Consider the following 55,384-nt stretch of genomic DNA (forward strand, 5'->3'; position numbering starts at 1 on the left):
ACGAGGCCGCCGAGTACGCCGACTACCTGGTCGTGCCGAAGGTGGACGCCCTCCAGGCCGCCCACGAGGCCGTCTCCCCGGCCGCCGTGCTGGTGTCCTCCTCCGCCGAGGGCAAGGAGATCGCCGCCCGCCTGGCGCTGCGTCTCGGATCCGGCATCATCACCGACGCCGTCGACCTGGAGGCCGGCGACGAGGGCCCGGTGGCCACCCAGTCGGTGTTCGCCGCCTCGTACACCACCAAGTCCCGTGTCTCCAAGGGCACTCCGGTCATCACGGTCAAGCCGAACTCGGCCGCCGTGGAGGCCGCCCCGGCCGCCGGTGCGGTCGAGGCCCTGAGCGTGTCCTTCTCCGACGCCGCCACCGGCACCAAGGTCACCGGCCGCACGCCGCGCGAGTCGACCGGCCGCCCGGAGCTGACCGAGGCCGCGATCGTGGTCTCCGGCGGCCGCGGTGTCAACGGCGCCGAGAACTTCGCGATCATCGAGGCGCTCGCCGACTCGCTCGGCGCGGCCGTCGGTGCCTCGCGCGCCGCCGTCGACGCCGGCTGGTACCCGCACACCAACCAGGTCGGTCAGACCGGCAAGTCGGTCTCGCCGCAGCTGTACATCGCCTCCGGCATCTCCGGAGCGATCCAGCACCGGGCCGGCATGCAGACCTCGAAGACCATCGTGGCCATCAACAAGGACGCCGAGGCCCCGATCTTCGACCTGGTCGACTACGGCATCGTCGGCGACCTGTTCGACGTCGTCCCGCAGCTCACCGAAGAGGTCAAGACCCGCAAGGGTTGATCACCCGCGGCCCGTCCGAGGCCCCCGCGACCGCGCCGGTCGCGGGGGCCTCGGCGCGTCACAGGGTCAGGGCCGCCTGCACCGGCAGATGGTCGCTCGGGAACTGGCCGTCCCGCGCGAACGTGTTGACCCCGGACCGGTGCACCGAGACGCCGGGCGTGGCCAGGATCCAGTCGATGCGCGGACCACCCGGAACCAGCGGCTGGTACCCGTGGAACGTCCCGTACGCCTCCCCGGTCTCGGCCGCCGCGTCCCAGGTGTCCACGAGCCCGGCGCCCAGCATCGTGTCGTACACCGGGTTCGCGTGGGCCGCGACATTGAAGTCGCCCGTCACGACCACCGGCAGCGAGCGGGCCAGCAGGCCGACGCGTTCGGCGATGAGGGCGGCGGCCCGCTCCCGCGCGTACTGGCTCGCGTTGTCCAGATGGGTGTCCAGGACGCAGAACTCCCGCCCGCCGGCCCGCAGATCCCGGAAGCGGACCCACGTGACCATGCGGATGTGGGCGTTGCCCCAGGTGTTCGAGGCGATCACGTCCGGGGTGTCGGACAGCCAGAAGTGGTCGTACTCCACCGGGACGAGCCGCCGGGTGTCGTAGAAGACGGCCATGAACTCGTCCCGGCTCCCGCCCGCCCGTCCGGTGCCGATCCAGTCGTACGACGGCCCCAGATCGGCCTCGATGTCGCGCAGCTGCCCGTACAGGCCCTCCTGGGTGCCGAGGACGTGCGGGCGCTCCCGGCGCAGCAGCTGCCGCATCACGGGGCGGCGGACGGCCCAGCTGTTCGGTTCGGCCGTGCTCGCGAAGCGCAGGTTGAACGACATGACCTCCAGCGGTCGCCCCAGGCGTTCGTCCGCCGAGGCCGGCCCCGGGGACAGTGCTGTACTGGAGAGCGGGAGGACGACGGAGGCGGCGAGCGCGCCCTTCAGTCCCAGGCGGCGCGTGACACGGCTGTGGGTCGGCACGGGCAAACGGTGCCATACAGACGTGAACATGACGAGATGGCGGAGCGGACCGGGTCGCGAAGACGGTGTTGACCGGCCCGAAGGTCGCCGGATAACTTCGTTCTACGAATTGTTGATTCCGCATCACGGAACTTCGGGAGGCTGTGGAATGGGGCAGGGGCAGCAGGAGCGGGTGGCGACGAGTCTCGCGGACGCCGTCGGCGAGGAGATCGGTGCCTCCCTCGCGCCGGTCGACGCCGAACTGGAGCGCCGCTACCCGGGAGACCCCGGCACCCGTCAGCCCGTCCACACCGTCTACGTCCCCGGCGACGCCTTCGCCGCCGACACCCTCCGCACCTGGGGCGACCGGGCCCTCGCCGCGCTCGACGAACACGCCCCGGACGCCGCCTCCTTCGCCGCCGTCCTCGGACTGGACGACACGCTGGCCGAGGACGTGTACGGCCGCGTCCGCGCCAAGCTGGAGCGCGAACCGGTGGAGGACCTGCGCGTCGACTTCGAGGACGGCTACGGCAACCGCCCCGACGCCGAGGAGGACGAGGCGGCGGCCCGCGCGGCACGGCTGATCGCCGGGGCCTACGCCGACGGCACCGCGGCCCCGTACATGGGAATCCGGATGAAGTGCATGGAAGCCGCGGTGCGCGACCGCGGCATCCGCACCCTCGACATCTTCCTCACCGGCCTGACGGAGGCCGGCGGCCTGCCGGACGGACTGGTCCTGACCCTGCCCAAGGTCACCTATCCCGAGCAGGTCACCGCCATGGCCCGGCTCCTCGACGCCTTCGAGAAGGCGCGCGGGCTCGAACCCGGCCGGATCGGCTTCGAGATCCAGATCGAGACCAGCCAGTCCATCCTCGCCGCCGACGGCACCGCCGCCGTCGCCCGCATGATCCAGGCCGCCGAGGGCCGGGCCACCGGCCTGCACTACGGCACCTTCGACTACAGCGCCTGCCTCGGTGTCTCCGCCGCGCACCAGGCGAGCGACCACCCGGCCGCCGACCACGCCAAGGCCGTCATGCAGGTCGCCGCCGCGGGTACCGGCGTACGCGTCTCGGACGGCTCCACCAACGTGCTGCCCGTCGGTCCCACGGAGAAGGTCCACGACGCCTGGCGGCTGCACTACGGCCTCACCCGCCGGGCCCTCGCCCGCGCCTACTACCAGGGCTGGGACATGCACCCCGGCCACCTCCCCACCCGCTACGCGGCCGTCTTCGCCTTCTACCGCGAGGGCTTCGAGCAGGCCGCCGACCGCCTCGCCCGGTACGTGGGCCGGACCGGGGGCGACGTCATGGACGAGCCCGCCACCGCCAAGGCCCTCTCCGGATACCTGCTGCGCGGCCTGGACTGCGGTGCCCTGGACATCGCCGAGGTGGCCCGCCTGTCCGGTCTGTCCCGTGCCGACCTGGAGGGACTCGCGGCGCCCCGGCGCGGGGACCTCACGGCCTCCGCCTAGCGGGCGGCCGGGTAGCCGCTTGCCTCTCCTATCGAATATCGATAGATTCTCATCGTGGTTCGAGAGAAGGAGGGGCGATGGGGCGGCTGACCGTGCTCGCGCTGCGCGCCGTGATGGTGATGTTGCTGGCGGGATCCCTGGGTATACAGGCGGTGCTCGTGCCGCTCATGGCGAGCGACCTCGAAGGACTGGACGCGGACTACTCCTACCTGCGCGTCCCCTTGCTCCTCATCGTGGTCCTCGGAGTGCTGACGGCCCAGACGGTGCTGGTCTGCGTCTGGCGGCTGGTGACGATGGTGCGGCGCGGCACCGTCTTCTCGCACGCCGCCTTCCGCTACGTGCACATCGTCATCGGCGCGTTCGTCGCCGCCGCACTGCTGGTGTTCGCGCTCGGCGCCCTCCTCGCGCCCGGTGAGGCCGTGGCACCGGGCGTCGTGGCGCTGCTGGGCGGAGTCGGCCTGGCGGTCCTCGGGATCGCGCTCGTCGTCCTCGTCCTGCGGATGCTGCTGGCCCAGGCGGTCGCACGCGATGTCGAGGCGTCGCGGATGCAGGCCGAGCTGGCCGAGGTGATCTGATGCCGATCGCCGTCGACATCGACGTGATGCTGGCCAAACGGAAGATGTCCGTGGGTGAACTGGCCGAGCGCGTCGGGATCACGCCGGCCAATCTGGCGGTGCTCAAGAACGGCCGCGCCAAGGCGGTCCGCTTCACGACCCTCGCCGCGCTCTGCGAAGTACTCGAATGCCAGCCCGGTGACCTGCTGCGCTGGGAGTCCGGGGACTAGCGCCCGTCTCGGGCCCGGCCCGGACCCGTCAGCCGTGCCCCTTAGGCTGTACGCCACGCACGGTCGGTGGTGTCGAGGAACGGGGCAAGAGTGTCAACGGGGGAGTACGGACAGGCGGACGGAACCGGTCGGCTGCTGGCCGGCCGCTACCGGGTCACCGCGCAGCTGGGACGCGGCGGCATGGGCGTGGTCTGGAAGGCGGTGGACGAGGTCCTCGGCCGCGAGGTCGCGGTCAAGGAACTGCGCACCTACACCGACGCCGCCGGCTCCGAACTGGCCGACCTGGGCCTGCGGATGCAGCGCGAGGCCCGCGCGGCGGCCCGCGTCCGCCACCCCGGCGTCATCGCCGTGCACGACATCGCCGAGGTGGACGGCCGCCCGCTGATCGTCATGGAACTCATCGACGGGCCGTCCCTGGACGACGTGCTCCGCGAACGCGGCACCCTCGATCCGCGCGAGGCCGCCCGGATCGGTGCCGCGGTGACGGACGCGCTGGCCGCCGCGCACCGGGCCGGCGTGCTCCACCGCGACGTGAAGCCCGGCAACATCCTGCTCGACCGCTCCGGCCGGATCGTCCTCACCGACTTCGGCATCGCCACCATGGACGATCCGGGCGACGGCTCGGCCACCCACCTCACCCGGAGCGGCGAGATCGTCGGCTCCCTCGACTACCTGGCCCCCGAGCGGGCGCAGGGCGCCGTCCCGGGACCGGCCTCCGACGTCTGGGCCCTCGGCGCCACGCTCTACGCGGCCGTGGAAGGCGCCTCGCCCTTCCGCCGTACGTCGACGTTCTCCACCCTCACCGCGATCGTCACCGAGCCGCTCCCCGAGTCACTCCGGGCCGGCCCGCTCGGGCCCGTCCTCGGGCGACTGATGGACAAGCGGCCCGAGGCCCGCCCGGAGGCCGCCGAGGCGCGCGAACTCCTGGAGGCCGTCGCCGCCGGCGCGGACACCCCGACGACGGCGCTGCGCTGGCCGGGACCCGTGCCCGCACCCGGCCGAACCGAGACGGAGCGCAGTGTTCCGGCGGTGCCCCCGGGCTTCGGGCCGCCGGAGCGGCCCACCCGCCCGGAGCCGGGCGGGCCCGGACCCGGCGTCGTGGGTGCCGGGGCGCACGCGGTCCCGGCGACCGGCGCCATGAACTCCCCGGCGCGCCCCCGCCGCAAGGGACGCGCCCTGCTCGCCGCCGCGGCCGTCACCGTCGTCCTCGCCGCTGCCGGGACCACGGTCGCCCTGCTCGCCTCCCCGGACGACACCCGGACGGACGCGAGCGGCACCCGCACCGACGCCCCCGCCTCACCCACCACGTCCGGCGACACCGACGCCGGCCGCCCCCTGGGTCCCGGAGCGGAGGCGGAGAAGAGCACGGCACCGTCGAAGACGGCCGACGAGAAGGAGGAGGCCGAGGAGCCCCCCGTCGACCGCCCCGCCACGCCCACCCCCGAGAAGACCCCGGACGGCGGCACCTCCGCCGACGGCGGCGCGCCGGAAAGGGAGGACGGCGCGACCACTCAGGCCCCCGTCTGCCATCCCATCGGCGGGGGCAAGTACAACTGCCAGGTCTGGCGCACCGCCACGTCCTACACCGCCTCCGGCACCGAGGCCGGCATCCTCAACGCGGGCACCAACTACTTCTACTGCCAGCAGAACCTGGGCCGCCGCGAGACGAACGGCGAGTGGACCAACGTCTGGTGGGCCAGGACCGACGACGACAGCGGCAACACCGGCGTCTGGGTCAGCGACGTCTACATCAAGGGCGGCGCCAACGACGCGCCCGTGCCGGGACTGCCGTACTGCTGAGCCCCGACGTACCGCTCCAGGCCGCAGGCCGTGACCAGGTTCTCCGCCACGAACAGCCGGGTGCCCCGCGCGCACAGCGCGAGATCGGCGCGGGCCCGCGCGCAGAACTCCTCGGGGGAGCCCCCGAACAGCTCGCGCAGTCCCGGTACGTTCGCCAGCAGATCGGTGAGCAGCGCCCGCTGGCCGGGATGGGTGCGCGGGACGCCGGTGCCGTCGTGCAGCACCCCGTGCCGGTTCACGTACACGTAGGCGCCGGGGAGCGTGGAACCGTCGGCGAGTCCGATCCGCACGTCGGGCGCGGGCAGCCAGGCGCGGTGGAAGTTGCCGTCCGGCCGCGGTACGCCCTCGCTCGCGTCGATCACCCCGAGCTGCCGGGCGTCGAGCCAGATGACGAACAGCTCCCGTACCGTGCCGGGGGAGCGGACCGGTGAGTTGGACACATAGCCCATGCGGCTGACGTGCGCCGAGACGCCGATGTCGAGGCCCGTCACGCGCGTCCGCACCATCGGGACCGGTGTGATGATCCCGGACTCGGCCATCTTGTGCCGCAGCTGACCGGGAGAGGCGTTGGAACCGACCGCGAGCACCGGCACACGGTCCTCGAAGACCAGTTGGTCCAGGGGCAGCAGCCGGTCCCCGTTCAGCAGCCCCGACTCCCGCGGCCAGGCGCCCGGATACAGCAGCGGATGCTCGCGCGGCGCCTTCTCGAGCCCCAGCGCCCGCAGGGTGCGGTCCTCCTCCACCGGCACCGCCCGCTCAGTCCGCCGGGGGCAGCTCGCCGGAGCCGCGGGTGATCAGCCGGGTGGGGAGTTCGATGCGCTCCGGGGTGAGCAGGGTGCCGTCGAGCTGGCGGAACAGGCGCTCGGCGGCGGTCCGGCCGAGGGCCGCCGCGTCCTGGGCGACGACCGTGACGCCCGGCTGGAGCAGATCGGCGAGCTCGATGTCGTCGAAGCCGACGAGGGCGACCGGGCGGGTGTGCTCGGCCAGCACCCGGATCACGGTCACCGTCACCCGGTTGTTGCCCGTGAAGATCGCGGTGACCGGATCCGGGCCGGTGAGCATCTCCTCGGCGGCCCGGCGCACCCGCTCCGGGTCGGTGACGCCCAGCGACATCCAGGAGCCCTCGACCGTTATCCCCGCGTCCTCCATGGCGGTGCGGTAGCCGCGCAGCCGCTCGGCCGCGGTGTGGATGCGGGGCATGTCACCGATGAAGCCGATCCTGCGGTGGCCGTGCGCGATGAGGTGGCTCACGCCGTCGTGGGCACCGCCGTAGTTGTCCGACACGACGACGTCGGCGTCGATGTGCCCGGCCGGCCGGTCCACGAAGACGGTGGCGACACCCGCCTTGATCTCCGGTTCCAGATAGCGGTGGTCGTCACCGGCCGGGATCACCACCAGCCCGTCCACCCGGCGGGCGCACAGCGCCAGCACCAGCTCCTGCTCGCGGTCGGCGTCCTCCGCGCTGGAGCCGTTGATCAGCAGGGCGCCGTGCGCGCGGGCCACCTCCTCGACCGCCCGGCTCAGCGGTCCGTAGAACGGGTCCGCGAGGTCCTCCAGGACCAGGCCGATGCTGGCGGTGCGGCCCTTGCGCAGCACACGGGCGCTGTCGTTGCGGCGGAAGCCGAGCGCCTCGATCGCCTCCTGGACACGGCGCTCCGTCTCCGGCGTGACCCCCGGTTCGCCGTTGACCACCCGGGAGACCGTCTTGAGCCCGACCCCCGCGCGGGCGGCCACGTCCTTCATCGTCGGACGGTTGCCGTAACGGTTCCCTGGGATGCGATCGGTGCGGCGGGTCGTCTCCGGCACGGTGCGATGTCCTGTCCTGTCGGCCACGGGGATGCGTGGGTCCATGGGGTTGTATGAGGATGTGGCGTCGAGCATAGAGCCTGGACAACGTTGTCAGGCTCGGGGGACACTGTCCAACGCACACTCCGGCCCGCACGTCACCGCACGATGGGGCCGCCGTACGTGCTCCATGTGTTGCCTCTTGGTCGCGCATGGTCGTTCTCGGCGAAATTCCGATGCTTGACGGGGAGATCCGACACTGATGCACACCGACCTCGTGGCCGCGCTCGACATCGGCGGCACCAAGATCGCCGGCGCCCTGGTGGACCACCGGGGCCGGATCGTGGTCCGCGCCCAGCGGCCGACGCCCGCGCGGGAGGACGGCGAGACCGTGATGCGGGCGGTCGACGCGGTGCTCGGCGAGCTCACCGCGTCCCCGCTGTGGCAGCGCGCCGGCGCCGTGGGCATCGGCAGCGCCGGCCCCGTGGACGCCTCCGGCGGCACGGTGAGCCCGGTGAACGTGCCCGGCTGGCGCGACTACCCGCTCGTCGCCCGGGTCCGGGACGCGGCCGGCGGTCTGCCCGTGGAGCTGATCGGCGACGGCGTGGCCATCACGGCCGCCGAACACTGGCAGGGTGCCGCCCGCGGCCACGACAACGCGCTGTGCATGGTCGTCTCGACCGGGGTCGGCGGCGGACTGGTGCTCGGCGGCCGGCTGCACCCCGGGCCCACCGGGAACGCCGGCCACATCGGTCACATCAGCGTGGACCTCGATGGCGACCCGTGCCCGTGCGGTTCGCGCGGCTGTGTGGAGCGCGTCGCGAGCGGCCCCAACATCGCCCGCCGCGCCCTGGAGAACGGCTGGCTGCCCGGCCGGGACGGCGACACCTCCGCCGCCGCGGTGGCCGCCTCCGCCCGCGCGGGGGATCCGGTGGCGGTGGCCTCCTTCGAGCGGGCGGCCAGGGCGCTGGCCGCGGGGATCGCGGCGACCGCGACGCTGGTCGAGATCGACATCGCCGTGATCGGCGGCGGCGTCGGCAAGGCGGGCGATGTCCTTCTCACCCCCCTCCGCAAGGCCCTCACCGAGTACGCCACGCTGTCGTTCGTCCAGCGCCTCGCGGTGACCCCGGCCCGGATGGGCACGGACGCGGGCCTGGTGGGCGCGGCGGCGGCGGCACTGGCCGGCATGACGGACACGGCGGTCGCGGGCGTCTGAGGGCGGCCCGGGCGGGAGCGCGGCGGTGCTGTGAACCCGTGCGTGACCCCCGGGGCGGTTCCGGAGTTGAGGCGGGTATGAAGAAGCGCAGCATGCTGGCCATCGCCTCCCTCGCCACCGGCTTCGTCGTCGCGGCCGTCTCCCCGTCGCACGCCGTCGCCGACGGGGTCGCCCCGCTCGACGTGGACGACACGCTCAGCACCCTCGACCGGACCGTCGCCGAGAACAACACCCTGGACCTGGACGTCGACCGGCACGACCGGGACTGACGGTCCCCACGGCGGAACGCGCGGCGCCGGTGTCCCTCGAGGGCACCGGCGCCGCTGTCACGCGTTCTCAACTGGAGCTGGTTTCCGTGGCAGGGTGGAGCGGGCAAGCCACAGGGGGCCAACAGAAGAGGGGGAAACGTGATCGTCTGGGTCAACGGGGCGTTCGGTGCGGGAAAGACCACCACCGCGCGCGAACTGATCGAGCTGATCCCGAACAGCACGCTCTTCGACCCCGAGGTCATCGGCGGAGCACTGGAACATCTGCTTCCGCCCAAGCGCCTCGCCGAGGTCGGCGACTTCCAGGACCTCCCGATCTGGCGACGACTCGTGATCGACACGGCGGCAGCGATGCTCGCCGAGCTCGGCGGGACCCTCGTGGTCCCCATGACCCTGCTGCGGCAGGAGTACCGCGACGAGATCTTCGGTGGGCTCGCCGCCCGTCGAATACCGGTCAGGCATGTCCTGCTCGCCCCGGCGGAAACGATCCTGCGGGAACGCATAGCCGCACGGGAGGTGCCTGCGGGTCTTCCGGACGGCGAGATGCGCGTCCGGCAGTGGTCGTACGACCACATCGAGCCGTACAAGGCGGCCCTCGCCGCGTGGCTCACCGCCGACGCCTACCCGATCGACAGCGGCACCCTCTCCCCGTACGACACCGCCCTGCGGATCGCCGAGGCGGTCGGCAGCGGGGCCGTGCCGGCGTGCGACATCGTGCAGACGCCCGAGCCCACGGCCGAGACGGTCGCCGCGGGGGTCCTGCTCTTCGACGAGCAGGACCGGGTGCTGCTCGTCGACCCGACCTACAAGCCGGGCTGGGAGTTCCCCGGCGGGGTCGTGGAACGGGGCGAGGCGCCCGCGCGTGCGGGCATGCGCGAGGTCGCCGAGGAGACCGGGATCCGCCTCGACGACGTACCGGCGCTCCTCGTCGTCGACTGGGAGCCGCCCGCGCCTCCCGGGTTCGGCGGCCTGCGGCTGCTCTTCGACGGCGGGCGTCTCGGCTCCGACGAGGCGGGACGCCTGCTCCTGCCCGGCCCGGAACTGCGCGCCTGGCGCTTCGCCTCCGAGGCCGAGGCCGCCGATCTGCTCCCCCCGGTCCGCTACGAACGCCTGCGCCGGGCCCTGCGGGCGCGGGAACGGGGGAAGGCGATGTACCTGGAGGCCGGGGTGCCGGTGGGGTGAGCGCCGGGTGGGCGGGGCCCTGGTCCGGTGTGCCAGGGCCGGTGTGTGCCGGGCGGGTGAGCCCTGGTTCGGTGGGCGTTGGTCGGGTGTGTGCCGGTCCGCTGAGCCCGGCGCCAGTTGGCGCTGGTTGGGTGTGTGCCGGGCGGGCGGGTCCTGGTGCGGTGTGTGCCGGGCGGGTGGGCCTGGGGCCCGTGGGCGTTGGTCGGGCGTGTGTTGGTCCGCTGAGCTCGGGGCCGGTAGGCGCAGGTTGCGTGAGTGCCGGGCTGGCCCTGGTCCCTTGTGCCGGGGCCGGTGGGTGCAGTCGGGCGTGTGTGCCGGGCGGGCCGGTGTTTCGAGGGCGGTGCGGGCCGGGCCCGTGTGGGGGAGAGCCGGGGCGGGCGGGCGTCGGCTGGTTCTCGTCGTGCCCCTTTCGGGCGTTCCGCCGGGAGGGGCACGACCGACGACGCGTCCGTCAGGACCGGGACCGGCCGTGGTCCGTCGCTCCGCCACCGGCCGAGCGACGGACCACGCGCGTCAGCTCGCGTAGTTGCGCAGGAACAGCGCCTCCGCGACCGACAGCCGCTCCAGCTCCTCGGGGGACACGCTCTCGTTCACCGCGTGGATCTGGGCCTCCGGCTCGCTCAGGCCGATGAGCAGGATCTCCGCCTTCGGGTAGAGGGCGGCGAGGGTGTTGCACAGGGGGATCGAGCCGCCCTGACCCGCGTACTGCATCTCCTGGCCCGGGTACGCCACCGCCATCGCGTCCGCCATGGCCTGGTACGCCGGGCTGCCGGTGTCCGCGCGGAACGCCTGCCCCTGGCCGATCTGCTCGGTGGTCACCCACGCACCCCACGGCGTGTGCGCCTCCACGTGCGCCCGGAGCAGCCGGGTCGCCTCCACCGCGTCGACGCCCGGCGGCACCCGCAGGCTGATCAGCGCCCGGGCGCTCGCCTGGACGGACGGGGTGGCGCCGACCACCGGAGGGCAGTCGATGCCGAGCACGGTGACCGCCGGACGCGCCCAGATGCGGTCGGCGACCGTGCCGGAACCGATCAGCTCCACACCGTCGAGCACCTTGGCGTCCTTGCGGAACTGCTCGTCGTCGTACTGAAGTCCGTCCCACGCCCTGTCGCCGGTCAGCCCGTCGACGGTGGTGCTGCCGTCCTCGGCGCGCAGCGAGTCCAGTACGCGCACGAGCGCGGCCAGCGCGTCGGGCGCGGCACCGCCGAACTGACCGGAGTGCAGATTGCCCTCCAGGGTGTCGATCCGCACCCGGACGAGCGTCATGCCGCGCAGGGTGGAGGTCACCGTCGGCAGGCCGACGCGGAAGTTGCCCGCGTCGCCGATGACGACGGTGTCGGCCGTCAGCAGGTCGGGGTGGTTCTCGGCGTACCGCTCCAGGCCGCCGGTGCCCTGCTCCTCCGAGCCCTCGACGATCACCTTGACGTGCACGGGTACGCCGCCGTTCGCTTTCAGCGCGCGCAGCGCCAGCAGGTGCATGATCACGCCGCCCTTGCAGTCGGCGGCCCCGCGCCCGTACCAGCGGCCGTCGCGCTCCGTCAGCTCGAAGGGCGGGGTGGCCCAGCCCGCCTCGTCCAGCGGCGGCTGCACGTCGTAGTGCGCGTACAGCAGCACGGTCCGGGCGCCCTCCGGGCCCGGCAGGTAGCCGTACACCGACTGCGTGCCGTCCGGGGTGTCGAGCAGCGCCACATCCTGGAAGCCCTCGGCGGTGAGCGCGTCCGCGATCCAGCGGGCGGCGCCCTCGCTCTCCTCGCGCGGGAACTGGTCGAAGTCCGCCACCGACTTGAAGGCCACCAGCTCGGTGAGCTCCTCCTTCGCCCTGGGCATCAGCGAGGCGACGGTCACGGCGACCGGATTCGACGACATGGGCACGCTCCTTGTGGGTGCGACGTTGTACATCCGAGTACTTCTTTGTACGAGATGATCGTGCGGTGTGCGTGAGGACCCGTGTACAGGGCACTCACGCCGCCGATCCTCCCACAGCGGCCCGCGGGGACCGCCGCCGTAGGATGCGGGGGGACATCAGCGGCAGGCGGCTTGATCGGGAGCAGTAGACCATCGTGAGCAGCGAGAACTCTTCGGCGGACGACGTGCGGCAGGTGTGGGACGTCGTCGTGGTGGGCGCGGGACCCGCGGGGGCTTCGGCCGCCTACGCGGCGGCGGTCGCGGGACGGCGCGTGCTGTTGCTGGAGAAGGCGGAACTGCCGCGCTACAAAACCTGCGGCGGCGGCATCATCGGCCCCTCACGCGACGCGCTCCCGCCCGGCTTCGAACTTCCGTTCAAGGACCGGGTGCACGCGGTGACGTTCTCCAGCAACGGCCGCTTCAGCCGGACCCGCCGGTCCCGGCAGATGCTGTTCGGGCTGATCAACCGGCCCGAGTTCGACCAGCAACTCGTGGAGCACGCGCAGAAGGCGGGCGCCGAACTGCGCACCGGCGTCGCCGTGCAGCGGGTGGAGCAGCACGGCTCCGCCGTCCCGGACCGGCGCACGGTCGCCGTCGTCCTCCAGGGCGGCGAGACGGTGCTCGCGCGGGCCGTGGTCGGCGCGGACGGCAGCGCCGGCCGCATAGGAGCGCACGTCGGCGTCAAGGTGGACCAGGTCGACCTCGGCCTGGAGGCGGAGATCCCGGTGCCGGAGACCGTCGCCGAGGACTGGAAGGGGCGGGTGCTCATCGACTGGGGCCCCATGCCCGGCAGTTACGGCTGGGTGTTCCCGAAGGGCGACACGCTCACCGTCGGCGTGATCTCGCGACGCGGTGAAGGGGCCGCGACCAAGCGGTACTTGGAGGACTTCATCGGGCGGCTCGGCCTGGCCGGCTTCGAACCGTCCATCTCCTCGGGTCACTTGACCCGCTGCCGCGCCGACGACTCCCCGCTGTCGCGCGGCCGGGTGCTGGTGTGCGGCGACGCGGCCGGACTGCTGGAGCCGTGGACCCGCGAGGGCATCTCCTTCGCACTGCGCTCGGGCCGGCTGGCGGGGGAGTGGGCGGTGCGGATCGCCGAGGCCCACGACGCCGTGGACACCCGCCGCCAGGCGCTGAACTACGCCTTCGCCGTCAAGGCGGGCCTCGGTGTGGAGATGAGCGTCGGCAAGCGGATGCTGGCGGCGTTCGAACGCCGTCCGGGGGTGTTCCACGCGGTCCTCACGGGCTTCCGCCCGGCATGGAAGGCGTTCAAGGACATCACCCAGGGCTCGACGACGCTCGGCGAGCTGGTCCGCACCCACCCGTTGGCGCACCGCGCCCTGATGGCCCTGGACCGGCGGCCCGCCGGTGAAGAGACCGGCTCCTGACCGTGATCCGCCATCGGCGGCCCCGAGGGACCCCACGGGCATGCCGCTGACGCCGACCCCGCCCGGCGCCGGACGGCGGTACCCGGGGGCACGCCCGGCCCTCGCTGCCGCCCGACTCGCGGGCCGGGGCTGTGCGGAGGGCCGTTGGCGCTGGGCCCGCGCGGTGCCGGACGGTGGTGTGCCAGGGCGTGTGCGGCCCCTGCTGCCGTGCGACTTGTGGGTCGGGGCTGTGCGGTGGGCCGTTGGCGCTGGGCCCGCGCGGTGCCGGACGGCGGCGCCCGAGGCCGTGCCCGGCCCTTGATGCTGCGCGACTTGCGGGTCGGGGCCGTGTGGAGGGCCGGTGGCGCTGGGCCCGGGCGGTGCCGGACGGTGGTGTGTGAGGGGGTGCGTGGCTGGGTTCGGTCCCTGCTGCCGTGCGACTTGTGGGTCGGGGCCGTGTGGAGGGCCGGTGACGCTGGGTCCGCGTGGTGCCGGAGGGGGTGTGCCGAGGCCGTGCCCGGCCCTCGCTGCCGCGCGACCTGTGGGTCGGGGCCGTGTGGAGGGCCGGTGGCGTCGGCCCCGCGCGGTGCCGGACGGTGGTGTGTGAGGGGGTGCGTGGCTGGGTTCGGTCCCTGCTGCCGTGCGACCTGTGGGTCGGGGCCGTGCCGAGGGTCGCCGACTTTGTGCCCGGTCCGCCGCGCGAGGTGGCGGTGGTCCGGCGCGGCTCTTCGGGCTCGTCGGCTCGGAGGTTGTCCGGGCAGCTCGACGGAGGTCCTGGAGGATTGCGAGCCGCGGGGCGGTGTCCGGATCGTCAGGCCGCCGGGACCGGGGGCGAGGGCAGCAGTGCCGGGTCCTGACGAAGGACCCGGGCGTGCAACGAGCGCAGCCCGGGCCCCGGGTCCGCCCCCATCGCCTCGGCGAGCCGCCGCCGCGTCTCCTCGTACACGGCGAGCGCGTCCGCGGGGCGGCCGGTGCGGCACAGGGCCAGCATCAGCAGCTCCGCGAGACGTTCGCGCAGCGGGTGCGCCGCCACGAGCCGGACGAGTTCGTGCAGGTGCTCGAAGGACCGGCCGAGCGCGATCTCGCCCTCCAGCAGCCCTTCCAGGACCGTGAGCCGCTTCTCGGCCCACCGCAGCCGCTCGGCCTCGAGGTACGGCGCCCGCAGCCCCTCGACGAACTCACCCCGCCACAGCTCCTCGGCACGGCGGGCCAGTTCGACCGCACGCCGCACCTCACCGGCGCGGCGCGCGGCGAGCGCCTCGTCGACCAGCCGCCGGCGCTCGGCCAGATCGTCGGCGCGGACACCGGTCAGCCGGTACCCGGCGCCGGTCCATCGCAGCTCCGGCCCCTCCCCGAGCGCGCCGCGCAGCCCGGAGACGTACTTCTGCACCAGGTTGCGCACATGAACCGGCGGCGCCCCGCCCCAGACGCCCTCCACCAGACCGTCGTAGGAGATCGGTCGGCCCTCCTGGAGCAGCAGCACGGCCAGCACCACGCGCTGCTTCGGCGGCCCGAGCGGAATCTCCGTGCCGCCGCGCAACGCCCGCAGCGGGCCCAGCAGTTCCACACGTGGCCCGCGCGCCCCGCCGGTCGCCGCCGCCTCGTTCGCGCCCGCGTTCATCCCGTCGGCCCCCTCACCCATGCGTCGAGCGTATCCCGGTCCCCGCGTTCCAGCGGATCTTCCAGCGGGCCTTCCAGCGGCCGGGCCGACGGTGTCCCTCGTCCGTGAAGTCCTCGCTGAAAGGCCCTTCATGCTCACCCGGTCCGGCCGACTGGCCGTGCGGTACAGCCGTGCCGTGCTGGTCGGCTTCCTGTTGCTCTTCCTCGGTCTCGGCGCCTACGGCGCGGGCGCCCAGGACGATCTCGACCTCTCCCGCTGGAGTTCCCCCGGGACCGAGTCGGTGCGCGCGGCCGACGTGCTGCGCGAGGACTTCCGCACCGGCAACCCCAATCTCGCCCTGCTGGTCACGGCACGCGACGGCGACGTCGACAGTGCCCGCACCGAGCGGGCGGCCCGTGAACTCGTGGCCGAGATGGAGCGGTTGCCGCTCGTCACCGACGTCACCTCCTACTGGGACGCGGACAGCCCCGCCCTGCGCGCGGAGGACGGCCGGCGTGCCCTGGTCCTGGCCCGGCTGGAGGGCTCGGCCACCGACACCAGGAACGAACTCGCCACGCTGTCGCCCCGGTTGGCGCGCACCACCGCGACCCTCGACGTCCGCGTGGGCGGACAGGAGGAGATCTCCCGGCAGGTCGGCGAGGAGGCACGGGCCGACTTCCTGCGCGCGGAGGCGTTCGCTCTGCCCGCCGTGCTGCTCCTGCTGGTCCTCGTGTACCGGCGGACGGTCGCCGCCCTGCTCACCGTCGCCGTCGGACTGTTCTCCGTCGTCGGCACCCTCGCCGGACTGCGGGCGCTCGCGCAGTTCACGGAGGTGTCCACGTTCGCCGCGAACCTCGCGCTGGTGCTGGGGCTCGGACTGGGCGTCGACTACAGCCTCTTCGTGATCAGCCGCTACCGGGAGGAGCGCGCCGCCGGACGCCCCCAGCGGGACGCGGTCCTCGGCGCGACCACGGCCGCCGGGCGCACGGTGGTGTTCAGCGGGGTGACGGTCGCGGCGTCGCTGTGCGCGCTGCTGGTGTTCCCGTTCTTCTTCCTGAGCTCGTTCGCGTACGCGGGGGTGCTCGTCGTCCTCGCGGCGGTCGCCGGGGCGGTGCTGTTCCTGCCCGCCGCCCTCGCCCGCTGGGGCCACCGCGTGGAACGCCCCGCCGCGCCCGCCTCCGGGCTCTGGCACCGCACCGCGCTCGCCGCCATGCGCCGACCGCTCCCGGCCGGTGCCGCCGTGCTGGGCGTCCTGCTGCTGGCCGCCTCGCCCCTGCTGGGTCTGCGCTTCGGGCTTCCCGACGAACGCACCCTGCCCGAGGGCACGTCCTCGCGCACCACCTCGGAGATCGTACACCGGGAGTTCGCCGCCGAACCCACGGACACGGTCCAGGTCGTCCTCGACCGGCCGGCCGACACCCGCGCGTACGCGGCCGGACTCTCCCGCATCCCCGGCGTCTTCCAGGTCGACGCGCCCGACGGCACCTACCGGGAGGGCCGGCGCACCGCTCCGCCCGGCCAGGACCGGCTGACGGCACCGGACGGGCGGGCGCGGCTCGCCGTCGTACCGACCCAGGAGACCATGCGCGGCGACGTTCCCGCCTTCGTGGAGCGCGTCCGGGACACCCCGGCCCCGGCCGGTGCCCTGGTCGGCGGCTACCCCGGCGAGACGACCGACTTCCGCTCCACCCTCCTCGACCGCCTCCCCCTCGCCCTGGGCCTCGTGCTGGCGACGACCTACGTGATCCTCTTCCTGATGACGGGCAGCGTCCTGCTGCCGCTCAAGGCGACCGTGCTGAACCTGCTGAGCCTGTCGGTGATGTTCGGCTGCCTGGTGTGGGTCTTCCAGGACGGGAACCTGTCCGGGCTACTCGGCTTCACCCCGACCGGATCGATCGAGCCCAGCATCCCGGTGCTGATGTTCTGCGTGGCCTACGGACTGTCGATGGACTACGAGGTCTTCCTGCTGGCCCGCATCAAGGAGGAGCACGACCGCACCGGCGACACCGGGAAGGCCGTCGGTGAGGGCATCCGGCGCAGCGCCCCGCTGATCACCGCCGCGGCCGGCATCCTCGCCCTGTCCTTCCTGTCCTACGCCACCGGCGGCGTCGTCTTCCTCAAGGAGCTCGGGGTCGGCACCGCCCTGACGATCCTCGTGGACGCCACCCTCATCCGGGTCGTGCTGCTGCCGGTGGCGATGCGGCTCGCCGGGCGGGCGAACTGGTGGGCGCCGCGCCCCCTGCGCCGACTGCGGATCAGGGAGGCCGACGCACCGGCCGAGGTACTTCACAGGGAGTACGTGTGATCACCACGCCGGGGTGACGCCGCGCGGGGCACCCGCCGTCTAGCGTGGCGGCATGGACGGACAGCGTGGGCGCGGAGCGGGGCCGCCCGGGTGGTGGCGCCACGGGCGCCCTCCCCGGTGGTGGCGACACGGCCCGCCCGGATGGAGCCACCGGCCCGACGAGGGCGACGAGGCCACCGGGGGCGACGAGGACCGCCGCCCCCGGTGGCCCTGGCGCTCCACCGTGCTGCTCACCGCGTTCGTGCTGATTGGCTCCAACTTCGCCGACCACGCCCAGCAGGGCGAGCGGGTCGCCCTCGACCCCGTCGCACGGGTGCTGCTGTTCGTGGCCGGGGCGATGCTGCTGTGGCGGCGGCGTCACCCGGTGCCCGTGGTGTTCGGGTCGGTCGCCGCCGTCCTGCTCTACATCGGTGCCGGATATCCGTACGGGCCGGTGTTCCTCACCGTCGCCGTGGCCTGCTTCAGCGCCGTCGTCTCCGGACACCGGCATGCCTCCTGGGCGGCGATGGGGACGTTCTGGGCGGGGCACGCGCTGATCGCGCAGGTGCTGTACCGGTGGCTGCCGCCGTCCGGTGACGCGGCCGCCTCCTGGAACGAGGAGATCGTGATCGCCACCTGGGTGGTGGCGCTCGTGGCGGTGTCGGAGCTGGCCAGGACCCGGCGTGAGCAGTGGGCGCGGGAGCGCGCCGAGCGGGCCCAGGCGGCACGGCGGCGCGCGGACGAGGAGCGGCTGCGGATCGCCCGCGAGCTGCACGACGTGCTCGCGCACAGCATCTCCGTCATCAATGTGCAGGCGGGTGTGGGACTCGCCCTGCTCGACAGCGACCCCGAGCAGGCGCGCAGCGCGCTCACCACCATCAAGGAGAAGAGCAAGGAGGCGCTGGGGGAGGTGCGTCAGGTGCTCGACACGCTGCGCGCACCGGGCGCCGCGCCGCGCGCCCCGGCGCCCGGTCTGGACCGGCTGCCCGAGCTGGTGGAACAGGCCGCGAGCGCGGGCCTCACCGTGACGGTCGAGGGCGAACCGCCGCGCCTGCCGCCCGGCGCCGACCTGGCCGCGTTCCGCATCGTCCAGGAGGCCCTCACCAATGTCGTACGGCACTCGGGCTCGCGCGAGGCCCGTGTCCGCATCGAACGGCGCGAGGGGCGGCTGCGGCTGCGCGTCGACGACGACGGACCCGCCACCGGAGCCGACGCGGGGGGCAGCGGCAACGGGCTCGCCGGAATGCGGGAGCGGGCCGCCGCGCTGGATGGCACCATCGAGGCGGGCCCGCGCCCGGACGGAGGGTTCCGGGTGCTCGCCGTGCTGCCGATCGAGGCCAAGGAGGACCGGTGATCCGCGTACTGCTCGCCGACGACCAGTCACTGGTCCGGGCAGGATTCCGGGCGCTGCTGGACGCGCAGCCGGACATCGAGGTGGCGGGGGAGGCGTCCGACGGCGAGGAGGCCGTGCGGCTGATCCGCGAACTGCGGCCCGACGTCGTGCTGATGGACATCCGCATGCCGGCGCTCGACGGTCTCGCCGCGACCCGCCGGGTCACCGGAGACGCGGAACTGGGGGACGTCAAGGTGGTCATGCTCACCACCTTCGAGCTGGACGAGTACGTCTTCGAGGCGATCCGCTCGGGCGCCTCGGGCTTCCTGGTCAAGGACACGGAGCCGGAGGAACTGCTGCGCGCGGTGCGGGCGGTGGTCGACGGCGACGCGCTGCTCTCGCCCGGTGTGACCCGTCGGCTGATCGCGGAGTTCGCGGCCCGTTCCAAGGAACCTGCCGCCGCCGACGCCCTGACCGGGCTCACCGAGCGGGAACGGGAGGTGATGGCCCTGGTCGGCATCGGCCTGTCCAACGAGGAGATCGCCCGCCGGCTGGTGGTCAGCCCGCTCACCGCGAAGACCCATGTCAGCCGCACCATGGTGAAGCTGGGCGCCCGTGACCGGGCCCAACTGGTCGTCCTGGCCTATGAGTCGGGGTTGGTGCGGCCGGGCTGGCTGGGCTGATCCGCTCGCCGGAACCGGACCAGCACGGCGACCGTGCGGACGGCGAACAGGACGGCCGCGAGCACCACCGCGGTGCGGACCAGCACCGTCTCCAGGGTGCCAGGCCAGGCGAAGAGCAGCGCCGGTCCCGCGACGGCGCCGAGGACGACCGCCGCCGCGAAGGCCGCGCTGCACAGCGCGTACCCGATCTCCACGGTGATCGCGTCCCGCTCGGCCTGACTCCGTCGTCCTCCGTGACCCGTCATACTCGCCCCCATGTCCGGTCCCGCACGGAGTCAAGCAGCCGTGCGCCCGACGGGCAACCGGCCCGCCGGGCGCACAGTGGGAGACGGTCCCCCTAATCACGGGCGCCGACGCGCTCCGTCTCCGTCTCCCGGGGGGTGGACGTGGCCACGACCACGGACCGGCCGCCGGCGCGGCCGCCGCCGCGCAGTCCGGTGAGCGTGATGAGCAGACCGGTGAGGGCGATGACCGCCACCACGACCAGGCCCGGCCGGTAGCTGTCGAGGACCTCCTGCGGAGTGGCGTTCTCGGAGGAGTTCGCGGTCACCACGGCCGTCACCACCGCGAGGAAGATCGCCCCGCCCACCTGCACCGAGGTGTTGAGCAGCCCGGAGACCATGCCCTGCTCGTGTTCGTCGACACCGTTCGTGGCCTGGACGTTCAGCGAGGGGAAGGTCAGCGCGAAACCGGAGCCGACGAGCAGCATGGTCGGCAGGATGACGGCCGCGTAGACCGGGTCGAGGTCGATGCGCAGGAAGAGCACGTATCCGGCGACCATCAGCGCGAAGCCGACGACGATCAGCCGTGCGGTGCCGAAACGGTCGATCACGGCGCCGACCTTGGTGGCCGACAGCGCCACCAGCGCGCCCGCCGGCAGGAAGGCCAGCGCGGTGTGCAGCGCCGACCAGCCGAGCAGTTGCTGCATGTAGAGCGTGACCAGGAACTGGAAGCCGATGTAGCTGCCGACGAAGGTCAACGCGCCCAGCTGGGCCCGGACCTGGGGGCCGGAGCGCAGGACGCCCAGCCGGATCAGCGGGCTCGGGCTACGCCGCTCGACGGCCACGAAGACCGCGAGCAGGACGACGACGGCCGCGAAGGACAGGATCGTACGGGCCGAGGCCCAGCCCACCTCGGGCGCCTGCACCACGGTGAACACCAGCAGCAGCATCGAGGCCGTGCCGAGGACGGCGCCGGGGATGTCGTATCCGCCGCGGCCGCGTTCCCGCCGGGTGCGCGGCAGCAGCTTCAGGCCGGCCGCCAGCGCGAGCAGCGCGACGGGCGCGGGCAGCAGCATGGTGAGCCGCCAACTGGCCTCGGTGAGCAGCCCGGAGAAGACCAGGCCCATCGAGTAGCCGGCGGCGCCGCAGGTGGTGTAGATCGACAGGGCCCGGTTGCGCAGTGGACCCTCGGGGAACGTCGTGGTGATGATGGACAGGCCCGCGGGCGCGGTGAAGGCCGCGCTCAGGCCCTTCACGAACCGGCTGGCGATCAGCAGCGGCCCCGAGTCGACGACTCCGCCGAGCAGCGAGGCGACCGCGAAGACACCCAGGGCCACCAGGAAGACCTGGCGCCGGCCGAGCAGATCGGCTGCCCGGCCGCCGAGCAGCAACAGCCCTCCGTAGCCGAGGATGTAGCCGCTGACGATCCATTGCAGCGACGAGGTGGACAGGCCGAGATCGGCGCCGATCGACGGCAGGGCGACGCCGACCATGGACACGTCCAGCGCGTCCAGGAACATCGCGGCGCAGAGCACCAGCAGGGTGCCCCACAGCCGGGGGGTCCAGCGTCCGTCGGGGACGGTGGTGAGCGGAGAGGTCATGACCGAGAGACTTACATGCGCATGCATCGAATGCAAACGCATTTAATTCTGATGCAATGAACCGGCTCCTTTGCTACGGTGCGCCCATGGCGGCGAAGCAGGGTGAACAGGCGCTCGTGGAACGGTGGCGGGACGTGCTGGCGCTGCATGCCCGCACCCAGTGCGAGATCGACCGCGCCCTGCACGAACACGGCCTGTGCGCCAGCGACTTCGAGGTCCTCGACATCCTCGCGCAGGGCTCCGGGCCGGGCGGCTGCTCCTACCGCGTCCAGGAGATCTCCGAGCGCGTCCATCTGAGCCAGAGCGCGCTGTCCCGGCTGATCGCCCGGCTGGAGAGGGAGGGCCTGCTCGAGCGCGGGATGTGCCCGGAGGACCGGCGGGGCGTGCGGGTGTCGCTCACCGCGAAGGGCCGCGCGCTGCACGGCGCGGCCCTTCCCGTGCAGCGCGCGGCGCTGTCCCGGATGCTCGCGGACGACTGAGCGGCGGCACCCGTCCGGGCCCTCAGGTCACGGCGGACAGGTCCCGCCAGAGCGCGGCCAGTTCCGGATCGCCGGACACCGCCGGTACCGGCACCCGGTTCCACAGCGCGAGATACAACCGCTCGGCCGGTCCGGCCAGTTCGCACTCCGCGTCCCCCTCCGCGTCCCGTGCGGTCACCGGCGGTTCCTGGGACAGACGTACGGTCCACACCGCGTCCGCGTCGGTCACGCGCACCCGCAGGACCCGGGGCGTCCCGGTGCGGACCCGGCTCTTGGGCCGCGCGTGGAAGCCGCGCAGCAGCTCGTCCACCCCGTCCACCGCGAAGTCCGCGGCGATCGGCGACGGCGTACCGCCGCGCGCCGACTCCGCGTCGAACCGGTGGACGGCCGTCTCGTGCGCCTGCCGACGCGCCCAGAACGCGAGCGCGGAGGGCGGTCCGGGCAGGAACGTGAAGCACTCCACATCGGGAGCGGCCCCGGCCAGGGTGTCCACCAGGCGGCGGTGACTGTCGCGGTACCAGGCGACGAGACCGGCGCCGTCCAGCTCGGGGTGCTCGCCCATCGGGCGCGGCGCGGTGCGTCCCTCCGCGACGAAGGCCGCCGCCCATCGGTGCACCACGCCGGTGTGCCCGAGCAGGTCGCGTATCCGCCACCCCGGACAGGCCGGGACGGCGGCGTCCACGCCGGCCTCTTCGGCGGCGTCGGCCAGCAACTGGCCCTCTTTCTCCAGGATCCCCAGGAACCAAGCAGTGTCCATGCGCAGGAGTCTGCCGTACGGACGTCCGGCCGTGACCTAGGGAAGCGGCGTCCCGCCGGTCGCGTTGACGATCTCCGCGGTGATGTACGACGCCTCCTGGGAGGCGAGGAAGACGTACGCCGGGGCCATCTCGGCCGGCTGGGCCGGACGCCCGATGGGCGCCTGCTTGCCGAACTCCGCGGTGTCCGGCAGCGTCGCCGGGATCAGCGGCGTCCACACCGGGCCCGGCGCCACGGCGTTGACCCGGATGCCCCGGCCGATCAGCATCTGCGCCAGCCCCTGGGTGAACGTGACGATCGCGCCCTTCGTGGTCGCGTAGTCCAGCAGGTGCGGGCTCGGCTTGTACGCCTGCACGGAGGCCGAGTTGATGATGCTTCCGCCCTCCGGCAGGTGCGGCAGGGCCAGTTTGCACAGCCAGAACATGCCGTACAGGTTGGTGCGCAGGACGCGGTCGAACTGCTCGGTGGAGATCGCCTCGATGCCGTCGGGCTGCGACATCTGGTACGCCGCGTTGTTCACCAGGATGTCGATCCTGCCGAACTCCGACACCGCGCGGTCGATCAGCGCCCGGCAGTTCTCCTCGTCCCGGACGTCGCAGGCGACGGGCACGGCCCGCCGGCCGGCCTCCTCCACCAACCGGGCGGTCTCGGCGGCGTCGTCCTTCTCGCTGTCCAGGTGGGTGAAGACGACGTCGGCCCCCTCACGGGCGAACGCCAGCGCGACCGCCCGGCCGATCCCGGAGTCCCCGCCCGTGATCACGGCCTTCCGGTCCGTCAGCCGGCCGCTGCCCCGGTAGGTGTCCTCACCGTGGTCCGGCGGCGGATCCATGGGGCCGGTCCAGCCGGGATGCGGCTGGTCCTGGGACGGGAAGTCGGGGGTCGGATGACGCTCGACGGGATTCTGCTGCTCGGTCACGGTCTCTCCCGGTCGCGTGGTGGGGGGTTCGCGCCGCCCGCCGGCACGGGACCGGCGGACGCCGACGCCCGGGTACCCCGCCACCGCCCGCCCCACCCGGCCCGTCGCGACATCGGCCGGACGGACCGGGGACCGTACGGAATCAGCCCGCGTTCACATGGCGGGTCGTGAAGCCGATGACCGTCGCCACCGCGGCCAGCACCGCCACGCTGGTCAGGGCGGCCGGGAGACTGAACCAGTCCGCCATGAAGCCGATCGCGGGCGGGCCGAGGAGCATGCCGCCGTACCCGAGGGTGGAGGCGGTCGCCACCCCGCTGGGGCCCGCGAGGGCGCCCGCCCGTTCGATGGCCACGGGGAAGAGGTTCGCCAGACCGAGGCCGGTGACCGCGTAGCCGAGCAGGGCCGCCCACAGGGACGGGGCGAGCGCGCCGAGCAGCATTCCGGCCGCCGCGGTGGAGCCGCCCGCGAGGACGGTACGGGTCCGGCCCAGCCGCTCCAGGAGCGTCGTACCGGTGAGCCGCCCCACCGTCATGGCGAGCGCGAAGAGGGAGTACCCGACGGCCGCCGCGCCCGGCGAGGCGTCGAGGTCCTCCTCGAGATGGAGCGCCCCCCAGTCGGCCAGCGCCCCTTCGCCGTACGCGGTGCACAGCGCGATGAGCCCGAAGACGATCACCAGCGCGCGGGTACGGCGGTCCGGCTTCTGCGGGGCGCCCCGCTCGGTCCGTCCCGCGTCCGCCGGGGTCAGCGGTTCGCAGCGCATCAGTGCCCGGCCCGCCACGGCCGTCACGAGCAGTCCCACGACGGCGAGCCCCCACAGATGCCGGGTGGGCGAGAGCGAACCGGCGACGAGGGCGCCCAGCCCCGCGCCGACCATGCCGCCCAGGCTGAACGCGGCGTGGAAGCTGGGCATGATGGGCCGCCCCAGCGCGGTCACCAGGTCGACGGCGGCACTGTTGAAGGCGACGTTGATCCCGCCGTACGCCGCGCCGAACAGCAGGAGTACGAGGCCGAGCACCGGGGCGGAATGGGTCAGCGGGGGCAGGCCGACGCTCAGGCAGAGCAGGACGGCGCAGACGACGGTGACGAGATGGCTGCCGTACCGCCGGCACAGCCGGCCGGTGAGGGTCATGGTGATCACGGCCCCGGCGGAGACACCGAGCAGGGCGAGACCGAGGGCGCTCGCGGAGGCGCCGGTCTGTTCCTTGATGGCCGGGATGCGCACCACCCAGCCGGCGAAGACGAAGCCGTCGAGGGCGAAGAAGGCGGTGAGGGCGAGACGGAGGCGGACGAGGTCGGTACCCGGCACCACGCTGTGCGAACGGGTTTTGTTTATTAGCGGCACAAAGTCAGGCTAGGCGGCGACGCGGCCCGGGGCAAGGGAGGCCGGAAGACGGCGGGTGCGGCCGGTCTGCCGCCGGAGGGGTGGGGACGTTAACCCGAGTGATCGTCCCGGATGGTGGGCCGGGGCGGCATGAATCAGCGTGGATCACGCCGGAGACGGGACACCCGTGCTGACGCGGAGTCAGCTGCCCGGCCTCCTGTGGAAGGACTCTCAGATGCGCTCTGCCCGCATGGTGCTCGCCACCGCGACGGCCACGGCGGCCCTCGCCATCGCCGCGCCCGCAGCCTACGCCGACCACTCGGGCGAGGGGGAACACGACAAGTCTTCCTACAGCAAGGAGCACGACAAGTCTTCCTACAGCAAGGAGTACGACAAGGAGAGCAAGCACGAGAAGCCGCACGGCGGAGTACACACGGGCGGCGGGGCCCTGACCGCCGTGGGCGAGGAGGACTGGGGCACCGCCAAGGACCCCAAGTACGACCCCGAGACGTACAAGGAGAAGGACGACTCGCAGAGCGAGGACTCCTGGAGCGGCAAGCAGGGCAAGGAGGGGCACCACGAGAAGCCGCGTGGCGGGATGCACACCGGTGGCGGTGGGCTCGCCGAGCCCGGTGTCACCGCGGGCGGCCTGGCCGCACTGGCGGTCCTCGGCACCGGCGCCTACGCGCTGCGCCGCAAGAAGGTCTCCGGGGACATGGCCTGAGCCATGCCCGGCGCCATAGCGGCCGGGGCCGTCGTACGCGCCTCGCGCGTCATGACGGCCCCGCTCGCTCGTCCGCGTCCCGTGCCCGCTGCCGTGCCCGAGTGAGGTGGTTCCCCCGATGGCAGCCAGTCCCCCTTCCCCCCTCGAAACCGATCCGGCGTCGCCGATGAGGCGGAGAGTGCGCGCCGTCATGACGGCGGTCTTCTGGAGCGGGGCCGGCCTTCTGCTGGCCACGACCCTGATGGGCGGCGGGGAGGAGACCTCCGACGACGCCCACGGCCCGCACGCGCCCCCCGCGGTCTCCACCGCTCCGTCCGGGTCCGCCGCGCGCGAACCGTCCGCCGGTGAACCCGCCGCGCGCGAAGCGGCCGCCAAGGGTCTGCCGCGGTCGGAGCCCACCCGGCTGCTCATCCCCGCCATCGACGTCGACGCCCCCTTCATCGACCTCGCCATCGGCGAGAAGGGCCGGCTCGAGCCCCCGCCGCCCCAGAACACCAACCTGGTCGGCTGGTACGCCAAGGGCGTCTCCCCGGGCGAGCGCGGTACGGCCATCATCGCCGGGCACGTGGACACGACGACGTCCCCGGCCGTGTTCGCACGGCTCGGCGAACTCGAGAAGGGCGACCGCTTCCGGGTGCTGCGCGCCGACGGCAGCAAGGCGACGTTCGTGGTGGACGAGACGGAGTCCTTCGAGAAGGACGACTTCCCCGACGAGCGCGTGTACGCCGACACCCCCGACGCCCAGGTGCGGCTCATCACCTGCGCCGGGGACTACGACCGGGCCGCCCGGGACTACACCGAGAACCTGGTGGTCTTCGCCCACCTGGTCTGAACCGCCCGGGACGGCCGGCCGGCTGCCCGGAAGGGGGGAGGGCACCTTCCGGGCAGCGGCTCGTCAGGCCACGGAGCAGTCCGCGCCGTTGAGCCCGAACGCCGTCGGGCTGGGGTTGGCGCCGGTCCGGGTGGCCGTGAAGCCGAGGGTGACCGAGCCGGACGCGGGGATCGACGCGGTGTACGCGGCGGAGGCGACGCTGACCTCGGAACCGCTCTGCGTCGGCGTGCCGCCCCACATGTTGGTGATCCGCTGGCCGGCCGGGAAGGACCAGGTGAGCGTCCAGCCGTTGACGGCCGAGCCGCCGGTGTTGCGGACGGTTACCTCGCCCTGGAAGCCGCCGGGCCACTCGTTGGTCACCCGGTAGCCGATCTCGCACGCGCCCGTCGTTCCGCCGGAGGACGTGGTCACGGTCACCGTGGCGGAGCGCTGCGAGCGGTTGCCGGCGGCGTCCCGGGCGTAGACGGCGAAGGTGTACGACGTGGCCGGGGTGAGGCCGGTGAGGGTGGCGGACGGGCCGGCCGTCGTGGTGACGACGGTCTCCCCGCCGCCGGCGATCCGCACGACGTCGTAACCCGTCACACCGTTGGCGTCGGTGGCGGCGCCCCAGGTCAGGGTCGCGGTCGAGGCGGTCACCGCCGAGGCGCTCGGGGTGCCGGGAGCGGTCGGGGCCGTGGTGTCGTCGCCGGAGCCGGATCCGTAGACCGCGGCCTCCTCGGACGTGGCCGCGATGCCGTCGGCGCCGTTGAAGAGGCGCTCCCCCCAGCTGGTCAGCCGGTTCGGGTCGAAGTTCGTGACCATGTCCAGATACTCGACGCCGCCGCCGTTGCCGCTCCAGGACCAGCCGAGGTAGCCCAGACCGAGCTGCCGGGTGACGGCCAGGATGGTGTTCTCGTCGGGGTTGCCGTCGGAGTGGTCGTGGCCGAACTCGCCCACCACGATGGGAAGTTTCGCGGCGACGAAGCGGCCCAGGTAGTCACTGATCTCAGCGGCCGTGTCGAAGACGCCGTACATGTGGATGGAGAAGACCGTGTTGGCGTCGGGATCGGCGGCGAAGACCGAGGCGGCGTTGTCGCGCATCGTGAACGCCCAGTCCTGGCCCCAGTTGGGGGCGTCGACCATCAGCGTGTGGTCGAAGCCGGCGGCGCGCAGCTTCTGGATCGCCGCCTTGGTGTCGGCCGTCCAGGCGGTGTACCCGGTGTTGCCGTGCGGCTCGTTGCCGATGTTGACGATGACGTAGTCCTCCTGGCCGGCCAGGGCGCTCTGGACGCTGATCCAGTAGTCGGCGGCGCGGGAGAGGGTGACGGCTCCGCTCTGCTCGCCGTAGCCGGTGGTGTCGTGCACCTCCAGGACGCAGATCAGCCGGTTCTGCTTGCACTGCGCGACGACGTTCGCCACGTCGGCGGTGTCGTTGCGGGTCCAGCGGTCGCCGCTGGAGAGCACGACACGCACCGTGTTGGCGCCCTTGGCCTTGATGTGCGCCAGCGAGCTGATCCGGTCGGCGTACCAGGTGTGCGCGTGGTTGACCCCGCGCATCACGAAGTCGTTCCCGGACGCCTCGAGGAGCCGGCCGTTCTCGACACGGAAGCCGGTGGGCGCCGCGTGGGCCGGAGTGGTGAGGGCGAGGAGCGGGAGGAGGAGTCCCACGAGGGCGGCGACAAGGCCGGCGGCTCGTGGGGAGAGGGGGGTACGGGATCTCATGGCGGCTCCAGTGGGGGTGCGGTGGGCTGTCCTTTGCCGTGCTTGGTCCGTGCGGTGCGGTCGGTCCGTGCCGTGCGGCAGGGGTTGGTGGTGCGCTCGGTTCGTGTCGTGCGGCAGGGGTTGGCGGTGCGCTCGGTTCCTGTCGTGCGGCAGGGGTTGGCGGTGCGGTCGGTCCATGCCGTGCGGCAGGGGTTGGCGGTGCGGTCGGTCCATGCCGTGCGTTCAGGAGGTTGCCGTGCAGTCGACGGTCGCCGTCGGCGCGGAGGAGGTTGCCGGGGCGGTGGCGATGAAGCCGAAGGAGGTGCTCGCGCCGGGGGCGAGGGCGCCGTTCCAGCCCGCGTCGGTGACGGTGGCCGTGCCGTCGGCGGCCGTGCCGAGGGTGCCGTTCCAGACCTGGCCGATGCGGGCGCCGGCGGCGGGTACGACCGTCACCGTCCAGCCCGTGACGGGGGCGGTGGAGGTGTTGCGCACCGTCACCTCGCCCTGGTAGCCGCCCTGCCAGGCGGAGACGGCCCGGAAGGAGGCCGTGCAGGTGGCGTCGCCGGGCTCACCTGGACCGCCGGGGCCGCCGGGGACGCCCTCCTCCAGAAGCGCGTCCAGGGCCGGGAACCAGCGTGCGGCGATCTTCCGGTTGCCGGCGTCGTTCGGGTGCACGCCGTCGTAGGTGTCGGCGGCCGTGTCGAAACCCGTCCACTGGTCGACCACGGTCACCGGGGAGCGGGTGGTGTGCGTCGCCGCGGCCCACGCGGGGATCCGGGCGTTGAAGTCGACCACGCGCTGGGCGCAGGCGGCGCAGGTGGCGGGGTTCATGGGGATGATCCGGGCCACGAGCACCCGCATGTCCGGGTTGGACTCCCGCATCTGTCCCACGAGCTTCGTGTAGGCGGCGAGGATCCGGTCGGGAGCGACGGCGCTCCACACGTCGTTCGTGCCGAAGTGCATGACAACGATGTCCGGCCGCGTCGCCGCCAGCCGCGCGGGAAGCAGGTCCCGGTCCGCCACGTTGGTGACCAGCTCGCCGCCGTGGCCTTCGTTGTCCCCGTCGTGCGCCACTCCGCAGCCCTGCGCGGGCAGGGTGCCGACGAAGTCGATGTCGGTGTGGCCGGCGTCCAGCAGCTGGTTCCACAGCAGGGCTCGCCAGCAACCCGGTGACCCGGTGATGGAGTCGCCCAGCGGCATGATCCGCACCGGATCGGCGGCCGCCGGGGCGGCCGTCGCGGGCGGCGCGACGGTGGCGCCGAGGGCGAGGAGCAGGGCGGCCAGCAGGCCGAGGAGCGGAAGTGTGCGTAACCGCAGAAGGCGGGTGTCGCGCATGGTGTCCCCTTCCCTGGGATGTGGGAGCGCTCCCACGACGCACATCAAGCCATCGTTGTCATTCACGCGTCAAGGGCTTGGACGGGATTGCGCTCCCGTCGCCGCGGCGTCCGCACACCGTCGGGGCGCGGCCCGGAGTGCCGCACCCCGACAGGCGAATCCGCGTTCGATCAGGTCCGGGCGCCCTTGCGGGGCAGCGCCCTGCGCACCAGCGGCCAGGCGAGCAGCAGCACGACGACCGCGTAAACAATCACCGAGAACGGTGTGTCGACCAGACCGGTGACGCTGCCGTCGCTGATCTGAAGGGCACGGCGCAGCTGCTGTTCGGCGGCCGGGCCGAGGATGACGCCGATGACGGCGGGCAGCACCGGCAGTCCGTACCGCCGCATGCCGAACCCGATCAGACCGATGATCAGCAGGAGCACCAGGTCGATCACCTCACCGCCGACCGCGTACGCGCCCACCGCCGCGAAGAACATGATCCCGGCGTACAGATACGGCCGCGGAACGCGCAGCAGCTTCGCCCACACCGGGGCCAGCGGCAGGTTGAGGGCGAGCAGCAGCACCATGCCGACGAACAGCGAGGCGATCAGGCCCCACACCAGGTCGGGTTCGCGTTCGAAGAGCAGCGGGCCGGGCTGGATGCCGTACTGCTGGAACGCGGCCAGCATCACCGCCGCGACGGCCGTGGTCGGCAGGCCCAGGGTCAACATGGACACCAGCGTGCCCGCCGCCGAGGCCGACGCCGCCGACTCCGGACCCGCGACGCCCTCGATGGCGCCCTTGCCCCACTCGTCCTTGTGTTTCGACAGCCGCTTCTCCGTGACGTACGACAGGAACGTCGGGATCTCCGCGCCGCCCGCCGGGATCGCGCCGAACGGGAAGCCGATGAACGGGCCGCGCGCCCAGGACTTCCAGGTTCGCCTCACATCGGCGCGGCCCAGCCACGGACGGCCCACCGGGATGGGATCCGGCGGCCGGCGCCGCAGATGGGCGGCGACCCACAGCGCCTCACCGATCGCGAACAGGCCCACCGCGACGATCACCACGTCGATGCCGTCCGCGAGTTGCAGCGAGCCGAACGTCAGCCGCTGCTGGCCGGTCATCCGGTCCAGGCCCACCAGACCGATCGTCAGGCCGATCAGCAGCGAGGCCATGCCCCGGATCCGGGACGAACCGAGCACCGACGTCACCGCGATGAACGCCAGCACCATGATGGCGAAGTAGTCCGGCGCGCCGATGTCCACCGCCAGGTCCGCGACCGTCGGAGCCAGCGCCACCAGCAGGATCGTGCCGACCATGCCGCCCGCGAAGTGCCCGATGGCGGCGGCCGCGAGGGCCTGTGCGCCGCGCCCCGACTTGGCCATGGGATTGCCCTCCATGGCCGCCACCACCGCCGCGCTCTCACCGGGCGTGTTCAGCAGGATGGAGGTGGTCGAGCCGCCGAACATCGCGCCGTAGTAGATCCCGGCGAACATGATGAACGCGCCGACCGGATCGAGCCCGTACGTCACCGGCAGCAGCAGCGCCACCGCCATCGCCGGGCCGATGCCGGGCAGCACGCCGATCGCCGTGCCGAGCAGCACGCCCACGGCGGCCCAGAGCAGGTTGAGCGGGGTGAGGGCGGTACCGAAGCCGTCCATGAGGGAGTTGAGGGCGTTCATGTCACAGCACTCCCATCAGCGGACCGCCGGGCAGCGGCACTCCGAGCAGGTGGTTGAACACGGCGTAGGTGACGAAGGAGACCACCGCCGCGATCAGCGGATCGCGGTCGAGTCTGCGGCTGCCGAGCGCGAAGGCCGCGCCCCAGAAGAGCAGCGCGCCCGCGACGGGGAAGCCGAGCGGCTCGATGAGGACGGCGGCGCCGAGAAACACCCCGGTGAGCAGCAGGACCGTGCGCCAGTCGGCCGGCTCGGACAGGTCGACGTCCTCGCCGGTCTCCGCCTGCCCCCGGCCGCCGCGCAGCACGTCGGCCGCGAGCAGGGCGGCCACGACGAGCAGTCCGATGCCGACGACGACGGGCACCGTCTTCGGGCCGACGGGCCCGCGCTGGGCGATGTCGACCTCCATGGTGAGGGCGTCGGTCAGGACCAGCACGCCGAGGGCCAGCAGCAGTGCGCAGACGCCGAGTTCGGAGTGGTCGCGGAGCCAGGAACGCCGTCCGGGGGCGGTGGCGGTGGCGGTGGCGGGGTCGGGGGAGGGGCCGGTGGTCGATGTCGTCACAGTCCCAGCTCCTTCAGCACCGAGGTCACGCGCTCGTCCTCGGAATCCAGGAACGCGCCGAACTTCTCGCCGGTCAGGAAGGCGTCGTCCCAGCCGTTCCGTTTCATGGACTCCTGCCATTCCTCCGAGTCGTGCAACTTCCGCACCAGGCGTACGAGCTTGTCGCGCTCGGCGTCGGTGAGGCCGGGCGGGGCGACGATGCCGCGCCAGTTGGTGAAACTCACGTCGTAGCCCGCCTCCTGGAGGGTCGGCGCGTCGAGGCCGGCGACCCGCTCGGGGCCGGTGACCGCGAGCAGGCGCAGCTCACCGGACCTGATCTGGTCGAGGTACTCGCCGACGCCGGACACGCCGAACGCGACCTTGTTGCCGAGGATCGAGGCGAGCAGTTCGCCGCCGCCGTCGAACGGGATGTAGTTGACCTGCTTCGGCGGGATCCCGGCCGCCCGCGCCATCAGCATCGGCGCGAGATGGTCCGGCCCGCCGGGGGAGGACCCGCCGCCCACCGGGAGCTTGCCCGGGTTCTCCTTCCAGGCGCCGATCAGGTCGTCGATCGTCTTGTACGGGGAGTCCTTCGCCACCACGACGACGTCCTGCTCCTCGGTGAGCCGGGCGATCGGGGTGGTGTCGGCGAGGGTCTTCGGCGCGTCGTTGGAGCGGACGGCGCCCACCACGCCCAGGCCCATCGACATGGCGAGCTTGCCGTTGCCGTGCTCGCTCACCAGCCGGCTCAGGCCGACGGTGCCGCCGGCGCCGGGCAGGTTGAACACCTCGATGGTGTGGGTGAGTCCGGCGTCCTCGGCGTTCTTCGCGGCCGTACGGGCCGTGATGTCGTAGCCGCCGCCGGGCGTGTTGGGAACCATGAAGCGCAGACCCGGGATCTGCGTGCCGGTGTCGGTGCCGCTGCCGGTCGTGAGCAGCGGCGGGCCCACGAGTACGAGCACGGCGGCCCCGAGCAGGGCGAGGGGTGTGCGCAGGCGCACGAGTGCCACCACCTGTCGGTCGGTCGTCTGGGAACGCGCCGGGCCCTGTGGGGGAGGGTGACGCGGGCCACATGGTGCCCGCGCGCCGCCGGGCTGTCGCGCTTGCGGAACCAATGGAGGTTGTGGTCATTGCGTCAGCGGTGGGGTGCCCGTGGCGCACATCTCTTTCCCCGGCCGCAGGTGGGGGCCATGATGGCGGCTCCGGCGCCGCGCCTTGTCGTGTCCGCCGGAGGCGACGGCCGCCGACCCGGGCGGTCCGGGTCACCTCACCGATGCGGGAGCGGAAGGAGCAAGCCGATGAACAGCGGTCGGGGCGAGCGCACTGCGCCCGCGACAGCCGACGCGATCGATGTGCTCGTGGTCGACGACGACTTCCGGGTGGCCCGGGTGCATCGCGCCTATGTGGAGCGCCTCGACGTGTTCCGGGTCGTCGGGGTCGCCGGGACCGGGGAGCAGGCCGTCGCCGCCGTGGACGAACTCCGTCCCGATCTGGTGCTGCTGGATCTGTATCTGCCCGATGTGTTCGGTCTCGACGTCATCCCCCGGCTGCGCACCGCCGGGCACGACTGCGACGTCATGGTCATCAGCGCCGCCCGCGAGGCGGACGCGGTGCGTGGCGCGGTGCGGCACGGTGTCGTCGACTACCTGCTCAAGCCGTTCGACTTCGAGGATCTGCGGGGCCGACTGGAGCGCTACGCCGTGCAGCGCGGCCGGCTGCTCGACACGGTGGTCCGCGGTCAGGCCGACGTCGACCGGGTGTTGGCCGGTGCGGCGGGGCCGGTGTCCCCGGCGCTGCCCAAAGGTATGAGTGCGGAAACCGCCGGACTGATCGAACGCACCCTGCGCGAGGCGGACGGCACCCTGTCGGCCACGGAGTGCGCCGGTCTGACCGGGGTTTCGCGGGTCAGTGCCCGCCGGTATCTGGAGCACTTCCACACCGTGGGCACCGTCGAGGTGTCGCTGCGGTACGGGGCGACGGGGCGGCCCGAGCGGCGGTACCGGTTCCTGGGGCTGGGCGGGGGGTTGCGGTCGGAGCGGTCGGAGCGGTCCGGCGGCGGGGCGCGGGCGTAGGGGTTTCGGTTCGTCCGGGGCGATGCGAAATCGGGGGTGGGGTTGTGCCTGCCTCTGAGCGAGCCTAGGGTCGACGTGGGAGAAAGCGCTTTCTGGCGCTTTGGCTTCCACCCGCCTGCGTCGTAGTGCCGAGGAGCGCCGCATGTCCTTGTCCCCCGTCCGCCGCCGAGTCGCCGTCGTCGGAACCGGTGCCATCGTGAGCGGGGGCCATCTGCCCGCGCTCCGCGCCCACGCCGACCGCGCAGAACTGGTCGCCGCCGTCGACGTGGACCAGGGCCGGCTCGACGACTTCCGCGCGTTGGCCGGGGAACACGTCGCCGGGTTCACCTCGATGAGCGGGATGCTCGACGCCGTACGGCCGGATCTGGTGCTGATCGGGACCCCGCCGTCGCTCCACCGGGAGCAGACGGTGGCCGCGCTCAAGGCGGGTGCCTGGGTGCAGTGCGAGAAGCCGCTGTGCCTGTCGCTCGCCGAGTACGACGACATCGCGGCCGCGGAGGAGGCGTCGGGGGCGTACGCGTCCGTCGTCTTCCAGCACCGCTACGGCTCCGGCGCCGTCCACGCCCGTGAGCTGATCCGGAGCGGTGAGCTGGGCGCGCCGCTCGTCGCGCACTGCCAGACCACCTGGCACCGGGACGCCGCGTACTACTCCGTGCCCTGGCGGGGACGCTGGGCCACCGAGGGCGGCGGGCCGACGATGGGCCACGGCATCCACCAGTTCGACCTGCTGCTGCATCTGCTGGGGGAGTGGGAGGAGATACGGGCCATGGCGGCGCGCCTCGTCCACGACACGGAGGGGGAGGACGTGTCCACCGCGCTGGTCCGCTTCCGCGACGGCGCGCTCGCCACCGTCGTCAACAGCGTGCTGTCCCCCGACGAGGTGAGCCGGATCCGGATCGACTGCGCCGATGCGACGGTCGAACTCACCCATCTGTACGGGCATGTCAACGACGACTGGAGATACACCCCGGCACGGCATGTCCCCGCCGAGCGTGCGGTGGTGTGGAGTACTCCCGCGCGGAACGTGCCCAGTTCGCACACGGCGCAGCTGGGCACCCTCCTCGACGCGTACGACGCCGGTGCGCGGCCGCCGGGGAGCGGGGCGGAGGCACGGAGCACCCTCGAGTTCGCCGCCGCCCTGTACAAGGCCGCGTTCACCGGGCTGCCGGTGCGGGCCGGGGAGATCGGCCCCGGTGACCCGTTCTACGCGGCCATGCACGGTGGTCACTCCGACTGGGCACCCGAGGAGCACTGATGGGCATCCGCGTCACTCACGAGGTCGGCGACGCCGTGGTGGTGACGGCCGCGGGGGGTACGGAGATCCTGCGGTACGTCTACCGGCCCGACCCCGAGGCGTTCGAGTCCCGGAAGCCGTACGCCCATCCGGTGCGGACGCTGGGCGGGCGGACGGTCACCGGGTACCGGCCGAACGACCATCGCTGGCACAAGGGACTTCAGATGACGGCCAGTCATCTGTCCGGGCAGAACTTCTGGGGCGGCAACTCGTATGTGCACGGGCGGGGTTATCTGCCTCTGCCCGAGCGTGTCGGGTCGATGCGGCACGACGGGTTCTCCGGGTTCGCCGTGGGGGAGGAGCGGCTCGATCTTGTCGAGGAGCTCACCTGGGTGGAGCACGGTGGGGGTGAGTGGGCGCGGGAGGAGCGTGGGCTGAGCGTTCACTCGGTCGATTCGTCGGTCGGGGCGTGGGTGCTCGACTGGTCGATACGGTTGAGGAATGTGCGGGGGGCCGATCTGGTGTTCGGGTCTCCTACCACTGCGGGGCGGGAGATGGCCGGTTACACCGGGTTGCAGTGGCGGGGGGCGCGGGACTTCACCGGGGGTGCGGTCTTCGGGGCCGAGGGCGGAGCTGGGGGGCTCATGGGTACGGAAGGGCCGTGGCTTGCCTTCACCGCCGAGCATGATGACGTGGACGCCCACTCGACCCTGGTCTTCGCGCATGCGCCCGAGAATCTCGACGCCGCTGTTCATCCGTCGCACTGGTTCGTCCGTGCGGAGCCGATTCCTACGGTGGCCTTCTCCTGGGCGTTCTTCGAGGAGTTCGTGCTGCCGCCGGGGGAGTCGTTCTCGTACCGCTATCGGATCGTGGTCGCGGACGGTGCGTGGGATCGGGAGCGGGTGGGATCGTATCTGGACGGGCTGGCGTGGTGAGCGGCGCGCCGCTGCCGCTGCCGCTGCCGTTGCCGGGTGCCGTGGGGCTGTCGCACCTGAGTGCGTACGAGTGGGAGGCCGCGGACGGTGTGTGCGGGGGGAGCCCGCATCTGCACACGGTGTGCACGGAGGCGTACGTCGTCACCGGGGGCCGGGGGGCCGTGCAGACACTGAGCTCCGACGGGTATCGGGACATCGCGCTGGAGGCGGGGACGGTCGCGTGGTTCACACCGGGGACCGTGCACCGGATGGTGCAGGGCGGGGGGCTGCGGGTCACGGTGCTGATGCAGAACAGCGGGCTGCCCGAGGCCGGGGACGCGGTGTTCACGTTTCCGCCGGAGGTGCTGGCCGATCCTTCGCGGTACGCCGCGGCGGCGGTGCTTCCGCCCGGGGTGGGGCCGGAGGTGGAGGCGGCGGCGCGGCGGCGGAGGGATCTCGCGGTCGAGGGCTATCTCGTGCTGCGGGATTCGCTTGTGGGCGGTGACGCCGGGCCGTACCGGGAGTTCCTGCGTGCGGCGGCCCGGCTGGTGCGGGACCGGGTACCGGTGTGGCAGGAGCTGTGGAGGTCCGGCGCGTTGGCCGCCGCCGAGCGTACGGGTGCTCAGTTGTCCGCGCTGGCCGAGGGTGACTGCGCGCACCTCGAAGAGGCGGCGGTGCACGAGGCTGCCCCCAGCCGGCGGGGTGGCTTCGGGATGTGCGGCCGCCGGGACGAGTACCTGCTGCCGTGACCACTCCTGCGGCTTCGGTGGGGGTGCGGGTGGGATGCCTGCGGCGCCTGTGCGGCTTCGGTGGGGGCTTGGGTAGCGCCGGCGGTTGGTGGGTGGGTCGGGGCCGCGTCGGGGGTGTCCGTCCTCGGACTGGCGCGAATCACGTTTCTTGGGGGGTGCGGGGTGCGGACGCGCCAGCCACTGCGGGCGGCCACCCCCGCCCCGTCCCCTCACCGCCGTCGGCGGCCATCCGTCTCCGCCGGTTGCGGACAGCCGCATGCCCCGCGATCCGCGGGCAGCCGCCTGCCGCCTGCCGCCTGCCGCCTGCCGCCTGCCGCCTTCCGCGGGCAGTCGTGCCGCTGGGGCGATGGGGGTACCTCCCGCTCGAGCGAAGCCGAGAGTGGGGGAGGGTGGGCGCGACGGCACCCCGCAAGCGCCGGGCTGCGCAGACACCCCCCGGCCCACACCGACGCGCGGTACCCCTCAAAGCGCAGGGCAACCAGGCGCAGGCGACTCCGCGAGGCCGCACCCCCCGATCCGGAGGATCACACCACCCCGCGTCGCAGAGCCGACCGCACCCCACCCCGCCCATACGACGCCGGCAACCACGCCGTAGCCACGGCCAAAGCAGTCGCCGCACTGGCGATGCCCAGAATCGCCCCCGCAGCCACATCCCCGGGATAGTGGACACCCGTATGGACCCGGGAGTACCCGACCGCGCACGCCAGTGCCCCCAGCGGCACCGACGCCGGCGGCAACACCGTGCCCACCGCCGTGGCGAACGCGACCGCCGACGCCGTGTGCCCCGAAGGGAACGACGCCGACGTCGGCATCGGCACATGCCGGTCCACGGTCACCCGCGCCGCCTCCCGGTCCGGCCGCGCCCTGCGGACCAGCCGCTTCCCCAGCAGATTGGCCGACGCCGACGCCACCGCCACGGCCCCCACCCCCGCGAGCGCCGCCCGCCGGGGCCGGGACCCGCACAGGGCGAGCGCACCGGCGATGGCGAACGAGATCTTGGAGTGGTCCGCCGTGTGGGAGAGCCGCCGCAGCGCCCGGTCGAGGGTCGGTGTCGGCGTGGCCGCGACCGCCGCGTACAGGGCGCCGTCGACGGCCCTGAGGTCGCCGAGGACCGCGGAGGCGACCCTGCGCAGTCCGTCGGCGGGCGGTACGGGCCTGGTGAGCGGACGGGTGACGTCCTGGTCGGTGGTGGGGGGCTCGCTCATCTTCTCTCCCGCGGTGGCATCGTGGAGTGGCGTACCCGCCCGTCGGGCGGGTATCACCAGGTGCCCACGGTACTCATGATCCGTACGGGAGCGATCAGGCGGCCCGGAAGGTGCGCAGGCGCAGGGAGTTGCCGACGACGAAGACCGAGGAGAAGGCCATGGCCGCTCCGGCGATCATCGGGTTCAGCAGTCCGGCCGCGGCGAGCGGCAGGGCGGCGACGTTGTAGGCGAAGGCCCAGAAGAGGTTGGACCGGATGGTGCCGAGGGTGCGGCGGGCGAGCCGGATGGCGTCCGCCGCGGCCCGCAGGTCGCCGCGGACCAGGGTGAGGTCGCCGGCCTCGATCGCCGCGTCCGTGCCGGTGCCCATGGCCAGGCCCAGGTCGGCCTGGGCGAGCGCGGCGGCGTCGTTGACACCGTCGCCGACCATAGCCACCGAACGGCCCTCTTCCTGAAGGCGCTTGACGACGTCCACCTTGTCCTGCGGCAGCACCTCGGCGATGACCTCCTCGATGCCGACCTCGCGGGCGACGGAGCGGGCCACCGCCTCGTTGTCCCCGGTCAGCAGGACCGGCCGCAGACCGAGCGCCCGCAGCCGGCGGATCGCCTCGGGGCTGGTCTCCTTCACCGCGTCGGCGATCTCCAGGACCGCGCGCGCCTCACCGTCCCAGGCGGCCAGCACGGCGGTGTGTCCGGCCGTCTCGGCCCGCTCCCGGGCCCGCTTCAGGTCCTCGGGCAGCTCCAGGGCCCACTCCCGGAGCAGGCCCTCCCGGCCGACGAGGACCGCGTGCCCCTCGACGACGCCCTGCACGCCGAGTCCGGGTACGTTCGCGAAGTCCTCCGGCGTGGGAAGCGTGCCCACCTTCTCCCGTGCGCCGTCGGCGACGGCCCGCGCGATCGGGTGCTCGGAGGCGTGTTCCAGGGCGCCCGCCAGCCGCAGCACGTCGGCCTCGTCGGTGCCCTCGGCGGTGTGGACGGCCAGCAGGGTCATCCGGCCCGTGGTCACCGTGCCGGTCTTGTCGAGGACCACCGTGTCGACGCGGCGCGTGGACTCCAGGACCTCAGGGCCCTTGATGAGGATGCCGAGCTGGGCGCCGCGGCCGGTGCCCACCATCAGAGCGGTGGGCGTCGCCAGGCCGAGGGCGCACGGGCAGGCGATGATCAGGACCGCCACCGCGGCGGTGAACGCGGCCGTGAGACCGGCGCCGTTGCCGAGCCAGAAGCCGAGGGTGCCCAGGGCGAGGGCGATCACGACGGGGACGAAGACCGCGGAGATCCTGTCGGCGAGCCGCTGGGCGGCGGCCTTGCCGTTCTGCGCGTCCTCGACCAGCCGGGCCATACGGGCGAGCTGGGTGTCGGCACCCACCCTCGTGGCCTCCACGACGAGCCGGCCGCCGACATTGATCGTGGCCCCGGTGACCGGGTCGCCGGCGGCCACCTCCACCGGCACCGACTCGCCCGTGAGCATCGAGGCGTCCACCGCGGAGGACCCCTCCACCACGGTTCCGTCGGTCGCGATCTTCTCGCCGGGGCGTACCAGGAAGCGGTCGCCGGTCCGCAGCTCGGCCACCGGGATCGTCCTCTCCCCGTTCTCGGGGGTCAGCACGGTGACGTCCTTCGCGCCCAGTTCGAGCAGGGCGCGCAGGGCCGCACCGGCCTTGCGCTTGGCGCGGGCCTCGAAATAGCGGCCGGCCAGGATGAAGGCGGTCACCCCGGCGGCGGCCTCCAGGTAGATGTTCCCGGCGCCGTCGCTGCGGGCGATGGTCAGCTCGAACGGGTGCGTCATGCCCGGGGTGCCCGCGGTGCCGAAGAACAGCGCCCACAGGGACCACAGGAAGGCGGCCGAGGTGCCGACCGAGATGAGGGTGTCCATGGTGGCCGCGCCGTGCCGGGCGTTGGTGAACGCCGCCTTGTGGAACGGCCATGCCGCGTACGTGACGACCGGGGCCGCCAGGGTGAGGGAGAGCCACTGCCAGTACTCGAACTGGAGGGCGGGGATCATGGCCATCGCTATGACGGGGACGGCCAGTGCCACGGCTGTGACCAGCCGCTGCCTGAGCGGCCGGAGTTCGTCGGGTGCTTCGTCCTCCCCGGGCGGCTCGTCGGGCGGTGCGGGCTGCTGGGCCGTGTATCCGGTGGCCTCGACCGTGGCGATCAGGTCGCCGACGGTGACCTCACCGCCGTAGCTCACCTTTGCCTTCTCCGTCGCGTAGTTGACGGTGGCGGTGACCCCCTCCATCCGGTTGAGCTTCTTCTCGATCCGCGCGGCGCACGAGGCGCAGGTCATTCCGCCGATGGCGAGCTCCACCTCGGCATCGGCGTCGATACCGGTACCGGCTGTAGGGACGGTCATGATCGCTCCTGGGTGCATACGGGGCGGGGGTACCCGCCGGGCGATCTCCATGTATACCCCCCATGGGTATTGGGTGCAAGTGTCCATGCGGCTTGACTTGGTACCCCCTAGGGGTATTGTGAGCTGCATGGAGCGGCTCGGTGTGAGTCGCGGATCACCACTTCGAGGAGCTACGGCCATGAACACCGGACTGAAGATCACCGCGTTCGCCGCCGCCCTGGCCGCCACCTTCGGCACCGCCTACGGCGTCGGCGAGGGACTCGACCCGGTCGTCGCGGACCGGCCGCCGGCGCACGACGAGCGGCACACCCCCTCCTCACCGGGAGCGGAGGAGAGCGAAGGCCACACGGGACACGAGGCGCCCTCGGCCGGCGGGCTCCAGATCTCCGAGAGCGGCTACACCCTCGATCTGAAGACCCCGCGCGTCACCGCCGGGCAACGCGCCGAGCTGCGCTTCGCCGTCCGGGACGACGACGGCCGCCCGGTCACCGACTACCGCCGCGAGCACGACAAGGAACTCCATCTCATCGTGGCCTCCCGCGATCTGCTCACCTACCGGCATCTGCACCCCACCCGCGCCGCCGACGGCACCTGGACCACCCCCGTCGATCTGCCCCGGGCCGGCGGCTACCGGGTCTTCGCCGACTTCACCCCGGCGCGGAAGGGCGCGGAGAACCTCACCCTCGGGGCCGACCTCGCCGCCTCCGGCCCCTACCGCCCCCAGGAGCTGCCGCCGGCCGCCGCCACGGCCCGCGTCGACGGCTACGAGGTCGAGCTGACCGGGGCCCTGACTCCCGGGCGGGCGAGCGAACTGCGTCTGTCCGTCTCCCGTGACGGCGAGCCGGTGACCGATCTCCAGCCCTACCTCGGCGCCTACGGCCACCTGGTCGCCCTGCGGGACGGGGACCTGGCCTACCTGCACGTCCACCCCAACGGCGAACCGGGCGACGGCAGGACCGAGTCCGGGCCGGCGGTCTCCTTCACGGCCACGGCGCCCAGCGGCGGCAGCTACCGGCTGTTCCTGGACTTCAAGCACGACGGGGTCGTTCGCACAGCCGCGTTCACCGTCCAAGCCGGGGAGCAGGCACCGGCCGACGGCACGCCGGAACACTCCGACGGGCACGGTCACTGAGCCTCAGCCCAGGGCGCGGTCCAGGTTGAACGCGGCGCTGATCAGGGCGAGGTGGGTGAACGCCTGCGGGAAGTTGCCCTGTTGCTCCCCGGTGTGGCTGATCTCCTCGGCGTACAGGCCGAGATGGTTGCCGTACGTCAGCATCTTCTCGAAGGCGAGGGCCGCCTCGTCGAGCCGCCCGGCCCGCGTCAGTGCCTCGACGTACCAGAACGAGCAGATGGAGAAGGTGCCTTCGTCGCCGTGCAGTCCGTCGGGGCTCACCAGCGGGTCGTAGCGGTAGACCAGCGAGTCGGACACCAGGTCCTCGGTGAGGGAGTCGAGCGTCGACAGCCACTTCGGGTCGGTCGGCGCGATGAACTTCGCCATCGGCATCATCAGCACCGACGCGTCCAGCATGTCCCCGTCCTCGTGCTGCACGAAGGCCCTCCGCGTCTCGGACCAGCCCCGGCTCATGATGCGCCGGTAGATGGTGTCGCGGATCGACTGCCAGCGGGGGAGATCGGCGGGCAGACCGCGCCGGTTGGCCATCCGGATGGCCCGCTCGATCGCCACCCAGCACATCAGGCGCGAGTACAGGAAGTTCTTCCGTCCGCCGCGCGTCTCCCAGATGCCCTCGTCGGGCTGGTCCCAGTGCGCGCAGACCCAGTCAACCAGCGCCGTCACATGGTCCCACTGCCCGCTGGAGATCGGCTCGGCCCACTTGTCGTAGAGATAGATGGAGTCGATCAGCGCCCCGTACACGTCGAGTTGCAGCTGGTCGGCCGCCGCGTTGCCGACACGGACCGGCGCCGAGCCCTGATGGCCCTCCAGATGGACGAGTTGGCGCTCGGGCAGGTCGGTGCGGCCGTCGATGCCGTACATGATCTGGAGAGGGCCGGACGGGTTGCCGTCGCCGGGGCTGATGTGCCGGGAGACGAACGCCATGAACGCCTCGGCCTCCTCCGTGAAGCCCAGCCGCAGCAGCGCGTACACGCAGAACGCCGCGTCGCGCACCCACACGTACCGGTAGTCCCAGTTGCGCTCCCCGCCGAACTCCTCGGGCAGGCTGGTCGTCGGCGCCGCCACGATCGCCCCGGTCGGCGCGTAGGTGAGCAGTTTCAGGGTGAGGGCGCTGCGATGCACCATCTCCCGCCAGCGGCCCCGGTACCGTGAGGACGACAGCCATCGCCTCCAGTACGCCACCGTCGCGGCGAACTGCCGCTCCGCCTCCCCGCACTCGCAGCGGCTCGGAGCCACCTCCGGGCCCAGCCGGTCGAGCGCGAACACCGCCGTCTCGCCCTCGGTCAGCTTGAACTCGGCCCGCACATCCGCCCCGTCGACGTCCACGGGGACCGTTGCGGTGAGCGCCAGGGACAGTGCCTCGGACTCGAAGACCGCGACACCGCCGGTCAGCCGCACGGTGTGGGACCGGGAACCGTATGCGAACGCCGGCGCCACCCGCGTCCGGAACGGCACGGAGCCGCGTACGCACAGCACCCGCCGGATCAGCCGGTGCCGGGCCTCGTCGACCGCCGTGCCGCCGACCGGCATGAAGTCCTGGACCTCGCCGACCCCGTCCTCGGTGAAGAACCGGGTGATCAGGACATTGGTGTCGGGGAAGTAGAACTGCTTGGTGCGGGCCGGCACGGCCGCCGCCAGCTCGAAGCAGCCGCCCCGCTCGGCGTCCAGGATCGCGCCGAACACGCTCGGCGCGTCGAAGGACGGGCAGCAGTACCAGTCGATGGTGCCGTCGGTGCCCACCAGCGCCACACTGCGCAGATCGCCGATCAGCCCGTGGTCGGCGATCGGCACGTACCCGCGCCTCCCGGACGCGTTCCGCTCCTCGGCCGTCCCGTCCATCGCAGCCTCCCTGGCCCGGCACGCCTCGCCTCATCTGCCAGCTTAGGCAGCATCGGCGGCTCCGGCTCCGGAGAGGGGTGAGGGGCTCAGGTCACGACGACCCGCAGACCCGCCTCCTCGAACCGGCGGACCGCTTCCGGGTCCGCGCCCGAGTCCGTGACCAGGGTGTCCACCGACTCCGCCGCGCAGATCCGGGCGAACGCCCGCCGGCCCAGCTTGCTGGAGTCGGCGGCCACGATCACCCGCTCGGCCCGCTCGCAGAGCAGCCGGTTGATCGCGGCCTCCGCCTCGTCGTGGGCCGCCGCCCCGTGCACGGCGTCGAAGCCGACGACACCGAGCACCGCCACATCGAGGGTGATCTGGCCCAGCACCCCGTCGGCGAGCGGCCCGACCAGTTCGTACGACTGGGCCCGCGCCACCCCGCCGGTCAGCACGATCTTGAACTGCGGGCGTACGGCCAGCTCGTTCGCGATGTTGAGCGCGTTCGTCACCACCGTCAGCGCGGGCGACCCGGAGGAGAGGTCACCGCGTACCGCCAGGGCCCGCGCCACCTCCGTGGTGGTCGTGCCGCCGGTCAGTCCCACCGCCTCGCCCGGCGCGACGAGATCCGCCACCGCCTTCGCGACCCGCTGCTTCTCCGAGGCGTGCCGGGCCGTCTTGTAGCGCAGCGGCAGCTCGTACGACACCCCGTGCACCACCGCGCCGCCCCGGGTGCGCACCAGCATCTGCTGCTCGGCCAGCTGGTCGAAGTCGCGCCGGATCGTCGCAGCCGACACCGCCAGCTCGGTCGCCGCCTCCTCGACGTCCAGCCGGCCGCGCTCCACGAGCAGCTCCAGCAGCGCCTTCCAGCGGGCGTCCCGCGACATCCGCCCTCCCGTTCCCTCGCTCTCCGGTGACCCTAACGCACCCCTCGTCCGGCTGCATGCTTGAAATTGCTCGAAACATCGCTCAATCTTGCAAGAACAAGCATCGAGGCTTTGGGGGTGTGGGCATGACCCATGTCGAGGACGAACTGAACAGCCAGCCCGAGTGCTGGAGCCGCGCCGCCGCGCAGGCCCCCGCGCACATCCGGGCCCTGCCGGCACCGGGGGAGCGGGTCGCGGTGGTCGGCTGCGGCACCTCGTACTTCATGGCGCAGGCCGTCGCGGCCCTGCGCGAGGGCGCGGGCGGGGGCGAGACCGACGCCTTCGCCGCCTCGGAGTTCCCGCACCACCGCGCCTACGACCGGGTGGTCGCCCTCACCCGCTCGGGCACCACGACCGAGGTGCTCGACCTGCTGGGTCGGCTGAAGGGCGGCACCCGGACCACCGCGGTCACCGCCGACCCGGCCACCCCCGTGATGTCGATCGCCGACGAGACGGTCGTCCTCGACTACGCGGACGAACGCTCCGTCGTCCAGACCCGGTTCGCCACCACGGCCCTCACCCTGCTCCGCGCCCACCTGGGCCTGCACGGAGACGCCGTCGTCGCGGACGGGCGCACGGCCCTCGGCACACCGCTGCCCGAAGGGCTCGTCGACTGCCGCCAGTTCACCTTCCTCGGCCGGGGCTGGACCGTCGGCCTGGCCAACGAGGCCGGTCTGAAGATGCGCGAGGCCGCCCTCGCCTGGACCGAGGCCTACCCGGCGATGGAGTACCGGCACGGCCCCATCAGCATCACCACCACCGGCACCGCGACCTGGATGTTCGGTGGCGCCCCGGAGGGACTGGCCCAGCAGGTCCGCGACACCGGCGGACTGTGGATCGAGGGCACCCTCGACCCGCTCGCCGAACTCGTCCGCGCCCAACGGCTCGCGGTCGCCGTCGCCGCCTCCCGGGGACTGGACCCCGACCGGCCCCGCCACCTCACCCGCTCGGTCGTCCTCACGCCCTGACCCGCCCGGAAAGGACGGACCGTGCCCCTCACCACCACCGGCGAGCTCGTCGACCGCGCCGCCGCGAACCGCTCAGCGGTCGCCTCGTTCAACATCATCACGCTCGAACACATCGAGGCCGTCATCGCCGGCGCCGAGTCGACGAACGCCCCCGTCGTCCTCCAGGTCAGCGAGAACGCCGTCAGATTCCGCCACGGACGCCTGCTGCCGCTCGCCCGCGCCGCCGTCGCAGCCGCCGAGCGCGCCGACGTCCCCGTCGCCCTCCACCTCGACCACGTCCAGAGCGACGACCTGCTGCGCCAGGCTCCGGACGCCGGCTTCGGCTCCGTCATGTACGACGCGGCCCGGCTGCCCTACGCCGACAACCTCGCCGCGACCCGGGCCGCCGTCGACTGGGCCCACGCCCACGGGCTCTGGATCGAGGCCGAGCTGGGCGAGATCGGCGGCAAGCCCGGCCGGCCCGCGCCGGACCCCCACGCCCCAGGCGCCCGAACCGACCCCGACCGGGCACGCGCCTTCGTCACCGACTCCGGCGTGGACGCGCTGGCCGTCGCCATCGGCACCACCCACGCCATGACCACCCGCACCGCCACGATCGACCACACCCTCCTCAAACGGCTGGCCGCCACCGTCGACGTCCCCCTCGTCCTGCACGGTTCCTCCGGCCTGCCCGACGACGAACTCACCGCGGCGGTCACCGGCGGTATCGCCAAGGTCAACGTCGGAACGGCCCTGAACATCGCCATGACCGGCGCGATCAGGCAGTACCTCACCGACCGTCCGGAGGCCGTCGACTCCCGCGGCTACCTCACCGTGGGCCGCGCGGCGATGACACGGGCGGTGGCGGGCGTCATCGCGGCCCTGGGCCCGGCGCCGTCCTGACCTACCGCTTCACGGCCCTCAGCACGACGAACTTCGGGTCCGACGCCACCACTTCGCTGTTGCCGAACAGCCGGCGCAGCTTCACGTGGTACCCCAGGTGACGGTTGCCGACCACCCACAGTTCGCCGCCCCGGCGCAGGGTGCGCCGGGCGCCGGTGAACATGCGCCAGGCCGTGGCGTCGGTGGTCGCCTGGTGGGAGTGGAAGGGCGGGTTGTTGAGCACCAGGTCGACGCTGCCGGCCGGTATGCCCGACAGTCCGTCGCCCACCCGGAACTCGGCGTGCCCCGGGACGTCGTTCTCCCGGTAGGTGGCTTCGGCGGACGCGACCGCCTGGAAGGACTCGTCCACGAACAGCACCTCGGCCCGCGGATCGGCCAGCGCCACCGCCGTACCGACGACGCCGTTGCCGCAGCCCAGGTCCACCACCCGGCCGCCGCCCCCGCCGGCGGGCAGATGCCCCAGGAAGAAGCGGGTGCCGATGTCCAGGCGGTCGGCGCAGAAGACGCCCGCGTGGTTGACGACGGTCCGGCCGGAGACCGGGCCGATGCCGTCGGGAAGCGTGTAGCGGTACGGCCAGGGGTTCGCGGGGCGCGCGAGCGCGGGATCCGGCGTGCACAGGATCAGCCGTGCCTTCCGCTCGGCGAGCGAGGTCCTGGTCGGGCCGAGGATCCGCTCGAAGAGGTCCAGCGTCGAGGTGTGGATCTCCTTCACCATGCCGGTGCCGACGACGACCGTGCCCTCGTGCACCGCCGGCGCCAGCCGCAGCAGCTGGTCCTCCAGCAGCGCCAGGCTCTTCGGGACACGGACCAGCAGCACGTCGATCCGGCCCGGCGGGGGATCCTGCGTGGTGAGCAGCCGGACCGTGCCCGGCTCGACGCCGTTGCGGGCGAGGTTCGCGCGGGTCGCCTCCTGTCCGAGCCAGGAGTCGGTGATCTGCGTCGGACGGTGCGCGGCGAGCGCCGTGACCAGCGCGCCCCAGCGGTCGCCGACGACCACCACGGTGCCGGACAGCGGGACCTGCCGGTCGGCGAGATGCCGGAGGAGATACGCGTCGGACGCGTCCCAGGCACGCAGCCCGTCCCGCGGATCCTCGGGAAACCGGGCCAGCACCGGCTCGCCCCACGGAGTCGTCATACGGTCGTTCATCGTCCGACCAGGCTAGCGGAGCCGCAGATCAGGGCGCGTCCGGCAGGATGGGGACATGGACGCCGAACTGTTCCCCCGGACACGCGGCGAGATCGCGCCGGGCGCGGTGCACGTGCCGGACTGGCTGGACGCGCGTGAGCAGCGCGAGCTGCTGGAAGCCTGCCGGGAGTGGAGCAGACCGCCCGCCGGACTGCGTACCGTCCGCACCCCCGGCGGCGGCACCATGACCGCCCGGCAGGTCTGTCTCGGATGGCACTGGTACCCGTACGGCTACGCCCGCACGGTCGTCGACGGTGACGGCGCCCCGGTGAAGCCGTTCCCCGGACGGCTCGGCGAGCTCGGCCGTCGGGCGGTCACCGACGCGCTCGGTACGCACGCCGCACGGGGAGCCGCCTACGACATCGCGCTCGTCAACTTCTACGACGCGGACGCCCGCATGGGCATGCACCGGGACAGCGACGAGAAGTCGGACGCACCGGTGGTGTCGCTGAGCCTCGGCGACACCTGTGTCTTCCGCTTCGGCACCACGGAATCCCGCTCCCGCCCCTGGACGGACCTGGAGCTGCGCAGCGGCGACCTGTTCGTGTTCGGCGGGCCGTCCCGGCTCGCCTACCACGGGGTGCCCCGGGTGCACGCGGGCACCGGGCCGCCGGAGTTGGGGCTCATCGGACGGCTGAACATCACCTTGCGGGTGAGCGGCCTGTAGTCGGTCCGCGCCGGCTTGCGGATCATGGGAGACTCGCCTTCATGAGCGGGAAGGCGGACCCCCGGCCGGCGGGGGAAGGGACCACCTCGAGGACGCGGCTGGACCGGGGGCGCGGCGCGCTCGGACCCGCACTGGAGCTCGTGCACACCGGACGCGCGCCGACCCGGGCGGTGCTCACCGCCGAACTCGGCGTGACCCGCGCGACGGCCGGTGCGGTCGCGGCGGAGCTGGAGGCGCTCGGGCTGATCCGGGTGGACGCCCGGCCCGGTGCGGCGGCCGGTTCGCAGGGGCGCCCCTCGCACCGCCTCTCGGTCGCCGAGGACGGCCCCGTGGCGCTCGCCGCGCAGGTGCACGCCGACGGGTTCCGGGCGGCCCTGGTCGGGCTGGGCGGCCGTATCGTCGCCACGGCGCCCGGCTGCGAGGTGGTCGACGCGGACCCGGCGAAGGTGCTCGGCTCCGTCGTCGCGGCCGGTGCCGACCTGCTGCGGGAGACCGGGCGGCGGTGCGTCGGCGCCGGTCTCGCGGTGCCCTCGGCGGTGGCCGAACCGGAGGGGCTGGCCCTCAACCCCCTGCACCTGGCCTGGCCCGCGGGCGCCCCGGTGCGGGAGATCTTCGCCGAGCAGGTGCGCGCGGCCGGCCTCGACGGGCCCGCCTTCGCGGCCAACGACGTCAACCTCGCCGCCCTCGCCGAACACCGGCACGGCGCCGGGCGCGGCGCCCGCGACCTGCTGTGCGTGGCCACCGGCCACCGCGGTGTCGGCGGCGCGCTGGTGCTCGACGGCCGCCTGCACTCGGGAAGTTCGGGTCTCGCGCTGGAGGTCGGCCATCTCACCGTCAACCCCGAGGGCCGCCCCTGCCACTGCGGCAGCCGGGGCTGTCTCGACGTCGAGGCGGACCCGCTGGCCCTCCTCACCGCGGCGGGACGCGCGCCGGGCCCCGAGATGTCCCTGCTGAAGCAGGCCGACGACCTGATCCGCGGCCAGTACGACGACCCCGGGGTGCGTACCGCGACCGAGTCCCTCATCGACCGCCTCGGCCTCGGCCTGGCCGGACTGGTGAACATCCTCAACCCCGACCGGATCATCCTCGGCGGCCTGCACCGCACCCTGCTGGAGGCCGACCCCGAGCGGCTCCGCGCCGTCGTCGCCGACCGCAGCCTGTGGGGCCGCAGCGGAAGCGTCCCCATCCTCCCCTGCACCCTGGACCACAACAGCCTGGTCGGCGCGGCGGAACTGGCCTGGCAGCCGGTCCTGGACGATCCTCTTGGTGCACTGGTGTAACCGCGAGCACAGGGCAGCCGGCCCGACGGACCAACAGAAAGCCGATTTCATGACCCACCAGCTCACCGTCAGCGTCCTGGGCACCGGCATCATGGGCGCCGCGATGGCCCGCAACCTCCTCCGCGCCGGGCACACCGTGCGCGCCTGGAACCGCACCCGCGCCAAGTCCGAGCCCCTCGCCGCCGACGGCGCGCACATCGCCGGCACCCCCGCCGAGGCGGTCGAGTCCGCCGACGTCGTCCTCACCATGCTGTACGACGGCCCGGCCACCCTGGAGACGATGCGTCAGGCCGCGCCCGCCCTGCGCCGCGGAACCGTCTGGGCGCAGTCCACCACCGCGGGCATCGAGGGCGTCGCCGAACTGGCCGGCCTCGCCCGGGAGCACGGTCTGCTCTTCTACGACGCCCCGGTCCTGGGCACCCGCCAGCCCGCCGAGGCCGGTCAGTTGACCGTGCTCGCAGCCGGCCCCGCCGAGGGCCGGGACACGGTGGCACCGGTGTTCGACGCGGTGGGCGCCCGCACCGTATGGGCCGGCGAGGACGGCGCGACGGCCGCCGCGACCCGGCTGAAGCTGGTCGCCAACAGCTGGGTGCTCGCCGCGACCACCGCGGCCGGTGAGGCACTCGCCCTGGCCAAGGCGCTCGACGTCGCACCGGAAGGATTCTTCGACCTCATCGCCGGTGGCCCGCTCGACATGGGGTACCTGCACGCCAAGGCCGGGATGATCCTGGACGGGCGGCTGTCCCCGGCCCAGTTCGCCGTGACCACCGCCGCCAAGGACGCCCGGCTGATCGTGCGGGCCGGGGAACAGCACGGGGTCCGCCTGGACGTCGCCGCCGCGAGCGCCGAGCGGTTCGAGCGGGCCGACGCCCAGGGCCACGGCGACGAGGACATGGCCGCCGCCTACTACGCCAGTTTCGACGACGGGCCCGCCGTCTGAGCACCGAGGAGTGCCTTGTGTCCAAGCCCCCGCTTCCTCCCGAGGCCGACGAACTGCTGCGCAGGCCCAATCCCAGCGTCATGGCCACGCTGCGCTCCGACGGCGCGCCCGTCTCCACGCCCACCTGGTATCTGTGGGAGGACGGCCGCGCCCTGATGAACTTCGACGAGGGCCGGGTCCGTCTCCAGCACGTCCGCCGCGACCCGCGCGTCACCCTCACCGTGCTGGCCGGGGACGACTGGTACACCCACGTCACCCTCATCGGCCGCGTTGCCGACCTGTACGACGACGAGGGCCTGGCCGACATCGACCGGCTCTCCCGGCACTACACGGGCAACCCGTACCCGGACCGCGAGCGGCCCCGGGTCAGCGCCTGGCTCGAGGTCGAGCGCTGGCACGGCTGGGGCGCGATGAAGGACAGCGGCCAGGCGTCCACCTGACCGCGCGTTCACCACTGGCGCCCGCGGGGCAACAGGTCCCGTTCCGGCGCCGACAGGTGCAGCACCTGGAAGACCTCGCCTTCCGCGTCGGGCGCGTCATGGCTCCAGAGCGAGAAGCTCACCAGCTCCCAGCGCGCGGTGTCCACGCCGGCCGCCGCGAGCAGTGAGCCCTCCCGGCCGGCCAGCCGCGCGCACTCCCCGGCCGCCTCCTCGGCCACCTCGCCCACCCGCACCCCGTCCGGAACGGGACGCCGGTGCCGTACGGCGACGGCCGCCGGAGCGGTCGGGGCCTCCCCCTCCTCGTGGGCCAGTCCCGTCCACTGCCGCACGGGGGGACGTCCGAAGTCGTCGGCGATGCCCTGGAAGCCGCCGCCCCAGAGGAAGGCGTTCATGCCCTCGACGGTGTTCCACAGGTAGAACGGCGCGTACTGGTTGACGGGGGATCCGTGCACCCCGCGCTCGCGCACCAGATACGCCTTGACGCCGAGGCCCGGCCACGCGTCGAGCAGATGCCCGCGCCGGGCCACGCGGTCCCTGATGATCCGCATGTCGTAGTCGGCGGGCAGGGTGAGTTCGTACTGAAGGGCGTGCAACGGAGTTCTCCTCAAGGGAAGTCGACGGACCGGCGCTCCCGCGGCGCGAGCAGGGCGAGCAGTCCGCGCACCCCCGCGTCGAACGCGGCGGGGGAGCCGGAGGCGCGGGCCAGTACGTAGCCCCCCTGGACGGTCGCGACGACGGCCGCCGCGATCTCCCCGCCGTCCAGTCCCGGCGCGAACTCGCCCCGCTCCTTGCCCTCTTCGACGATTCCGGCGAGCCGGGTGCGCAGCCAGTCCAGGGTTTCGTCCACCGGTGCGCGCAGCGACTCGTCGGCGACGACGTCCGGGTCCATGGTGAGCCGTCCGACCGGACAGCCGCGCAGCACATCGCGCTCGCGCAGCAGATACGCCGCGATCCGCTCGTACGGTGTGCCGGGACCGTCGAGCACACCCGCGGCGCCGGCCCGCATCTCCTCCGCGGTCCGGCGGATCGCGGCCAGCGCGAGATCGGGCTTGCCCTTGAAGTGGTGGTACATGCTGCCCTGGCCCGCGCCCGACCGCTCCTGGATCGCCTTCGGGCTGGTGCCCACGTAGCCCCGCTCCCACAGCAGCTCGCGGGTGGACTCGATCAGTCGCTCGGACGTGCTCATGGAAGACACTGTACATACCAGTAGGTACAGAAGGCGAGGGTTCCCCGGTCGCCGAGGGAGCAGGCGTTCCGCCGCCCCGTACTCCCCGGGAGGTACGCGCGGTGCCGCTGGCCGTACGACGACGGGAACCCCCTCGCGGGACGACTCTCGGAGGTGTCGCGCAAGGAGCGACGAGACGACCCGTCCGAGGAGTTGAACGATCATGCAGACCCTGGCGCACTTCGGCGACGGCGGCCCCGGCCCGTGGATCCTGCTCGTCCCCCTGATCTGGGCCCTGGTCATCGGCGGCGGGATCGCCCTCCTGCGCCGCACTGTGTGGCGCGGACGCCGCGGACCCGGACGGCCCACGGCGGAGGACGACTCGCCCATCACGGTGCTCGGCCACCGCTTCGCCTCAGGCGAGATCGACGAGGACGAGTACTGGCGCCGGCTGTCCGTCCTGGACGAGCAGTTCGGCCGGCACGGCAAGGGCGGTGCCCGATGACCGCCACGACCACCGGCACCCGGACCGCCGCCCGGGTCGTCGACGCCGTCAAGGTGTACGGCGCCGGCGACACCGCCGTACGGGCCCTGGACGGGGTGAACCTGACCTTCCCGGCCGGCCGCTTCACCGCGATCATGGGGCCCTCGGGCTCCGGCAAGTCGACCCTGATGCACTGCGCGGCCGGACTGGACACCCTCACCTCCGGAGCCGCCTGGATCGGCGACACGGAACTGGGCGGCCTCGACGACCGCCGCCTCACCCTGCTGCGCCGCGACCGCGTGGGCTTCGTGTTCCAGGCGTACAACCTGGTGCCGACGCTCACCGTCGCGGAGAACATCACCCTGCCGCTCGATCTCGCGGGCGGCGGGGGAGACCCCGAGTGGATCGACGCCCTGATCGACGTCGTGGGCCTGCGCGACCGGCTGCGGCACCGGCCGAGCGAACTCTCCGGCGGGCAGCAGCAACGCGTCGCGGTGGCCCGGGCGTTCGCCGGCCGGCCGGACGTCGTCTTCGCCGACGAGCCGACCGGCAACCTCGACTCCCGCTCCGGCGAGGAGGTGCTCGGGCTGCTCGGGCGCACCGTACGGCAGACCGGCCGCACCGTCGTCATGGTCACCCACGACCCGGTGGCCGCCGCCCACGCCGACGAGGTGGTCTTCCTCGCCGACGGACGGCTGGTCGACCGGATGGAGTCCCCGGCCGCCGACGCGGTCCTGGACCGGATGAAAGCCTTCGAGGTGCCCTCATGAACACCTCCCTGCGTCTGAGCGTGTCCTCCCTGCGCGCCCACAGGCGGCGCTTCGCCGGGACGTTCCTCGCCGTGTTCCTCGGCGTCGCCTTCCTGGCCGGGACGCTCGTCATGGGCGACACACTGCGCGCCAGCTTCGACAGCATGTTCGGCAACGCGGCCCGCGGCACCGATGCCGTCGTGCGCAGCGCCGACGCCATCACCACACCCGGGGAGAGCCAGGGGGTACGGCAGCCGGTCCCCGCGGACCTGGTACGCACCGTGGAGCGGGTCCCGGGCGTCGCGGCGGCCGCCCCCGACATCCAGGGCGCCGGACAGCTCGTCGGCACCGACGGCGAGCCGATCGGCGGCCAGGGGCCGCCCACCCTCGCCGGCAACTGGATCACCGACCCCGAACTCAACCCGTACCGCCTCGCCGAGGGACGGGTTCCGCAGAAGTCCGGGGAGGTCGTGGTGAACCGCGGTGCCGCCGAGCGGGGCGGCCTGGAGATCGGCGACACGACCGTGCTGCGCACCCCCGACCCGGTCCGGGTGACCGTCGTCGGTCTCGCCACCTTCGGCGGTGAGGACGGCATGGCCCAGGTGACCTTCACCGGCATGACCCGGGCCGACGCCGAGAGGTATCTGACGGCCCGTCCCGGCGAGGCGGCGAGCATCCTCGTGCGGGCCGGACCGGGCGTGAGCCAGGAGGAACTGGTCGACCGGCTGGCTCCCGCACTTCCCGAGGGCGTCGAGGCCATCACCGGCCAGGAGTCGGCCGAGGAGAACAACGAGATGATCTCCGGCCAGTTCCTGAGCATCTTCACCCTGTTCCTGCTGGTGTTCTCCGGCGTCGCCCTGCTGGTGGCGACCTTCTCCATCCACAACACCTTCGCGATCGTCGTCGCCCAGCGCACCCGCGAGAACGCCCTGCTGCGGGCGCTGGGTGCCTCGCGTCGGCAGGTCACCGCCGCCACCCTGGTGGAGGCGGGCGCGGTCGCCGTGACCGCGTCCGCGGCCGGACTGGCGGGCGGCATCGGCATCGCGGCGGGACTCCAGGCGCTGTTCCCGGCGATCGGCTTCCCCTTCCCCGAGGGCGCGCTGGTGATCGGTCCGGTGTCGCTGCTGCTGCCGCTCGCGGTGGGCGTCGTGGTCTGCCTGGGCTCCGCCCTGCTGCCCGCCGTACGCGCGGGGCGCACCGCACCGCTGGCCGCGCTGCGCGAGACGGCCGTCGACACCTCCGGTGCCTCCCGCGCCCGCGCGGTCGCCGGTGCGGGTCTCGCCGCCCTGGCGGTCGCCGTCACGCTCACCGGCGTCCTGGTCTCCCCGTCCGTCTGGCTGGCCGGAACCGGCGCGGTCCTGGCCCTGGTCGCCTTCGTGGTCCTCGGGCCCGTCGCGTCCTCCACCGCCGTGCGTCTCCTCGGCGGCCCGCTGGACCGGCTGCGCGGCGTCACCGGCTCCCTCGCCCGGCGCAACGCCCTGCGCAGCCCGAGGCGGACGGCCGCCACCGCGAGCGCGCTGATGATCGGCGTCGCGGTCGTCTCCCTGTTCACGGTGTTCGGGGCGTCGCTGAAGGCCACGATGGACCAGACCGTCTCACGGTCCTTCGCGGGCGACGTCGCCGTCAGCGCACCGTCGTTCGGGGCCGGCGGCAGCGGACTGAGCCCCCGGCTGGCCGGCGCGGTCGCGGAGCTGCCCGAGGTGGACACCGCCGTCGGGCTGGGCCGGGGCGTCGCCGAAGTCGACGGCGACGGACGGGCGTTGACCGTCACGGACCCGGGCGCGCTGGGCCGCGCCTTCGACCTCGGCGAGGTCACCGGCTCCCTCGACGCGCTGGGCACCGACGGCATCGCCGTCACGGAGCGGGAGGCCGAGCGGCTGGGTGTGACTCCCGGGGACACCACCCGGCTCCGCTTCACCGACGGGGACGAGCGGACCTTCACGGTCCGTGCCGTCTACGGGCGTTCCGAACTCGCCGGCGACTACGTCATCACCCGTGCGGCCTGGGCACCGCACCGCACCCAGGACGCCGACACCCTAGTCGCGGTGACCTTCGCCGACGGCGTGGACACCGACGCGGGCAAGGCCGCGGTGCGCCAGGTCGCCGACGACTACGGCAACCCCGAGGTCCAGACCCGCGACGAGTACGCGCGGTCCTCGGCGGGCGGCATCGACATGATGCTCACGCTCGTCTACGCGCTGCTCGCGCTGGCCGTGCTCATCGCGCTGCTCGGCATCGCCAACACGCTGACGCTGGCGATCCACGAACGCACCCGGGAACTGGGTCTGCTCAGGGCCGTCGGCCAGACCCGCTCCCAGCTGCGGGCGATGGTCCGCTGGGAGTCGGTCCTGGTCGCCGCGTTCGGCACCGCGGGCGGGCTCGCCCTCGGTACGTTCCTGGGCTGGGTCCTGGTGGAGGCCTCCGACGGCGCGAGCGACAGCGCGTTCGCCTTCGCCCTGCCGCCCGTGCAACTCGCGGTGGTGGCCCTGGTGGGCCTGACCGCAGGCGCCCTGGCATCCCTCCGCCCAGCCCACCGAGCCTCCCACCTGAACCCCCTGACCGCGATCGCCACGGAGTAACCCGGCACACCGCCCGGCGCGACACCCCTCCATGGCCGCCACGGAGGGGTGTCGCGCCGGGCGACACCCCTGGCTCCCCGCGAGCAGCCGCGCTGCGGGACGGCGCGACATCCCTGGCTCCCCGCGAGCAGCCGCCCCGCGGGACGGCGCGACATCCCTGGCTCTCCGCGAGC

51 protein-coding genes are annotated in these 55,384 nt (G+C 73.2%); 29 read left to right on the forward strand and 22 right to left on the reverse strand.

Annotated elements, in window-relative coordinates; all coding sequences use genetic code 11:
• The coding region (locus tag ACZ470_RS14445) for an electron transfer flavoprotein subunit alpha/FixB family protein (protein WP_468427215.1) at positions 1-788 on the forward strand (788 nt) is incomplete at its 5' end.
• Between the two features lie 58 nt (positions 789-846).
• On the opposite strand, the gene ACZ470_RS14450 is transcribed toward ACZ470_RS14445, so the two are convergent.
• Complete coding sequence (locus ACZ470_RS14450; RefSeq protein ID WP_468427216.1) at positions 847-1,749, reverse strand: endonuclease/exonuclease/phosphatase family protein; 903 nt, start codon at positions 1,747-1,749, stop codon at positions 847-849.
• A gap of 148 nt (positions 1,750-1,897) precedes the next feature.
• Between ACZ470_RS14450 and ACZ470_RS14455 the strand changes: the two genes are divergently transcribed.
• The 4 genes from ACZ470_RS14455 to ACZ470_RS14470 all read left to right on the forward strand — a co-directional run bounded on the left by ACZ470_RS14455 (position 1,898) and on the right by ACZ470_RS14470 (position 5,783).
• Positions 1,898-3,199: a DUF6986 family protein gene (locus ACZ470_RS14455; protein ID WP_468427217.1), complete on the forward strand. Its 1,302-nt coding sequence runs from the start codon at positions 1,898-1,900 to the stop codon at positions 3,197-3,199.
• Between the two features lie 77 nt (positions 3,200-3,276).
• Positions 3,277-3,774: a DUF2975 domain-containing protein gene (locus ACZ470_RS14460; RefSeq protein ID WP_468427218.1), complete on the forward strand. Its 498-nt coding sequence runs from the start codon at positions 3,277-3,279 to the stop codon at positions 3,772-3,774.
• A complete protein-coding gene (locus ACZ470_RS14465) occupies positions 3,774-3,983 on the forward strand; it encodes a helix-turn-helix domain-containing protein (RefSeq protein WP_468427219.1) in 210 nt (69 codons plus the stop codon). Before ACZ470_RS14460 ends, ACZ470_RS14465 begins: the two co-directional genes overlap by 1 nt.
• Positions 3,984-4,073: 90 nt before the next feature.
• Positions 4,074-5,783, forward strand: a complete 1,710-nt coding sequence (locus tag ACZ470_RS14470) for a serine/threonine-protein kinase (RefSeq protein ID WP_468427220.1) — start codon at positions 4,074-4,076, stop codon at positions 5,781-5,783.
• Here the strand turns inward: ACZ470_RS14470 and ACZ470_RS14475 are convergent.
• A complete protein-coding gene (locus ACZ470_RS14475) occupies positions 5,729-6,532 on the reverse strand; it encodes a hypothetical protein (RefSeq protein WP_468427221.1) in 804 nt (267 codons plus the stop codon). The genes ACZ470_RS14470 and ACZ470_RS14475 overlap by 55 nt on opposite strands.
• A gap of 7 nt (positions 6,533-6,539) precedes the next feature.
• The gene (locus tag ACZ470_RS14480; protein ID WP_468427222.1) at positions 6,540-7,634 is read right to left on the reverse strand and encodes a LacI family DNA-binding transcriptional regulator; all 1,095 of its coding nucleotides are present in this window, start codon (positions 7,632-7,634) and stop codon (positions 6,540-6,542) included.
• Positions 7,635-7,830: 196 nt separating this feature from the next.
• Here ACZ470_RS14480 and ACZ470_RS14485 point away from each other — a divergent pair, with 196 nt between their 5' ends.
• The 3 genes from ACZ470_RS14485 (at position 7,831) to ACZ470_RS14495 (ending at position 10,232) form a co-directional block, all read left to right on the forward strand.
• Complete coding sequence (locus tag ACZ470_RS14485; protein ID WP_468427223.1) at positions 7,831-8,784, forward strand: ROK family protein; 954 nt, start codon at positions 7,831-7,833, stop codon at positions 8,782-8,784.
• 77 nt (positions 8,785-8,861) lie between these two features.
• Positions 8,862-9,053 carry a hypothetical protein gene (locus tag ACZ470_RS14490; RefSeq protein WP_468427224.1) on the forward strand — a complete coding sequence of 64 codons (192 nt, stop codon included), beginning with the start codon at positions 8,862-8,864 and terminating at the stop codon, positions 9,051-9,053.
• Between the two features lie 138 nt (positions 9,054-9,191).
• Entirely contained in the window at positions 9,192-10,232 is a 1,041-nt protein-coding gene (locus ACZ470_RS14495; protein ID WP_468427225.1) for an NUDIX hydrolase, read from the forward strand.
• A gap of 513 nt (positions 10,233-10,745) precedes the next feature.
• On the opposite strand, the gene ACZ470_RS14500 is transcribed toward ACZ470_RS14495, so the two are convergent.
• Positions 10,746-12,098, reverse strand: coding sequence for a M20/M25/M40 family metallo-hydrolase (locus ACZ470_RS14500; protein WP_468427226.1), 1,353 nt, complete (start codon positions 12,096-12,098; stop codon positions 10,746-10,748).
• A gap of 194 nt (positions 12,099-12,292) precedes the next feature.
• Between ACZ470_RS14500 and ACZ470_RS14505 the strand changes: the two genes are divergently transcribed.
• Positions 12,293-13,525 carry a geranylgeranyl reductase family protein gene (locus ACZ470_RS14505; RefSeq protein WP_468427227.1) on the forward strand — a complete coding sequence of 411 codons (1,233 nt, stop codon included), beginning with the start codon at positions 12,293-12,295 and terminating at the stop codon, positions 13,523-13,525.
• A gap of 790 nt (positions 13,526-14,315) precedes the next feature.
• Here the strand turns inward: ACZ470_RS14505 and ACZ470_RS14510 are convergent.
• Positions 14,316-15,146, reverse strand: coding sequence for an AfsR/SARP family transcriptional regulator (locus ACZ470_RS14510; protein WP_468427228.1), 831 nt, complete (start codon positions 15,144-15,146; stop codon positions 14,316-14,318).
• A gap of 109 nt (positions 15,147-15,255) precedes the next feature.
• On the opposite strand from ACZ470_RS14510, the gene ACZ470_RS14515 reads away from it, so the two are divergent.
• Genes ACZ470_RS14515 through ACZ470_RS14525 form a run of 3 tightly spaced genes read left to right on the forward strand, consistent with a single transcriptional unit; the run spans position 15,256 to position 19,404 of the window.
• Complete coding sequence (locus ACZ470_RS14515) at positions 15,256-17,409, forward strand: MMPL family transporter (RefSeq protein ID WP_468427229.1); 2,154 nt, start codon at positions 15,256-15,258, stop codon at positions 17,407-17,409.
• Positions 17,410-17,461: 52 nt separating this feature from the next.
• On the forward strand, positions 17,462-18,742 hold the full coding sequence (locus tag ACZ470_RS14520; RefSeq protein WP_468427230.1) for a sensor histidine kinase: 1,281 nt from the start codon (positions 17,462-17,464) through the stop codon (positions 18,740-18,742).
• Complete coding sequence (locus ACZ470_RS14525; RefSeq protein ID WP_468427231.1) at positions 18,739-19,404, forward strand: response regulator; 666 nt, start codon at positions 18,739-18,741, stop codon at positions 19,402-19,404. The genes ACZ470_RS14520 and ACZ470_RS14525 overlap by 4 nt, the downstream gene beginning before the upstream one ends.
• Here the strand turns inward: ACZ470_RS14525 and ACZ470_RS14530 are convergent.
• Complete coding sequence (locus tag ACZ470_RS14530; RefSeq protein WP_468427232.1) at positions 19,365-19,649, reverse strand: DUF6332 family protein; 285 nt, start codon at positions 19,647-19,649, stop codon at positions 19,365-19,367. The genes ACZ470_RS14525 and ACZ470_RS14530 overlap by 40 nt on opposite strands.
• Positions 19,650-19,741: 92 nt before the next feature.
• A complete protein-coding gene (locus ACZ470_RS14535; RefSeq protein WP_468427233.1) occupies positions 19,742-21,226 on the reverse strand; it encodes an MFS transporter in 1,485 nt (494 codons plus the stop codon).
• A gap of 86 nt (positions 21,227-21,312) precedes the next feature.
• On the opposite strand from ACZ470_RS14535, the gene ACZ470_RS14540 reads away from it, so the two are divergent.
• Positions 21,313-21,705: a MarR family winged helix-turn-helix transcriptional regulator gene (locus ACZ470_RS14540; protein ID WP_468427234.1), complete on the forward strand. Its 393-nt coding sequence runs from the start codon at positions 21,313-21,315 to the stop codon at positions 21,703-21,705.
• Positions 21,706-21,727: 22 nt separating this feature from the next.
• Here the strand turns inward: ACZ470_RS14540 and ACZ470_RS14545 are convergent, their stop codons facing one another.
• From ACZ470_RS14545 to ACZ470_RS14555, 3 genes are all read right to left on the reverse strand, one after another.
• Positions 21,728-22,462: a maleylpyruvate isomerase family mycothiol-dependent enzyme gene (locus ACZ470_RS14545; protein ID WP_468427235.1), complete on the reverse strand. Its 735-nt coding sequence runs from the start codon at positions 22,460-22,462 to the stop codon at positions 21,728-21,730.
• Positions 22,463-22,498: 36 nt separating this feature from the next.
• Entirely contained in the window at positions 22,499-23,377 is an 879-nt protein-coding gene (locus ACZ470_RS14550; RefSeq protein ID WP_468427236.1) for an SDR family oxidoreductase, read from the reverse strand.
• Between the two features lie 142 nt (positions 23,378-23,519).
• The gene (locus ACZ470_RS14555; protein ID WP_468427237.1) at positions 23,520-24,683 is read right to left on the reverse strand and encodes an MFS transporter; all 1,164 of its coding nucleotides are present in this window, start codon (positions 24,681-24,683) and stop codon (positions 23,520-23,522) included.
• A gap of 250 nt (positions 24,684-24,933) precedes the next feature.
• Between ACZ470_RS14555 and ACZ470_RS14560 the strand changes: the two genes are divergently transcribed.
• Together ACZ470_RS14560 and ACZ470_RS14565 are read left to right on the forward strand one after the other, a co-directional pair.
• Positions 24,934-25,422, forward strand: coding sequence for a hypothetical protein (locus tag ACZ470_RS14560; RefSeq protein ID WP_468427238.1), 489 nt, complete (start codon positions 24,934-24,936; stop codon positions 25,420-25,422).
• A 190-nt stretch (positions 25,423-25,612) separates the two neighbouring features.
• Positions 25,613-26,254, forward strand: coding sequence for a class F sortase (locus tag ACZ470_RS14565; protein ID WP_468427598.1), 642 nt, complete (start codon positions 25,613-25,615; stop codon positions 26,252-26,254).
• 63 nt (positions 26,255-26,317) lie between these two features.
• Here ACZ470_RS14565 and ACZ470_RS14570 read toward each other — a convergent pair whose 3' ends face one another.
• From ACZ470_RS14570 to ACZ470_RS14590, 5 genes are all read right to left on the reverse strand, one after another.
• Positions 26,318-27,955: a cellulase family glycosylhydrolase gene (locus ACZ470_RS14570; RefSeq protein ID WP_468427239.1), complete on the reverse strand. Its 1,638-nt coding sequence runs from the start codon at positions 27,953-27,955 to the stop codon at positions 26,318-26,320.
• A gap of 222 nt (positions 27,956-28,177) precedes the next feature.
• Positions 28,178-29,269, reverse strand: coding sequence for a GDSL-type esterase/lipase family protein (locus ACZ470_RS14575; RefSeq protein WP_468427240.1), 1,092 nt, complete (start codon positions 29,267-29,269; stop codon positions 28,178-28,180).
• A 170-nt stretch (positions 29,270-29,439) separates the two neighbouring features.
• Positions 29,440-30,933 carry a tripartite tricarboxylate transporter permease gene (locus ACZ470_RS14580; protein ID WP_468427241.1) on the reverse strand — a complete coding sequence of 498 codons (1,494 nt, stop codon included), beginning with the start codon at positions 30,931-30,933 and terminating at the stop codon, positions 29,440-29,442.
• A gap of 1 nt (position 30,934) precedes the next feature.
• A complete protein-coding gene (locus ACZ470_RS14585) occupies positions 30,935-31,492 on the reverse strand; it encodes a tripartite tricarboxylate transporter TctB family protein (RefSeq protein WP_468427242.1) in 558 nt (185 codons plus the stop codon).
• Positions 31,489-32,472 (reverse strand): Bug family tripartite tricarboxylate transporter substrate binding protein, encoded by a 984-nt coding sequence (locus ACZ470_RS14590; RefSeq protein WP_468427599.1) that lies wholly within the window; start codon positions 32,470-32,472, stop codon positions 31,489-31,491. Before ACZ470_RS14590 ends, ACZ470_RS14585 begins: the two co-directional genes overlap by 4 nt.
• Before the next feature lie 297 nt (positions 32,473-32,769).
• Here ACZ470_RS14590 and ACZ470_RS14595 point away from each other — a divergent pair, with 297 nt between their 5' ends.
• The 4 genes from ACZ470_RS14595 (at position 32,770) to ACZ470_RS14610 (ending at position 36,440) form a co-directional block, all read left to right on the forward strand.
• Complete coding sequence (locus ACZ470_RS14595) at positions 32,770-33,543, forward strand: response regulator (RefSeq protein ID WP_468427243.1); 774 nt, start codon at positions 32,770-32,772, stop codon at positions 33,541-33,543.
• Positions 33,544-33,685: 142 nt separating this feature from the next.
• Entirely contained in the window at positions 33,686-34,798 is a 1,113-nt protein-coding gene (locus tag ACZ470_RS14600) for a Gfo/Idh/MocA family protein (protein ID WP_468427244.1), read from the forward strand.
• The gene (locus ACZ470_RS14605) at positions 34,798-35,712 is read left to right on the forward strand and encodes a DUF6807 domain-containing protein (RefSeq protein WP_468427245.1); all 915 of its coding nucleotides are present in this window, start codon (positions 34,798-34,800) and stop codon (positions 35,710-35,712) included. The genes ACZ470_RS14600 and ACZ470_RS14605 overlap by 1 nt, the downstream gene beginning before the upstream one ends.
• Complete coding sequence (locus tag ACZ470_RS14610) at positions 35,706-36,440, forward strand: cupin domain-containing protein (RefSeq protein ID WP_468427246.1); 735 nt, start codon at positions 35,706-35,708, stop codon at positions 36,438-36,440. The genes ACZ470_RS14605 and ACZ470_RS14610 overlap by 7 nt, the downstream gene beginning before the upstream one ends.
• Before the next feature lie 524 nt (positions 36,441-36,964).
• Here ACZ470_RS14610 and ACZ470_RS14615 read toward each other — a convergent pair.
• Positions 36,965-37,645: a phosphatase PAP2 family protein gene (locus ACZ470_RS14615; RefSeq protein WP_468427247.1), complete on the reverse strand. Its 681-nt coding sequence runs from the start codon at positions 37,643-37,645 to the stop codon at positions 36,965-36,967.
• A 94-nt stretch (positions 37,646-37,739) separates the two neighbouring features.
• Complete coding sequence (locus ACZ470_RS14620; RefSeq protein WP_468427248.1) at positions 37,740-39,995, reverse strand: heavy metal translocating P-type ATPase; 2,256 nt, start codon at positions 39,993-39,995, stop codon at positions 37,740-37,742.
• A 178-nt stretch (positions 39,996-40,173) separates the two neighbouring features.
• On the opposite strand from ACZ470_RS14620, the gene ACZ470_RS14625 reads away from it, so the two are divergent.
• Positions 40,174-41,127: a hypothetical protein gene (locus ACZ470_RS14625; protein WP_468427249.1), complete on the forward strand. Its 954-nt coding sequence runs from the start codon at positions 40,174-40,176 to the stop codon at positions 41,125-41,127.
• A gap of 3 nt (positions 41,128-41,130) precedes the next feature.
• Here ACZ470_RS14625 and ACZ470_RS14630 read toward each other — a convergent pair whose 3' ends face one another.
• Both ACZ470_RS14630 and ACZ470_RS14635 read right to left on the reverse strand, forming a co-directional pair.
• Positions 41,131-42,966, reverse strand: a complete 1,836-nt coding sequence (locus ACZ470_RS14630) for a glycoside hydrolase family 15 protein (protein WP_468427250.1) — start codon at positions 42,964-42,966, stop codon at positions 41,131-41,133.
• Between the two features lie 86 nt (positions 42,967-43,052).
• Positions 43,053-43,832 carry a DeoR/GlpR family DNA-binding transcription regulator gene (locus ACZ470_RS14635; RefSeq protein ID WP_468427251.1) on the reverse strand — a complete coding sequence of 260 codons (780 nt, stop codon included), beginning with the start codon at positions 43,830-43,832 and terminating at the stop codon, positions 43,053-43,055.
• A 125-nt stretch (positions 43,833-43,957) separates the two neighbouring features.
• Between ACZ470_RS14635 and ACZ470_RS14640 the strand changes: the two genes are divergently transcribed.
• Together ACZ470_RS14640 and ACZ470_RS14645 are read left to right on the forward strand one after the other, a co-directional pair.
• Positions 43,958-44,839, forward strand: a complete 882-nt coding sequence (locus ACZ470_RS14640) for an SIS domain-containing protein (protein ID WP_468427252.1) — start codon at positions 43,958-43,960, stop codon at positions 44,837-44,839.
• 21 nt (positions 44,840-44,860) lie between these two features.
• Positions 44,861-45,721, forward strand: a complete 861-nt coding sequence (locus ACZ470_RS14645; RefSeq protein ID WP_468427253.1) for a class II fructose-bisphosphate aldolase — start codon at positions 44,861-44,863, stop codon at positions 45,719-45,721.
• A gap of 1 nt (position 45,722) precedes the next feature.
• Here the strand turns inward: ACZ470_RS14645 and ACZ470_RS14650 are convergent, their stop codons facing one another.
• Positions 45,723-46,856, reverse strand: a complete 1,134-nt coding sequence (locus ACZ470_RS14650; protein ID WP_468427601.1) for a methyltransferase — start codon at positions 46,854-46,856, stop codon at positions 45,723-45,725.
• A 67-nt stretch (positions 46,857-46,923) separates the two neighbouring features.
• Here ACZ470_RS14650 and ACZ470_RS14655 point away from each other — a divergent pair, with 67 nt between their 5' ends.
• From ACZ470_RS14655 to ACZ470_RS14670, 4 genes are read left to right on the forward strand one after another with little or no spacing between them, the layout of a single operon-like run.
• Positions 46,924-47,574 (forward strand): alpha-ketoglutarate-dependent dioxygenase AlkB family protein, encoded by a 651-nt coding sequence (locus ACZ470_RS14655; protein ID WP_468427254.1) that lies wholly within the window; start codon positions 46,924-46,926, stop codon positions 47,572-47,574.
• 41 nt (positions 47,575-47,615) lie between these two features.
• Positions 47,616-48,854, forward strand: a complete 1,239-nt coding sequence (locus ACZ470_RS14660; protein ID WP_468427255.1) for an ROK family protein — start codon at positions 47,616-47,618, stop codon at positions 48,852-48,854.
• The gene (locus tag ACZ470_RS14665; RefSeq protein WP_468427256.1) at positions 48,841-49,794 is read left to right on the forward strand and encodes an NAD(P)-dependent oxidoreductase; all 954 of its coding nucleotides are present in this window, start codon (positions 48,841-48,843) and stop codon (positions 49,792-49,794) included. The genes ACZ470_RS14660 and ACZ470_RS14665 overlap by 14 nt, the downstream gene beginning before the upstream one ends.
• 17 nt (positions 49,795-49,811) lie before the next feature.
• A complete protein-coding gene (locus tag ACZ470_RS14670; protein WP_468427257.1) occupies positions 49,812-50,234 on the forward strand; it encodes a PPOX class F420-dependent oxidoreductase in 423 nt (140 codons plus the stop codon).
• 8 nt (positions 50,235-50,242) lie between these two features.
• Here the strand turns inward: ACZ470_RS14670 and ACZ470_RS14675 are convergent, their stop codons facing one another.
• Positions 50,243-50,827, reverse strand: coding sequence for a DUF4865 family protein (locus ACZ470_RS14675; protein ID WP_468427258.1), 585 nt, complete (start codon positions 50,825-50,827; stop codon positions 50,243-50,245).
• Positions 50,828-50,838: 11 nt separating this feature from the next.
• Positions 50,839-51,420 carry a TetR/AcrR family transcriptional regulator gene (locus tag ACZ470_RS14680; RefSeq protein ID WP_468427259.1) on the reverse strand — a complete coding sequence of 194 codons (582 nt, stop codon included), beginning with the start codon at positions 51,418-51,420 and terminating at the stop codon, positions 50,839-50,841.
• Positions 51,421-51,622: 202 nt separating this feature from the next.
• Between ACZ470_RS14680 and ACZ470_RS14685 the strand changes: the two genes are divergently transcribed.
• Genes ACZ470_RS14685 through ACZ470_RS14695 form a run of 3 tightly spaced genes read left to right on the forward strand, consistent with a single transcriptional unit; the run spans position 51,623 to position 55,211 of the window.
• Positions 51,623-51,904, forward strand: coding sequence for an SHOCT domain-containing protein (locus ACZ470_RS14685; protein ID WP_468427260.1), 282 nt, complete (start codon positions 51,623-51,625; stop codon positions 51,902-51,904).
• Positions 51,901-52,653, forward strand: coding sequence for an ABC transporter ATP-binding protein (locus ACZ470_RS14690; protein ID WP_468427261.1), 753 nt, complete (start codon positions 51,901-51,903; stop codon positions 52,651-52,653). The genes ACZ470_RS14685 and ACZ470_RS14690 overlap by 4 nt, the downstream gene beginning before the upstream one ends.
• Positions 52,650-55,211: an ABC transporter permease gene (locus ACZ470_RS14695; protein WP_468427262.1), complete on the forward strand. Its 2,562-nt coding sequence runs from the start codon at positions 52,650-52,652 to the stop codon at positions 55,209-55,211. The genes ACZ470_RS14690 and ACZ470_RS14695 overlap by 4 nt, the downstream gene beginning before the upstream one ends.
• The last annotated feature ends 173 nt before the right edge of the window (positions 55,212-55,384 follow it).

Source organism: Streptomyces sp. NPDC031111, assembly GCF_055570675.1.

What these genes read in the sequence shown, in the direction of transcription:
- ACZ470_RS14530 (WP_468427232.1), bottom strand. Translation starts at nt 19,649, where the DNA reads ATGACGGGTCACGGAGGACGACGGAGTCAGGCCGAGCGGGACGCGATC.
- ACZ470_RS14605 (WP_468427245.1), top strand. Translation starts at nt 34,798, where the DNA reads ATGGGCATCCGCGTCACTCACGAGGTCGGCGACGCCGTGGTGGTGACG.
- ACZ470_RS14660 (WP_468427255.1), top strand. Translation starts at nt 47,616, where the DNA reads ATGAGCGGGAAGGCGGACCCCCGGCCGGCGGGGGAAGGGACCACCTCG.
- ACZ470_RS14620 (WP_468427248.1), bottom strand. Translation starts at nt 39,995, where the DNA reads ATGACCGTCCCTACAGCCGGTACCGGTATCGACGCCGATGCCGAGGTG.
- ACZ470_RS14695 (WP_468427262.1), top strand. Translation starts at nt 52,650, where the DNA reads ATGAACACCTCCCTGCGTCTGAGCGTGTCCTCCCTGCGCGCCCACAGG.
- ACZ470_RS14600 (WP_468427244.1), top strand. Translation starts at nt 33,686, where the DNA reads ATGTCCTTGTCCCCCGTCCGCCGCCGAGTCGCCGTCGTCGGAACCGGT.
- ACZ470_RS14615 (WP_468427247.1), bottom strand. Translation starts at nt 37,645, where the DNA reads ATGAGCGAGCCCCCCACCACCGACCAGGACGTCACCCGTCCGCTCACC.
- ACZ470_RS14640 (WP_468427252.1), top strand. Translation starts at nt 43,958, where the DNA reads ATGACCCATGTCGAGGACGAACTGAACAGCCAGCCCGAGTGCTGGAGC.
- ACZ470_RS14625 (WP_468427249.1), top strand. Translation starts at nt 40,174, where the DNA reads ATGAACACCGGACTGAAGATCACCGCGTTCGCCGCCGCCCTGGCCGCC.
- ACZ470_RS14680 (WP_468427259.1), bottom strand. Translation starts at nt 51,420, where the DNA reads ATGAGCACGTCCGAGCGACTGATCGAGTCCACCCGCGAGCTGCTGTGG.
- ACZ470_RS14630 (WP_468427250.1), bottom strand. Translation starts at nt 42,966, where the DNA reads ATGGACGGGACGGCCGAGGAGCGGAACGCGTCCGGGAGGCGCGGGTAC.
- ACZ470_RS14560 (WP_468427238.1), top strand. Translation starts at nt 24,934, where the DNA reads ATGCGCTCTGCCCGCATGGTGCTCGCCACCGCGACGGCCACGGCGGCC.
- ACZ470_RS14575 (WP_468427240.1), bottom strand. Translation starts at nt 29,269, where the DNA reads ATGCGCGACACCCGCCTTCTGCGGTTACGCACACTTCCGCTCCTCGGC.
- ACZ470_RS14650 (WP_468427601.1), bottom strand. Translation starts at nt 46,856, where the DNA reads ATGACGACTCCGTGGGGCGAGCCGGTGCTGGCCCGGTTTCCCGAGGAT.
- ACZ470_RS14510 (WP_468427228.1), bottom strand. Translation starts at nt 15,146, where the DNA reads ATGGGTGAGGGGGCCGACGGGATGAACGCGGGCGCGAACGAGGCGGCG.
- ACZ470_RS14580 (WP_468427241.1), bottom strand. Translation starts at nt 30,933, where the DNA reads ATGAACGCCCTCAACTCCCTCATGGACGGCTTCGGTACCGCCCTCACC.
- ACZ470_RS14545 (WP_468427235.1), bottom strand. Translation starts at nt 22,462, where the DNA reads ATGGACACTGCTTGGTTCCTGGGGATCCTGGAGAAAGAGGGCCAGTTG.
- ACZ470_RS14480 (WP_468427222.1), bottom strand. Translation starts at nt 7,634, where the DNA reads ATGGACCCACGCATCCCCGTGGCCGACAGGACAGGACATCGCACCGTG.
- ACZ470_RS14565 (WP_468427598.1), top strand. Translation starts at nt 25,613, where the DNA reads ATGACGGCGGTCTTCTGGAGCGGGGCCGGCCTTCTGCTGGCCACGACC.
- ACZ470_RS14535 (WP_468427233.1), bottom strand. Translation starts at nt 21,226, where the DNA reads ATGACCTCTCCGCTCACCACCGTCCCCGACGGACGCTGGACCCCCCGG.
- ACZ470_RS14690 (WP_468427261.1), top strand. Translation starts at nt 51,901, where the DNA reads ATGACCGCCACGACCACCGGCACCCGGACCGCCGCCCGGGTCGTCGAC.
- ACZ470_RS14460 (WP_468427218.1), top strand. Translation starts at nt 3,277, where the DNA reads ATGGGGCGGCTGACCGTGCTCGCGCTGCGCGCCGTGATGGTGATGTTG.
- ACZ470_RS14485 (WP_468427223.1), top strand. Translation starts at nt 7,831, where the DNA reads ATGCACACCGACCTCGTGGCCGCGCTCGACATCGGCGGCACCAAGATC.
- ACZ470_RS14595 (WP_468427243.1), top strand. Translation starts at nt 32,770, where the DNA reads ATGAACAGCGGTCGGGGCGAGCGCACTGCGCCCGCGACAGCCGACGCG.
- ACZ470_RS14465 (WP_468427219.1), top strand. Translation starts at nt 3,774, where the DNA reads ATGCCGATCGCCGTCGACATCGACGTGATGCTGGCCAAACGGAAGATG.
- ACZ470_RS14540 (WP_468427234.1), top strand. Translation starts at nt 21,313, where the DNA reads ATGGCGGCGAAGCAGGGTGAACAGGCGCTCGTGGAACGGTGGCGGGAC.
- ACZ470_RS14685 (WP_468427260.1), top strand. Translation starts at nt 51,623, where the DNA reads ATGCAGACCCTGGCGCACTTCGGCGACGGCGGCCCCGGCCCGTGGATC.
- ACZ470_RS14520 (WP_468427230.1), top strand. Translation starts at nt 17,462, where the DNA reads ATGGACGGACAGCGTGGGCGCGGAGCGGGGCCGCCCGGGTGGTGGCGC.
- ACZ470_RS14570 (WP_468427239.1), bottom strand. Translation starts at nt 27,955, where the DNA reads ATGAGATCCCGTACCCCCCTCTCCCCACGAGCCGCCGGCCTTGTCGCC.
- ACZ470_RS14500 (WP_468427226.1), bottom strand. Translation starts at nt 12,098, where the DNA reads ATGTCGTCGAATCCGGTCGCCGTGACCGTCGCCTCGCTGATGCCCAGG.
- ACZ470_RS14655 (WP_468427254.1), top strand. Translation starts at nt 46,924, where the DNA reads ATGGACGCCGAACTGTTCCCCCGGACACGCGGCGAGATCGCGCCGGGC.
- ACZ470_RS14490 (WP_468427224.1), top strand. Translation starts at nt 8,862, where the DNA reads ATGAAGAAGCGCAGCATGCTGGCCATCGCCTCCCTCGCCACCGGCTTC.
- ACZ470_RS14455 (WP_468427217.1), top strand. Translation starts at nt 1,898, where the DNA reads ATGGGGCAGGGGCAGCAGGAGCGGGTGGCGACGAGTCTCGCGGACGCC.
- ACZ470_RS14515 (WP_468427229.1), top strand. Translation starts at nt 15,256, where the DNA reads ATGCTCACCCGGTCCGGCCGACTGGCCGTGCGGTACAGCCGTGCCGTG.
- ACZ470_RS14635 (WP_468427251.1), bottom strand. Translation starts at nt 43,832, where the DNA reads ATGTCGCGGGACGCCCGCTGGAAGGCGCTGCTGGAGCTGCTCGTGGAG.